Here is a 57,671-nt window from a genome sequence, read left to right as displayed (position 1 = left end):
GGCAAGGCTTTCGATCCGAACCAGTACATCAGTCGATGTGGCCGACAGGCCCTCAATGGATACGGCCTGCCCTGCGAGCCCTCCATCCCGCCGAATGCTGCGGCGTTCGACATAGGCCCCCTCGCTAAATGACGCCCGCGGCGGCGCTACATCTTGAGTGCCCTCGGGCAGTTTGACGTAGATCGCGAGCCGCAAGTCCTCCCCCCGCGCGGGAATCTTGAAAAGCAGATTATAGGCGTCGGGGCTGGTCTGGCGCACCTCAAGATAGCCCGGCCGCAGTTCATCCGAGATCGCCGGCTGCGCCAGCAGCACCGTCAGAACAGCAAAGAGAAAACGGAAGCGATTCATCGGCTGGCGGCCTCCGCCGCTTTTTCCCGAGGCGCCTCCACCACGATTTCGTAACGCCCCCGCAACGAGGCATAACGCTTCTGTTCCGCCTCAAGGCGTCGCGTGTTCGCCCACTCCCGGCGGACGGCTGGCCGGATATCATCGAGCGGTGGCAGGCCGCCCGGCACTCGTTCGCTGATAAAGACGAAATGCTGCCCAAAGCCCGAAGCAACCGGTCCCTGCCAGCGGCCCTCTTCCATAGCGAGTATCCGCTTGGCAAACCTTTCACCAAATTGGTTCATTACCTTCGTTGCCGAGACGCCACGAAACTCCTCGCCAAGCAGGAAGGGATCGCCGAGTGCCGTCGCATCTACAGCTGCGTCGGCGCCAGCCAGGATGCTCGCAACCTGCTTGCTATCGCTGTCGATGGTATTTTGGCGTCGCGTAGCACTCAGGAAGACGTGACGGAATGTGAGATGGTCGTCGGCTCTGAAGCGCTCTGGATTGGACGCGAGATAGGCCGCAAGCTGCTCATCATTCGGCTCTGGTACGGACATGTCCTCGGCGAGAAATTCCATCTTCTGCCGCACGCGGCGGCGAATGACGGCGTCGTCGCGGTCCAGTCCGGCCGCCCTGCCCTCGCGATAGAAGACCTCGTCGCGGATGTAGTCTTCAATCAGGCCCTGCAGTTCCTGCTCGCTCGGCGGCCGTCGCCACGTCCGCGCGAATCCGTCCCCGAGATTGGCGATCCGCGAGGCGGAAACCACGATCTTCTCGGGCGCCTCCGCGCTTTGCTTGCCGACCAAGCCGTGGAGCCCGAACAGCATCGCGCCAAGCGCGAGAAACTGGAGTAATGGCTCTCTCAGCAGCCGAGAAATCAAGGCGTGTACCATATCGGCGAAGTATAAGCGCGTTCGGTGGTCGTCATCGCGGCTTCAGCCGGCATTTTGATACCGAAGTATTTTGCGTCATAGGCCGTCCAGCGCGGCGTCGGAATTTCGATCACGCGCACATAGTAGAAGGCGCGCAGCGCCGGATCGAAGTCGGGATCCTTCCAGACCGTGATCATCTCGCCCGCGCCGATCGTGTTGGTCCATGTCGCGTTGGCGACATCGACCGTGTTGCCGACGGCTGTTCTGCTGCGGCCGTCGGCATCGATCTTGCGGCCTCCGGATACCGCGACGTCGTAAATTCGCTCTTGCGTCTGGCCGTCCTTTCCGACCCAGCCCTTGATGACCTGGATCCGGTCCAGGTTTGCGCCGATCGGATCCTTCAAGGCGGCGACAAGGAATGAAGGCGACTTTCCGTTTGGCGCGTTGTTCAAATCTCCGCGCCGGTTTTTTCCTCAACCATCGCCATCCACTTCCAGAGGTCGCGAGGATTTGGGCTGCCCAACGGCGGCAGCGTGGTGAAAGGTTCGATGAGACTCGCCTTGGCTCCGTTGTCGCGCCAAATGATATTTCGATGAAGGTTGTTGCCGCCAGCGTTCGAGGTCCACTCATAGCCGATGAAAGCAGTGAAGCGGCCGGGTTCATTGGCTTCTTCCGCCGCCTTGATCGTTTCGCGCCAGGCGCTGCGATAGGCCGGCGTCCCCGGCGTCGGGAAGCCCTTGGGCATTTGCCCCTTGCCGAAGCTGGTAATGATATCGATGGCGGCCTGCGCGCCCTTGCCGGAATTGATCTCGTCGTACCACTTCCGGCCCTGCGGCGTCGCCAGCAGGCCGGGATCGCCCCCGATCAGTTGCGGGAAAAAGCCCATGCCGTCCGAATGGTCCGTCACCACCATGAAATCCAGCGGACGCGAAAGTTTCGCGCGTTGTCCGCTGGATGCGATAACTTCCTCGCCCTTGCCAAAGCGATACGCGTCCTTTGGGCCGAGCCGAGCACCGAACGCACCAGCGTCCATTGAGAACGATGTGTGCGTGTGCGTGTCGCCGAAGTAGGGCCGTGTCGGGAAATTGCGCCCCGCATACGGCGAGTAAGACGGCTTGGTGGGGAACGCCTTATCGGCGCTCTCCCTGTCGAGCGTGCCGATATCCGTGGTTGCATCTTCTGCCGCGACCGTCGTGGCAAACACGCTTGCGGCACAAACGAAAGCCAGCGCGGCTCCGGAGATGGAGAACAAACGGAACAGCATCAGCCCCCCACGATCTCGGTGAGTTATCTCGTCAGGGACATCCGATCGGTGCATCATCTGGTCAAAGCTGTCGGAGTCAGTGATGCCCTCAACAAATTTTCACCTAACGCGATGGTAGGCTTTCTCCAAACCGCTTGGAAGCCCACAATGCCAAATCAGTTAGGGCAGTCACGCTGCCGCTTATTCGCTGCGGCGATTCCCTCCCAGGTTAGTTTGTCGTATTTTGCATAGCCCTCCGCGCGCATGGACTGTAGCTTCGGCGAAGGTGCGAAGTTCTGCACCGTCGGGATTTGCGGATGCAGGCCGCAAAAATGGAGGCCATCCATGAAACGGACGACGAGATATCTCGAAGGACGCCAAATGAAGCTTTCGATCACGTTGTCGGCGCTGCTGATAGCTGGGTTCATGGCCGCAAGTACCGAGCAGGCCAGTGCCGTAGTTTACTGCCAATACGTTTCGTATCCTGCCGGGTGCATCGTAAGGCCCGGCGTGGTGCTGCGGCCGCGGCCTGTCGCGCGAGCCGTGGTGGTGACCCCCGGCGTCGGCGCCGTAGGTGTCGGAGTCCGGCGTGGAACACCGATGAATCGTGGCGGTCCCGTCAATCGAGTCGGCAGGCGCTGACAGCGCTCACCATTCGAGTACAGCGAAGATCCGAGACCGACGCTCTTCATGTGAGCGATTTCGCCTCTGGCATCACGCCACCGAGCGCAACCGTCAGCTCCGCCGCGACGTCGCGCACGATTTTTCCGAGCTCGGGCACACGCTCCTCGGTGACGCGCGAGGTCATGCCGGAGACGGAAATCGCCGCCAGCGGCTCGCTGCAGTCGCTGTAGACGACGGCGGCGACGCAGCGCAGCCCCATGCGCGCCTCCTCATCGTCGACCGCATAGCCCTGGCGCCGGATCGCCTCGAGCTCCCGGAACAGCTCGCCCGGCCGCACGATCGACTTCTCCGTCAGGCGCGGCATGCCCTGGCGGCAGATGATCGCGTTGACGTCCGCATCGGAATAGGTGGCGAGCACGGCCTTGCCGACGCCGGAAGCGACCATGGCGACGCGGCCCCCGACCTTGGTCAGCGAGCGCATGATCTCGCGGCTTTCCATGCGGGTCAGGACGATGATGGATTCGTCGTCGACCACGGCGAGATTGGCGGTTTCGCGGGTAAGATCCCGCAGCTTGCGCAAATAAGGCATCGCCTGCGCCGTGAAGTTGCGGCGGCGGGTGAAGGTCGCACCGACCGCAAAGCTCTGCGCGCCGACATGCCATTTTGATTCGGTACGGTCGAACTGAACGAAGCGGCGCTTCTCCAGCGTCGCCAGCAGGCGGTGCACGGTCGAGGTCGACAACCCCGTGCGAACCGCGAGATCGGTCAGCCGATAGCCCTCGTCGTCTTCGGCCAGCACTTCGATGATGGAGAGCGCGCGGTCAACCGACTGGACGCCGCCATCCCTGGGATCGGAATCATTGTCGGCGCCGGATTTCGGCTCGACCGGTTTGCGCCGGATCACGTTTCGCTTCATCGCGACCTGCCTCTATCGGGTATCAGACCGTGAGCCGCTGAATTCCTGGCAATTTCGCTTCTTGTCGAGCGTCAAAAGAAAATGCCGCTTCGGCGAACCGAAGCGGCATCGATCGTCTAACTCAGAGCAGGCCCGCGCCGCGCGCCCACTTGTACTTGGCGCCCAGCACCTCGACCGGCAGTTCGGTCGAATAGGCATAGGCCGGGATGCCGTTCTGGTAGAGATACTCGGCGGCTTCCTCGACCTCGACGTCGCCGGCGAGCGAGGCAACGATCGGTTTGACGAAACCCTTGGCCTCCATCTCCTTCTTCACCTCGACCATGTTGCGGGCGAATACCATCGGCGGCGTCACGATGGTGTGCCAGTAGCCGAGGATCAGCGAATGGATCCGCTCGTCCGACAGGCCGAGCTTCACGGTGTTGACGTAGGTGATCGGCGGCTCGCCGCCGGTGATATCCACAGGATTTCCGGCCGCACCGAACGGCGGGATGAATTTGCGGAACGCGGCGTCAAGATCCGGCGGCATCGTCATCAGCGACAGGCCGTTATCCACAACCGAGTCCGAGAGCAGCACGCCCGAACCGCCCGCACCGGTGATGATCAGGATGTTCTCGCCCTTCGGCGTCGGCAGCACCGGCACGCCGCGGGCGAATTCGAGCAATTGCCGCAAGGACCGGGCACGGATCACGCCGGACTGAGCGAATACGTCTTCGTAGATCTTGTCATTGCCGGCGAGCGCGCCGGTATGCGACGAGGCAGCCTTCGCACCGGCCGATGTGCGGCCCGCCTTCAGCACCACCACCGGCTTCTTCTTGGAGACGCGCTTGGCGGCTTCCGCAAAGGCGCGGCCGTCCTTTAAGTCTTCGCAGTGCTGCGCGATGATCGCGGTGTTCGGATCCTGCTCGAAGAAGGCGAGCAGATCGTCCTCGTCGATGTCGGACTTGTTGCCGAGGCCGACGATCGCGGAGACGCCCATCTTGGCCGAGCGCGAGAAGCCGATGATCGCCATGCCGATGCCGCCGGACTGCGACGACAGCGCCGCCGAACCCTTGACGTCGTAGGCGGTGCAGAACGTGGCGCAGAGATTGGCGGGCGTATAATAGAAGCCGTAGATGTTCGGCCCCATCAGGCGGATGTTGTACTTCTTGCCGACTTCGACGATCTCGGCCTGCAATTCGGGGGCACCCGCTTCGGCAAAGCCCGACGGAATCAGAACCGCGCCTGGAATTTTCTTTTCGCCGCATTCGACCAGCGCGCCTGCAACGAACTTCGCGGGGATCGCGAACACCGCCGTGTCGATCACGCCGGGGACGTCCTTGACGCTCTTGTAAGCCTTGTAGCCCAGGATTTCTGCGGCCTTGGGATGGATCGGATAGATCTCGCCCTTGTAGCCGCCGTTGATCAGGTTCTTCATCACGGAGTTGCCGATCTTGCCGTCCTCGGCGGAGGCGCCGATCACGGCCACGCCCACCGGCTGCATGATGCGGTTCATTGCTGCGACGATTTCATCGGTCGGGCGCGGCGCCGGGCGCGGCTTGTAGTCGAAGTCGACGACGATGCGGACGTCGGCGGCAATCGCGTCCTTCTTGGTGGCGAACACCGGGTTGAGATCGAGTTCGACGATTTCGGGGAAATCGCTGACGAGCTGCGACACCTTGACGATGATGTCGGCCAGCGCATCGCGAGAGACCGGATCGCCGCCGCGCACGCCCTTGAGCATGTCATGGGCCTGGATGCCGTCGAGCATCGACAGGGCATCGTCCTTGGTGGCGGGCGCGAGGCGGAAGGTGATGTCCTTCAACACTTCGACCAGCACGCCGCCGAGGCCGAACGCCACCAGCTTGCCGAACGAGCCGTCGGTGATGGAGCCGACGATGACCTCGGTGCCGCCGGCCAGCATCTGCTGGACCTGGATGCCCTCGATCTTGGCGTCAGCCTTATACTTCCTGGCGTTGGCGAGGATGGTCTCGTAGGTCTTTTCCGCATCGGCCGCGGTTTTGACGCGCGACCACGACGCCGCCGGCTTCGGTCTTGTGGAGAATGTCCGGCGAGACGATTTTCATCACCACCGGGAAACCCATGGCGGACGCGAGCTTGGCGGCCTCGGCGGCGGACTTCGCCACGCCTTCCTGCGGAACCGGGATGCCGTAGGCGTCGCACACCAGTTTGCCTTCCGGCGCGGTCAGACTGGTGCGCTTCTCGGCTTTCACCATATCGAGCACCCGGCGGACAGCCTGGTGGGCGCTGGGCTCGGCGATCTTGCGGGCCGCATCTGCAGAATTTGACATAGGCTTCCTCCTGGGGCTAGTTTTATGGCATTTGGTATGCCAGAGATCAGATTGTCAAGACAAACTATCGCGCAGAAACATCGAAAACACGGGCATCTTGACATCCTGGTATTTGGTATGCCAAAAATATTCGGGTGTTTCTTCTGCTAAGAAGACGTCTCCAAAAACAGGGAGGAGACGAGTCGTGCCCGCACGTAAACAAACCAAGGCGCCGCCTGTCATGGCTGAGGCTGATATTACAATCGTCCGGATTGCGCCCGAGACGAGCTTCAAGAACAAGGCCTACGAGGCCTTGAAGGAAGCCATTCTCAAGATGGACATCTATGCGACGCCCGAGCAGGTGATGCTCGACGAGCGCGCGCTGTCCGAACGCCTCGGCGTCAGCCGCACCCCTATTCGCGAAGCCATAGCGATGCTGGAACAGGATGGCTTCGTCAAAACCGTGCCGCGTCGCGGCATCATTGTGGTCCGCCGCACCAAGACCGAGATCGTCGACATGATCCGCGCCTGGGCCGCGCTCGAGAGCATGGCCGCACGCCTGATCACGACCACCGCACGCAAGAAGGACATCACGGCACTGCGCGATTTCTTCAAGGATTTTAGCAAGGACCGGCTGCCGCAGGATCATGTCGAGGAATACTCCAAGGCCAATATAGCGTTCCATCAGGCGCTGATCTCGCTGTCGGAGTCGCCGGTGCTGGTCGACATGACCAACGATATCCTGCTGCACGTGCGCGGCTACCGGCAACTGACCATCGGGCGGAAAGATCGCACCGCGACCTCGCTGCCCGAGCATCTGGGCATCATCGAAGCGCTGGAAGCACGCGACACCGAACTCGCCGAGAAACGCGCACGCGACCACACGCTGGGCCTTGCCGCCTACGTCGAGGCTCACGGGCAGGAACTGTTTAGCTAGACGTAACTTCGCAGCAGAAGACGACGAAAAATCGTCCGAAACAAACGATCAGGGAGATGAAGCCCATGCTGAATACCGCGACCAAGTCCGAAGCACCGGGCATCGAGCAAGAGCTGACGGATGGCTTTCATCTCGTCATCGATGCGCTCAAGCTCAACGGCATCAACACCATCTATGGTGTGCCGGGCATCCCGATCACGGATCTTGGACGCATGATGCAGGCCGAGGGCATTCGCGTGCTCTCGTTCCGCCACGAGCAGAATGCCGGCTACGCCGCCTCCATTGCCGGCTTTTTGACCAAGAAGCCCGGCGTCTGTCTCACCGTGTCCGCGCCGGGCTTCCTCAATGGCCTCACGGCGCTGGCCCACGCCACCACCAACTGCTTCCCGATGATCCTGATTTCGGGCTCCTCCGAACGCGAGATCGTCGACCTGCAGCAGGGCGACTATGAAGAAATGGACCAGCTTGCGATCGCCAAGCCGCTCTGCAAGGCGGCCTTCCGCGTCCTGCACGCCGCCGACATCGGCATTGGCCTGGCGCGCGCGATCCGTGCCGCCGTCTCTGGCCGCCCGGGCGGCGTTTATCTCGACCTGCCCGCAAAACTTTTCGGCCAGGTGATGGACGCGGCTGCCGGCGCGAAGTCGCTGGTGAAGGTGATCGACGCAGCGCCCGCCCAGATCCCTGCCCCGTCAGCCGTCAAGCGCGCGCTCGACGTGCTCAAGGGTGCCAAGCGCCCCCTCATCATCCTCGGCAAGGGCGCAGCCTATGCACAGGCCGACGACGAGATCCGCGCCTTCGTCGAAAAGACTGGCGTACCGTTCCTCCAGATGAGCATGGCCAAGGGCCTGTTGCCCGACACGCATGCGCAGTCGGCCGGTGCGGCGCGCTCGACGGTGCTGAAGGACGCCGACGTCGTGATGCTGATCGGCGCCCGCCTCAACTGGCTGCTGTCGCACGGCAAGGGCAAGACCTGGGGCGATGCGCCGAAGAAATTCATCCAGATCGATATCGAGCCGAAGGAAATGGATTCCAACGTCGAGATCGTGGCCCCGGTGGTCGGCGATGTCGGCTCCTGCGTCTCCGCGCTGCTCGAGGGCATGGGCGGCAGCTGGCCGGCAGCACCCGCCGACTGGGTCAACACCGTCAACAAGAAGCGTGACGACAACGTCGCCAAGATGGCGCCGAAGCTGATGAGCAACGCCTCGCCGATGGATTATCACGGCGCGCTCGGCGCACTGCGCACCATCATCAAGGAGCGGCCCGACGCCATCCTGGTCAACGAAGGCGCCAATACGCTCGACCTCGCCCGCGGCGTCATCGACATGTACAAGCCGCGCAAGCGGCTCGACGTCGGCACCTGGGGCGTGATGGGCATCGGCATGGGCTATTCGATCGCAGCCGCCGTCGAGACCGGCAAGCCGGTGCTCGCGATCGAGGGCGACTCGGCCTTCGGTTTCTCCGGCATGGAGATCGAGACCATCTGCCGCTACCAGCTTCCGGTCTGCATCGTCATCTTCAACAATGACGGCATCTATCGCGGCACCGACGTCAATTCGGGCGGTTCGGATCCGGCGACGACGGTGTTCGTCAAGGGCTCGCGCTACGACAAGATGATGGAAGCGTTCGGCGGCGTCGGCATCAACGCCACCTCGCCCGACGAGCTCAAGCGCGCCGTCAACGCAGCGATGGATTCCGGTAAGCCGACGCTCATCAACGCCGTGATCGATCCGGCGGCCGGTTCCGAGAGCGGCCGCATCGGCAACCTCAATCCGCAAAGCGTTCTGAAAAAGAAATAGCCGACTTCAACCCGTTTCATCCTGCACGCGCAGGGCAGACAGACACAGTACGGAGCAAAGACGATGACAAAGGCGCTCAAGGGCGTTCGCATTCTTGATTTCACCCACGTTCAGTCGGGCCCGACCTGCACGCAATTGCTGGCCTGGTTCGGCGCAGACGTGATCAAGGTCGAGCGCCCCGGCGTCGGCGACATCACGCGTGGCCAGTTGCAGGACATTCCCAATGTGGACAGCCTGTATTTCACCATGCTCAACCACAACAAGCGCTCGATCACGCTCGACACCAAGAACCCGAAGGGCAAGGAAGTCCTGACCGCGCTGATCAAGACCTGTGACGTGCTGGTGGAGAACTTCGGCCCCGGCGTGCTCGACCGCATGGGCTTCCCCTGGGAGAAGATCCACAGCCTCAACCCGAAGATGATCGTGGCCTCGATCAAGGGATTTGGTCCCGGACCTTACGAAGACTGCAAGGTGTATGAGAACGTAGCGCAGTGCACTGGCGGCGCGGCCTCGACCACCGGCTTTCGCGACGGGCTGCCGCTCGTCACCGGCGCGCAGATCGGCGACAGCGGCACCGGCCTGCATCTGGCGCTCGGCATCGTCACCGCGCTCTATCAGCGCACCATGACCGGTCAGGGCCAGAAGGTCACCGCCGCGATGCAGGACGGTGTGCTCAATCTCGCCCGCGTCAAGCTGCGCGATCAGCAGCGCCTCGCCCATGGTCCGCTGAAGGAATACAGCCAGTACGGCGAAGGCATTCCGTTCGGCGAAGCCGTGCCGCGCGCCGGCAATGATTCCGGCGGCGGCCAGCCCGGCCGCATCGTCAAGTGCAAGGGCTGGGAGACCGATCCCAACGCCTACCTCTACTTCATCACCCAAGCGCCGGTGTGGGAGAAGATCTGCGACGTGATCGGCGAACCCGGCTGGAAGACCCATCCGGATTACGCCAAGCCGCCGGCCCGGTTGTCGCGGCTCAACGAAATCTTCGCGCGCATTGAGCAGTGGACGATGACCAAGACAAAGTTCGAGGCGATGGAGATCCTCAACAAGGACGACATCCCCTGCGGCCCGATCCTGTCCATGAAGGAGATCATCGAGGACCAGTCGCTGCGCGCGACCGGCACGGTGGTCGAGGTCGATCACCCGACCCGCGGCAAGTACATCTCGGTCGGCAATCCGATCAAGCTGTCGGACAGCCCGAGCGAGGTGACAAGGTCGCCGCTGCTCGGCGAGCATACCGATGAGATCCTGCGTCAGGTTCTCGGCTTCTCAGACCACCAGGTAGCTGAGATCCACGATTCCGGCGCGCTCGAGCCGCCGCGCAAGCAGGCGGCGGAGTAAGCCGCGTTGTAATCTGGAATACAAGGCCGCCGGGTTCCGGCGGCCTTTTTATTTGGAATGCCAGCGGTGAGTTTGCTGCATTGCAAACGTTCGATTGCTGCTATGCAAACAAACCCATTGTTGATTGGTATCTGGTATACAAAAATCCCCTTGATCAAAAGGCGGAACTGCTCCGCCACTTCAGAAAAAGGGGACATCCATGTCCAAGACTGCATCCCTCGGCCTCCTTCCCTCCAGCACCCTGTTCGGCCGCCTGATGGCCTTGATCGACCGCCTTCTGACCGCGAGCAGCCGTATCGCCGTCCGCAACGGCGACCTCCCCTATTTTGGTCTCTGACGCTTTATTTCGCAGCATCTGGCGCGCGGATCCGCGCACGCTGCGGAGCGACCTTCCACCAATGTTTCGGTCAATGGCCCCGGTTTCCGGGGCCATTTTCATTTGCCGCAAACCGATTGCTGAGAAACTGCCCATCTGCGACAAATTGGCCAGTGCGGCAATCGGAAGCAAAAACCATTTGCACTGTGGCATATCATATACAAGAATACTTAAAAGCTCACGCCCAAGAAGCATGAGCGCACATTGGGGGGATAGGCCGTGCAGTCCGCAAGGGACAGCGAAACGCGATGTGGCGGAGGACGGGCAGTGCATGCATGCTTCCCTTTTCTTGCGCATCGCAATTTGCCATTGGCCGAAAGGAGCGGATGCCGCTCCAACGGGACCCTCGTACAATTCAAGCTTGGAACTGACTGCGATGGGCAAACCATTGCAGCAGGACGATCATGAGTGCATGAAGCGATCATGAGTGCATGAATACCCGACAAGGTTGATCGGGATGAAATTAAAAGTCGGCAAAGACCGGCGTAACCATAGTTCGACGGGAGTGAAACCAAATGAAGCGTTCTGCATATCTTGCGTTCGGGACGATTGCTGCATTGTGCGCCAGCGGAATCGCAGCTCCTGCGACTGCCGCATGGGAACCGGTGCGCCCCGTTGAATTCATCATTCCCGCCGGTACCGGCGGCGGCGCCGATCAGATGGCGCGCACCATCCAGGGCATTGTCACCAAGCACAATCTGATGAAGCAGCCGCTGGTCGTCATCAACAAGTCGGGCGGCGCCGGCGGCGAAGGCTTCCTCGACGTCAAGGGATCGGGCGGCAATCCGCACAAGATCATCATCACGCTCTCCAACCTCTTCACGACTCCGCTCGCCACTGGAATTCCGTTCAGTTGGAAGGATCTCACGCCGGTCGCCATGCTGGCGCTCGACGAATTCGTGCTCTGGGTCAACGCCGACAAGCCGTACAAGACGGTGAAGGATTACGTCGATGCGGTGAAGGCCGCTCCCGCCGGCAGCATCAAGATGGGCGGCACCGGTTCGAAACAGGAAGACCAGATCATTACGGTTGCCGTCGAAAAGGCCACCGGCGCCCGCTTCACCTACATCCCGTACAAGGGCGGCGGAGAAGTCGCCGTTCAGCTCGTCGGCAATCACGTCGATTCGACCGTCAACAATCCGATCGAGGCGGTCGCGCAATGGCGTGGCGGCAAGCTGCGCCCGCTCTGCGTGTTCGACGCACAGCGCATGGCCTATGACGAGCCGATCGCCGACGGCAAGGCCTGGAAGGACATTCCGACCTGCAAGTCGGAAGGTCTCGACATGGAATACCTGATGCTGCGCGGCATCTTCATGTCGCCCAGGGCCACCAAGGATCAGGTCGAATACTATGTCGAGCTGTTCAAGAAGGTTCGCGCCACTCCGGAGTGGCAGGAATTCATGAAAAGCGGTGCGTTCAACACGACCTTCCTGACCGGCGCCGACTACGCCAAATGGGTCGAGGTCGAGGACAAGCGTCACCAGGTCTTGATGAAAGACGCCGGTTTCCTCGCGCCGGGAAACTGACCGAAAAGCACTGATCGACTGAACTGGAATAGCAACGCAGACGGCGGGCTCTGGTACCGCAGGCTCGATTCCGCACGGAGTTTCGATGACAACAGGAAGTTCGAGCAATACCGGCCCGACCCACAAACTCGTGGAAGCAGGCGTCACGCTAGCGATCGCTCTGTTTGGAGTGATCGTGATCTTGGGCAGCGTCAAGGCGGGAATCAACTGGGGTCCCGAAGGACCCCGCGCCGGGTTCTTTCCGTTCTATATCGGAATCTTCATCCTCGTTTCGAGCGGAATCAATCTGTGGCACGGGCTGCGCGAAGACAATGACGGCCTGTTCGCGGAATGGGGACAGCTTCGTCAGGTTCTGAGCGTCGTTATTCCCACGGCCATCTATGTCGGCTCCATGCCGTTCATCGGGCTGTACGTCGCCTCGATCGTCTTCATCGCATGGTTCATGCGATGGCTGGGTAAATACAACTGGATCGTCGTCCTGGCGGTCGCGTTCGGTATGCCCATCGCCACCTACTTCATTTTCGAGCGCTGGTTCATGGTCCCGCTTCCAAAGGGACCAGTCGAAGAGTGGCTCGATCTGTAACAACGACGCACAGTCAGGATTGGATTATCGGGATGGAAGAACTCGTCAATCTGTTTCACGGCTTTGCGGTCGCGCTGCAGCCGTACAACATCATGCTGATGGTTCTCGGCATCGTGCTCGGTGTCATCATCGGCGTGCTTCCGGGACTGGGCGGCGCCAATGGCGTTGCCATCCTGCTGCCGCTGACATTCAGCATGTCGCCGACGTCGGCCATCATCATGTTGTCGTGCATCTATTGGGGTGCGCTGTTCGGCGGCGCGATCACCTCAATTCTCTTCAACATACCCGGAGAACCGTGGTCGGTAGCCACGACGTTCGACGGCTATCCGATGGCACAGCAGGGCAAGGCCGGCGAGGCACTGACCGCCGCCTTCACCTCATCCTTCGTCGGCGCGCTGTTCGCCGTGATCATGATCACGCTGGTCGCTCCCCTGGTCGCCAGCTTTGCGCTGCAATTTGGCCCAGCGGAAAAATTCGCGGTGTATTTCCTCGCATTCTGCAGCTTCGTGGGCCTAAGCAAGGAGCCGCCGTTCAAGACCATCGCGGCGATGATGATCGGCTTTGCGCTCGCCGCTGTAGGGCTTGATTCCATCACCGGGCAGTTGCGGCTGACGTTCGGCGTCACCCATCTGCTCAACGGCTTCGACTTCCTCATTGCCGTGATCGGGCTGTTCGGCATTGGTGAAATCCTTCTGACCATGGAGGAAGGGCTCGCCTTCCGCGGCGGCAAGGCCAAGATCAACTTGCGGGTCGTGCTGCAGACCTGGAAGGAATTGCCAAAATACTGGATGACCTCGTTGCGCTCCTGCTTCATCGGCTGCTGGATGGGCATCACGCCGGCGGGCGCTACTCCGGCCTCGTTCATGAGTTACGGCATCGCCAAGCGCGTGGCGAAGAACGGCAAGAACTTCGGCAAAGGCGAGATCGAAGGTGTGGTCGCGCCGGAAACCGCGGCCCACGCCGCGGGCACCGCGGCCTTGCTTCCGATGCTCTCGCTCGGCGTGCCCGGCTCGCCGACGGCTGCGGTGTTGCTGGGCGGCCTGTTGATCTGGGGTCTGCAACCCGGACCCATGCTGTTCGTCGAACAGAAGGAATTCGTCTGGGGCCTGATCGCCTCGATGTATCTCGGCAACCTCGTCGGCCTGATTGTCGTGCTGACTTGCGTGCCGATTTTCGCGGCGATCCTGCGCGTGCCCTTCAGCATCATTGCACCGCTGATCCTGGTGCTCTGCGCGATCGGCGCCTATTCGGTCCACAGCTCTACGTTTGACGTCATGCTGATGCTGGTGTTCGGCGTGGTCGGCTATCTGCTCAAGAAGTGCAATTATCCCCTCGCCCCGCTGGTGCTGGCCATCGTGCTCGGCGACAAGGCGGAAGAGGCCTTCCGGCAGTCGCTTCTGGGATCCCAGGGTTCGTTTGGCATATTCCTTTCCAACCCGCTCGTCAGCACGATCATGATCCTGGGCTTGATCGCACTGTTCTGGTCGGTCATCCAGGAAGGCTATACCCGCTTGCGGAGTATGGTCGCCGGGCCGGGCGGCAGTGTCGCTTAACCGCGGCGAAACAACGATTTAGTTAGGCTTCCGGGAGAAAAGGCCGCGCAAACTGCGCGGCCTTTTTGTGCTCACAGCACTTCTGCGGAAATCGAAATTTTCACAGCCTGTGTAAAATTTTCTCTTGTCTACTGGCATAACATATACCAGACTTTCATGGAGCTGTCGGGTACCGATAGAACAGCCCCTTGGAGGAAAAATGACGGACACAGTGCAAGGAGCGGCCCCCGTCGCGGCGGCCCGAGTCAGCGATGCCTATCGCTGGACCCAATTGGCCATCGGCGTCGCCGCGATGGTGATGATCGCCAATTATCAATATGGTTGGACTTTCTTCGTCCCCGACATCCAGAAGAAATTCGGATGGGATCGCGCGTCGATCCAGTGGGCATTTACGCTTTTCGTGCTGTTCGAGACCTGGCTGGTGCCGGTCGAGGGATGGTTCGTCGATAAATACGGCCCGCGCATCGTCGTGCTCGTCGGCGGCATCCTCTGCGCCATCGGATGGGCGATCAACGCCCAGGCGACCACCCTCAACGGCTTCTATCTCGGCATGATCATCGCCGGCATTGGCGCCGGTGGCGTGTACGGCACCTGCGTCGGCAACGCGCTGAAATGGTTTCCCGACAAGCGCGGCCTCGCCGCCGGCATCACCGCCGCCGGATTCGGCGCGGGCTCGGCGCTGACGGTCGCGCCGATCCAGGCGATGATCAAGGACTCCGGCTTCCAGACCACCTTCCTCTATTTCGGTCTCGGACAGGGCATCATCATCGTGATCCTCGCCTTCTTCCTGTTCTCGCCGAAAACCGGACAAGTGCCCGCGGTGACGCAGAACGCCAACATCATCCAGACCCGCCGCAATTATCAGCCGACCGAGGTGATCCGCCAGCCGATCTTCTGGCTGATGTATTTCATGTTCGTGATCGTCGGCGCCGGCGGATTGATGGTCACCGCCAACCTCAAGCCGATCGCCGTCGACTGGAAGGTCGACAGCGTGCCGGTCACGCTGATGGCGGTGACGATGACGGCAGTGACGTTCGCCGCCACCATCGATCGCGTCCTCAACGGCCTGACCCGCCCCTTCTTCGGCTGGATCTCGGACATGATCGGCCGCGAGAACACCATGTTCATCGCGTTCGGCATGGAAGGCATCGGCATCTGGGGCCTCTACATGCTGGGCCACGATCCGGTGTGGTTTGTGCTGCTGTCGGGCTTCGTGTTCTTTGCCTGGGGCGAGATCTACTCCCTCTTCCCCTCGACCTGCACCGATACCTTCGGTTCGAAGTTCGCGACCACCAATGCCGGCCTGCTCTATACGGCAAAGGGTACGGCGGCGCTGCTGGTGCCGGTGGCGAACTACATGCAGCAGTCTTCGGGCAATTGGGACAACGTGTTCATCATCGCGGCCGGTGCGAATATCCTGGCCTCGCTGCTGGCGATCACGGTGCTCAAGCCGTGGCGCAAAACGGTGGTCGCCAAATCGCAGATGGCGGCCTGATCCGAACCGGATTGGTTGTTCGAAACAAGCGCGCTCATCCTCCGGGATGGGCGCGTTTTCTTTTGCCTGGACGGCCTCTGGTATACCTGAGCGTTTTCCGAACCGCTGCAGGGGCGGCTCACCCTCCTGCAGCTGAGATGCTGCACCTCAAGAACGTCAGTAATACTGCCTATTTATCTCCATCCCGGCGAAAGATTTCCACCGCCAGGCGTGTTGACAATTGGCATTATGTATACCAGACTTGAGGTAATGCTTCACCCAAGGAGGTCGCCATGCAAGTCGGAGATATTCTGCGCAAGAAAGTCGCCCGTGTCGCAACGGTTCGCATGAACGAGACCGTCGCCATTGCAGCGCAACTGATGCGCTCCAGCAATATCAGCGCGCTGGTCGTCAAGGATGTGGTCCGCACCGAGGGCAACACGGCGGTCGGCATGTTCACCGAACGTGACGTGGTGCGCGCCATCGCCGAGCACGGCGCGGCCGGGGTGAATATGCGCGTTTCGCAATTTATTTCAGTGCAACAGCTCGTCTCCTGCACATCGACGGATACGCTCGAGCATGTCCGTCACCTCATGAGCAAGCACCACATCCGCCACGTGCCTGTGATCGACAATTACAGCCTGATCGGCGTCATCAGCATTCGCGATATCTTCAACGCGTTCGACGACGAAGCAACGCCCTTCAAGCTGGCCGCGTCGGCTTGACAGGGAACCTCAGCAGCTCCAACGCGCCGGCCTGACATGAACTCAGCACCGGCGCAACGCTGACGCTCGATCATCAACCACCGAAAGATCCCATGAAAATCTGTATCTACGGCGCCGGCGCGATCGGCGGCTATATCGGTGTGCAACTCGCGCGCGCGGGCGTCGATGTCGGCCTGGTGGCGCGCGGCGCGCATCTCGCGGCCATGCGCGCCAATGGGCTCAAGCTCCTGATCGGTGACGAAGAGCGCGTGGTGCATCCGCGCTGCACCGACAACCCGGCCGAACTCGGGGTGCAGGATTTCGTCATCATCTGCCTGAAGGCGCACTCGATCACCGGCGTGCTGGAGCAGATGCAGCCGCTGCTCGGGCCGCAGACTCGCGTCGTCACCGCCGTCAACGGCATCCCCTACTGGTACTTCTACAAGCATGGCGGCGCCCTTGAGGGCTCGACGCTGGAGAGCATCGATCCCGGCGGACGGCAGTGGCGCGAACTGACGCCGCAGCGCGCGATCGGCTGCATCGTCTACCCCGCCACCGAGATCGAGGCGCCCGGCGTGATTCGTCACGTCTATGGCGACCGCTTCCCGCTCGGCGAGCCCTCCGGCGAGATCACCGAGGACGTCCAGCGGCTTTCGGAAGTGTTCACCAAGGCCGGCATGCAGGCCCCCGTTCTCGACCGCATTCGCGACGAGATCTGGCTCAAGCTGTGGGGCAATGTCTGCCTCAACCCGGTCAGCGCGCTCACGCATGCCACCCTCGACGTGATCTGCTCCGATCCCCCCACCCGCGCGCTGTCGAAGGCGATCATGCTGGAGGCGCAGGCGATCGCCGAATCCTTCGGCGTCAAATTCCGCGTCGATGTCGAGCGGCGCATCGAGGGCGCGCGCAAGGTCGGCGCGCACAAGACCTCGATGCTGCAGGATCTCGAGCGCAGCCGTCCGATGGAAATCGATCCGCTGGTGACCGTGGTTCAGGAAATGGGACGGCTGACCAGGATACCGACGCCGTCGCTGGATGCGGTGCTGGCGCTGGTCGCGCAGCGCGCCAAGATCGCCGGCCTCTACGACGGAACCGTGCTTCCGGCGCCGGAAGCAAAAATTCCGGCGGTGGCGTGATGCTGCAGCGTAACGTGACCAACTGGGTTCGCTTCCGTTACCGGGGTAAGACCGGCTTCGGCGTGCTCACGCCATCAGGTATATCAGTGCATGACGGCAGCATGTTCGGTAGCTCGAAGCCGAGCGGACAAATCCTGGCGCTCGGCGACGTCGAGGTGCTGGCGCCGACCGAGCCGACCAAGATCGTCGCGCTCTGGAACAATTTTCATGCGCTCGCCGCCAAGCTGCAACAGCCGGAGCCGGCCGAGCCCTTGTATCTCCTGAAGGCCACCACCAGCGTCACCGGGCCGGGCGCGGTAATCGAACGTCCCGTCTCCTATGACGGCAAGACCACCTATGAGGGCGAACTCGGCATCGTCATCGGAAAGCCCTGCACCAACGTTTCCGCAGACGAAGCCGACGACTTCATCTTCGGCTACACCTGCGTCAACGACGTCACCGCCAACGACATCCTCAACCGCGACGCCACTTTCGCCCAGTGGGCGCGCGCCAAGGGTTTTGACGGCTACGGGCCGTTCGGCCCCGTCATCACCGCAGGGATCGATCCGGCAAGCCTCGTGGTGCGCACGATCCTCAACGGCGCCGAACGCCAGAACTATCCCATATCAGACATGATCTTCAGCGCCCAAGAGCTCGTCAGCAAGATCTCGCACGACATGACGCTGCTGCCCGGCGATCTGATCGCCTGCGGCACATCGGTCGGCATCGGCGTCATGAAGGAGCCGGTCAACACGGTGACGGTCGCAATCGACGGCATCGGCGAGCTGACCAACGAGTTCAGGCAGTAGGCGCCAGCGCCTGAAACGCATGGCGTGAACTCATTAATTCGGATCGGGCGGCCGATGTCCGCTTTGGCGCGCATTGCGGACTCTAGTCGGACACCGCCCCACTTCCGAATAGTGCCAAGAGCGGCGCTAGTTGTCCCATGACCCGCGCTAAGAGCTTGGACAACAGACTGGGCAATTCGTTCAGGTCAGCTGACGCTTCGCGACCTTACCCAAGGCTTCGGCAAGTTGACCTAGCCCCACGTCGATGCGGGTGACGTCGACAGCCGCAAAGCCAAGAACGAGCCCGTTCGGGGCGGATCGCTTGACAATGTAGCTTGAAAGCGCCCGCACCTCGACGCTGCGCTGCGCAGCAGCATTGACAGCAGCCCGATCATCGATCTCCGAGGGCAACCACGCAACAATCTCCAATCCTGCGGATTCGGGTGCGAGCTTAAGGATTCCGGAAAGCCGGCGGACGCCTTCTCGCAGCGCCATCAGGCGAGAGCCATAAAGCTCGCGCATGGACCGGAGGTGCCTTGCAAAATGGCCTTCAACGACAAAATCACACAGCACGGCTTGTCCGAAAGTCGGGGGAAAACGGTCCACAATCGATCGGGCAGCCGCGAAGCCGTCGACGAGCGCCGGTGGGACCACCAAGTAAGCCAAGCGCAATGCGGGAAAGAGCATCTTACTGAAAGATCCCGAGTAGAGAACGACCCCATACCTGTCCAAGCTTTTGAGTGCAGCGAATGGGCTGCCGTCGTAACGGAATTCGCTGTCGTAATCGTCCTCGAAAATCCAGGATCCTTGTCGATGCGCCCATTCCAGCAGAGTCAACCGGCGTTCCAGAGAGAGGCGACTGCCGAGAGGTACTTGATGCGCCGGCGTGACATATGCCATCCGCGCAGCTGAACACAAGCGCTGGCCGGCTGCGACATCTATCCCACGAGAATCAACTGGAACTGGAACGGGCTTCAACTCCGCCGCTTCGAGGACGAGGCGCGCCCCGGGAAATCCGGGATCCTCGATCCACACCGGGTCATTGGTGTTGAGCAATAAGCGTGATGCCAAGTCGAGCGCCTGCTGAACGCTTGAAACGATAACGACCTGATCGGCATCGCAGACGACACCGCGTGCCGAACCGAGATAGGCGGCCACCGCTTCTCGGAGCGGCCGATAACCGAGAGGATCTCCAACCCCGAGCAGCTCCTTGCGGGCGAGGCGTTGCCGGCGAGCTGCAATCCGCGACCAGAGGGCGAGCGGGAACGCTTCTAGATCGGGTTGATAAGCACGGAAAGCAACACCGACTCTTGCAATCGGTTTCAGCGGAAAGCACGTGGTAGTCATCGTTTGACCGCGCGCAGAGAAGCCGAGTTTCGGCTTTCCGCTTTCTGCGATCACCGGCTTGTGCGCTTCGAAGCTCCGTTGATCGGGCACTCTCGCCGAGACAAAGGTGCCAGCGCCGACCTTGCTTGAGATGAAGCCTTCGGCCTGTAGCTGCCTGAACGCCCTAACCACCGTTCCGCGCGCGATACCGTATTGGCGCGCAAGGTCGCGCGAGGACGGTAACGGCGTGCCGGCAGTCAACCTTCCATCCAGCATGGCCGCACCGAGTTGTTCGGTAAGCCAACGAAATGTGGCTTGGCCGTGTGGGCACGCCCCGAGTGCGACATCTTGTGAGCGCGACCGCTTCGACATGATGCCTCCAGGTCAAAATGGACCATGAAAAAACTCAAAAATGGTCCACCGACGAAATCCACTTGTGCGCATTTCGTATTCAAGAAGGCAGCCCTCGACCGAGTTCCCTTGCACCGGCGAGAATCGAGGAGGTCCGATGGTTCTCAGCGCCCACGATCATGTCATTGCGCCGCTTCAGGGGCGGTGGTGCCCATACGTGTGCACCATACCTGCTGTCGCCGCACTCTCTTACCCGGTGGCGCTGTTGGCGTTGAATCGGAGCTTCGGTCTCGTTGGCAGTGCTCACGAACCGGGCGAATGGCTGTTGGGTGCGGTCACTGTCGGCGGTTCCCTGATCCTCTGCTATGGCGTTCCCGTTGTTGGGTTCGTCATCGCCTATCAGCTCGGTTGGAGTGCCGATCGATCGCTGTCGCGTGTCGGACGCATCACGGCTCACCTGGCCGTCGCCAGTCCGCCACTGTTCACGCTCATCGGTGTTGCCTTTTACATCGCCGGCGTCACCAACGGTGATTATGTCTTGTGGGCGATAATATGGATCGCTGCGGCAATTCTGATCTTCACCCGCAGCCAGGCGAACGAAGCAGCAGAGCGCGAATCTCACCGTGTGCTATCGCCGGCGCTTCGGACGGCTCATGGAATATCCGCCGTTATCATTCTGGCGATCTTCCTGGCACCACACATCGCCAACCATCTAACGGCGATATGGGACGTCGATGTGCACAAGATGGTGTTGCAGACATTGCGGCATGTCTACCGCACGGACACTGTCCAGCCATTGCTCGTCACCCTGTTCATCTTTCAGATCGCGAGCGGACTTGCCCTGTGGGGGGTGCGCATGCGTGTCAAGGCGGATCTGTTCGCAACTCTGCAAACGACAGCCGGCATATATCTGGCTCTGTACATCGTGTCACATATAATTGCCGTCTTCGTCTTGGGACGCATGGTGATGAAGGTCGACACCGATTTTCTCTTTGCGTCCGGCGCGCCGACCGGTCTGCTGCACGATGCCTGGAATGTGAGGCTCATCCCGCACTACTCGCTGGCGGTTTGGGCGCTGTTCATTCATCTGGCCTGCGGCTTAAGAGGTGCGCTCCTGTCCCATGGCGTTTCGATCACAACGGCCAGCACGGTTGCCTGGCCAATCATCGGGGTCGGCGCCGCCGTTGCCGCGACGATAATCTTGTCGATGTGCGGGCTGCACGTTAGTCTATGGATAACACCGTGAGATCTCAGAGGTGTCATTGTCTTGCCCGAGGCCCCGCTCCCGCCAGTCAGGTCGGGGGTGAAGTCCGCAATGGGGTCATTTTCAGACTTCGGCGCGGTCAGGAGCGATTTCCGCTTTACCCCGGATTGTGTTGAAAAACTCGAAAATCGCGGGACTCCTAAAATCTCGCAAATGTAGCGCATTGGCGATTTCAGTCACTGCTAGGTTCTGTAGAATCGATACGAGGGCCAGCGATCATTTTTGCGATAATTGATGTGGTCCCTCACCCCGCAGCGAGAGAGACGCACCAGCGGTCCTGAGAATTTTCAGTCATCAACGAAAAAGGACTTTTTCAACACAATCCCCCGATGAACAGACATCGCCGATCGCGAGTGCCAAGTCCGAAACGTGTCAGTCACGGAAGTGACGTGACGGTACGAACCTGGTTCGCCTCTCGTCCAGTAGCGATGGTTTCGCAGATCGGCGGCTTCAGGCCAAGTCCGGACGAACAGATAGCCACGAACGCGCCGCAGCTGAGCCCTACGGGTGTCACCAATCGACAACCTGGTGGGCTATCTCGGGGTTGATGGCATGGCCGAGGAATGGTGGTCGACGATCAGCCAACGCTCGCCGTTCTTGACGTAGGTGAAGCTGTAGCGCGCGGGCAAGCTCTTCGTCTCGCCATCCTTGACGTAGGAGAACGTATAGTAGCCGGTATTGACCGCCGCATTCCCGTACACGCGGATCAGCTGATCGCCGAAGGCGACCTTGAGGCCGGGCAGAACCTTGAAGGCGGTCACGAAATAGTCTCGCAGCGCCGCCCGGTCGGAGCGCACGGTCGGCGACAGCGTGCCCCAGAGCACGGCATCATCCGAATAGAACGGTAACACCTTTTCGGGATCGCTTTCGCCAATAGCCTGCCCCCATGCCGAGGTCGCCGCCGCCACCTCCGCGTTCGCTTTCGGCTCGACCAAAGCGCTGGAGCCAAACGATAACAACACCATGCACAGGGCAAGTGCTGCGCTCGCTACTTTTGGAGAAGACCGCATGACATCCTCCCTTGGAATACCGGACAGAAAAGTGTCCGCGTGAGACGGCCTCTTGCAATGCGGGCGGCTACTGTTTGCGCGGATCGTCAGCCGGATTGATGTAATCGATGCCACCTGGGCCGGTAAATTGAACTTGAAGTATCCCTTCCTCGCTTCCGGTCCAAGCGTAATGCGGGTGTTTTGCGGGATACACCCATAACGAGCCTGGCTTTAGGAGATCACCCTTCTTTTCGAATTTTTCACCATGGCTAGTGCCGACGTCACCACTTATGACTGTGACAACTTCGGAATAGGGATGAGTATGCGGAGGCATTTGGAAGTTAGGTGGAAACTTGATGCGTAAGACGATGACCTCGCCCGCTTTCGTGGGATCACCGACCAAGGTGGCAATCTGAACGCCCTTCGGAAAGGCCGGATTATCCTTCCATGTGAGCGTATCGGGCATCACCCGGACCTCAGTATTTTGCGCCATTGCCGGAATCGAGAGTGCAATCAAACAGGTCGCCGTTAGCAGCAATTTGTTCATGCGAGCTCCTCCCAAGCTGTGCAGCAAGAGACGCAAATCGCCATGCGCGGTCAGTGTGGAAACTAGATTGAAGCTGCGCGCCACAACGTTGCGTGCGTCAACGCGTGTCAAACTACATCATCAGCGACGGGCGAACCATAAGTCAGAGATGTTGACTTGATAGGTTGCCAAAAGGTCCGTGTCCGCTTTGGTCGATTATGCCCGTGAAAACGGGAGGACGCGAGTTCCGCTGCGTCGACTGCGATCTAACAGACCCCTTAAATTGCCGGAGGTCACAAAGCTTCTCACGGGTGAATATTAAAGCCTCCGGGCTAAATTGCCTCGGTTGGCCTTGGCGATGGTCGTCGGGATACACCCAAAGTGTCCGGCGCGGCGCCCGAATTGTCTCGCTATCTGGGTCCAACAAGCGCAGCTTGGTTCGGAAGCCTCGCCTGGAGGTCAGTCATGAGCGGCAACATTTTCAATAGCAATGGCATCCACGTCGGGGTGGCGGACGGTACGGCCATCTTCGACCTTAAGGGCCAAAAACTTTACAATCTAAAAGGCATCAATATCTATCGGCTTTCCGGCGAACTCGTCGGTCATCTAAACGGGGCGCAAGGCTCCGATAAGCGGCTCGATCGTTCCACAGACAAGCTATTCCCCGCCAGAGGCGGTTCTTAGGACCCTGCCGAGCCGGAGACGGCGGACGACAAAGCCACGACATGCCTGCCTGCCCTGCCTTTGCGAGCTGGCAGATGAGGTTGAGTGGCGGGCCCGGGTTGATGCCGAAACTTGACGACAGGCTGGCATTCATCCGACAGGCATAGGCCTTTGGAGGTCATCATGAATGACGCATTCTCGCTCTCAATTTCGGTAGGTATCATCGCCTTTGGAATTTGGATTGCCGCCGGCACGATCGGCGCTGGCTCGCATTTGGCTTGGATACTCGTGGGACTACTTCCCGTCATTGTGGGCACGATCAGCCTTCATCTGGCAATTCGCGATGTCAAAGTTGCGCAGCGGAATTGAGATTCTGAAATATCGTCAGTTAACGCGACGAGCGCCGGACGATGAAGATCTCGCACAACATGACGCTCCTGCCCGGCGATCTAATCGCCTGCGGCACATCGGTCGGCATCGGCGTCATGAAGGAGCCGGTCAACACGGTGACGGTCGCGATCGACGGCATTGGCGAATTGACCAACGAGTTCAGGCAGTAGGCGGCGGCGCCTCAACCTGTGGCGTAACCCATTCATCCGGATTGATCGGCCGATGTGCGCCTTGGGCGCGCATGACGGACTGACGTCGGACGCTGCCCCCACTTCCCAAAAGCCCCCAAAACCGGCAGTTAGGCGCTCCCGGGGCTCGATCCCGTTACGCTTTCAATCTATGATTGCCGCGTCTGTGACTGCTGACGCACCGTAACGGGCGTCGATGGGAGGATGTCGAATGCGTCTCCGAATGGTGGCCATTGCCGCACTGGTTGCGGGGTTTCAGTGCCTTGCTGGATACAATGCGGCAATTGGCGCGACCGATGGTCAGGATCTGCAGGAAGTCTGGCCGACGAAATCGTGGCCTGTTTCGACCCCTGAAGAGCAAGGCATGGACTCGGCCAGCCTTGCCCGGCTGATAGAGACCGTGGGCACCTACAAGCAAGACAGCCTCATGATCATCCGGCATGGAAGGATCGTGGCTGAAGCCTACTACGCTCCCTACGTCCCCGGCATCAGCCACGATCTGAGATCGGTCACCAAGAGCGTGGTTGGCACGCTGACCGCGATCCAGTTGCAAAAGGGCGGCCTTGATAGCGTCGACCATCCGGTCATCGATCTGTTTTCCGACAAGGAAATTCAGAATGTCGATGACCGAAAAACGGCGATGACGGTTCAGAGCCTTCTCGACATGACCTCGGGCATCGAGTGGGTGGAGCGGTTTTACACCCCCGACGAGACGCTCATGCGGATGTTCAAAAGTCCTGATCGTACCGCCTTCGTGCTCAACCAGCCGATGGCAGGCGCGCCCGGCGCCAAGTTCAATTACAATGGCGGCAACCCCTATCTGCTGTCCGCGCTGATCAACAGGAAGTCCGGGCAGAACGCATTCGATTTCGCGAAGAAGGAGCTGTTCGAACCGCTTGGCATCAAGAGCGCCAAATGGGGAGCCGTCGATGCGCAGGGCGTCACGATTGGAGAGGCCGGACTTTTCCTTTCACCGCATGACATGGCGAGAATTGGTTATCTCTACCTTCGCAACGGAATGTGGGAGAGAAAGCAGATCATTCCCTCCTCATGGGTCGAACGATCGAAGGAGGGCAAGATTGCCGCCACCAATGGATTTCATTATGCAAATCTATGGTGGTCGCTTCCCGACAAGGGAGCCTATATGGCGCGCGGCCGTCATTCACAACTGATCCTGATCATTCCGAAACAGGATATCGTCGCCGTCATGACCGGCGTCTTGCGGGACAACGAGTTTTATTCGATCTCCGGGCTGATCGACGACATTTCCAAAGCGGTCAAATCGGACAAGCCTTTGCCCGCCGACCCCATTGCGAGCACGTTGCTGACCAACGCGACGCGCCAGGCTGCGACAGAAAAGCCGACCGCTGTCGCCGGCGCGCCGGAACTGGCCAAGACGGTTTCGGGAAAGGCCTATCAATTCACCGACAACGAGCTTCGCGTGAAGAGTTTCACGTTGAATTTTCTCGATTCGGATTCGTCGTGGGTGATCACCACCTATACCGGCAAGGCGGAGCGGCCCACCGACCGATTTACCGGACTGGTCGGGCTTGACGGGTTCTATCGCAAGAGCCCTCCGGCGCTTTACGGGATAAACGCCGCCAAGGGACGCTGGATCAACGAACGCACCTTTGCGATGGAGCGGCGGATCCTGGGACGCGGAGAAATCCAGACGTGGACGTTGAGCTTCGACGGCGACAAGGTGACGGTGAACTTTGAAAATACGGACGGTTTCAAAGCGGAACTGCACGGCGAGATGAGCGAATGAAATGCAGTGAGGCCGCCAGTGGCGGGCGCGAATACGCCGATGTTCCGCTTTGGCGCGCATTCCGGACTCAGGTCGGAAACCGCCCCGCTTCCGAAAAGTGCCAAATAGCGGGCTCGTACGCAGCAAATGGCGGCGCTGGTATCCCATCGCTTCTGGCATGATCTTTACGGTGATCGATGATCCCGGCTACCGGATGAGCCCGAGCCTTTCGAGAAGGGCATTTGTGGAACCGAACGGAATCTTAGACGTTCTTTTTCGCGGAAATGAGCAGCGCCGTCGCCCCGGCGCAGCAAGCGCGGACGCCGAGGCGCTGCGTTGCGCTGGCGGAGGGAACGCTCATGAGACTCACCCTTTCGGTCATCAAGGCTGACATAGGCTCCGTTGGCGGCCACACGAAACCGTCTACACGCATGATGGCGGCTGTCGAGGGCGCGGTCGCGAAGGCGATCTGCGATGGCCTGCTGATCGACGCTTTCGTCTGCCACACCGGCGACGACATTGCGATCATCATGACGCACACACGGGGCGAAGGGAGCTCCGAGGTGCATCAACTTGCCTGGAAGGCGTTCCTCGCGGCCACCTCGGTCGCGAAAACCTCCGGGCTTTATGGCGCCGGCCAGGATCTTCTCGTCGACGCACCGTCCGGAAACGTCCGTGGCGCCGGCCCGGGCGTCGCCGAGCTCAGCTTCGACCACAGCCTCTCGGGCGCGAGACCTGCGGAGTCCTTCATGGTGTTCGCCGCCGACAAATGCGGCCCCGGCGCCTACAACCTGCCGCTCTACCTCGCCTTTGCCGATCCCATGTATTGCGCCGGGCTGATGCTGCCCCCGATGATCAAGGGATTCCGTTTCCATGTCATCGACATGGACAACACGGCCGGCGACAGCGTGATCGAACTCGACGCGCCCGCGGATGGCTACCACATTGCCGCGCTGCTCCGCGACAACGAGCGCTTTGGCATTGATCGCATCGTTTCCCGGACCCATGGCGAGGTCGCCGTCGCCGTTTCGGCGCAGCGTCTTCACGCGATCGCAGGCAAGTACACCGGCAAGGACGATCCGGTCGCGATCGTCAGGAACCAGGGGATTTTCCCGGCGCCCGAAGAAATCGTCTCGCCGCTCGCGAAGGCGCACTTCGTAGGCGGCGATGCGCGCGGCTCGCACGTGATGCCGCTCATGCCTGTGCCAATTAACACACCGGTGACAGGCATGTACTGCCTCCCGATCGTTTCCTGCACCGGCTTTTCGATCGACAAGGACGGCCGTTTTTCGGAGTCCTTTACCGATTTCTTCGACAACCCGGCGTGGGACGAGGTCCGCCGGCGCGCCCAGCGCAAGGCCATCGAGATGCGCAGCCAGGGTTGGTCCGGAGCCGCGATGCTGCCCTATTCCGAGCTGGAGTATGGTGGCTTCCGCGACACCGTGTCTTCACTGCTGAAGCGCTTTCAGGTGCGCAAGGAGCGCAAGCCGGAAGCGGCCGAGTAACGGACCGCCTGCGAGGTGGGTATGGCAAAAAGGCGCATCGGCATTCTCACGGGCGGCGGCGACGTTCCCGGTCTCAACGCCGTCATCAAGAGCGTGACATATCGCGGCAGCGAGAACGACATCGAGGTCGTCGGCCTCCGCCGTGGTTGGGAGGCCCTCACGCACGTGAACCTCGAGGACCCGGCCAGCAGGTCCCACTACATCATCCCGTTGAACCGTGACAACACACGCACTATAGACCGGAGCGGCGGCACCGTGCTGCACTCGAGCCGCACCAATCCGTCCAAGATGAAGAAGCTGCCAGATCACCTCGTCAGCAACGACTTTCCAGCCTCGCTCAGCACCAAGGGCGGCATCGCAACCAGGACGTGGGACGTCACCGGCCAGGTGCTGGCGAACCTCTCGGGGCTCGGCATCGACCATCTGATCGCCATCGGCGGCGACGACACGCTCAGTTATGCAGCCAGGCTCAACGATCTCGGCGTCAAGATCATCGCCATCCCGAAGACGATGGACAACGACGTCCGCAACACCGAGTACTGCATCGGCTTCTCGACCGCGATCACCCGCGCCAGCGACGCCATCCAGCGGCAGCGCACCACTGTCGGATCGCACGAGCGAATCGGCATTTTCCGCGTCTTTGGCCGCGATGCCGGATTTACGGCGCTCTACACCGCGTACGCCACCTCGATACGGTGCGTCATACCGGAGTACAAGTTCGATCTCGACAAGCTGATCCAGTTGCTCGTCGAGGAGAAGCGCGCCAACCCAAGCAACTACGCGCTCGTCGTGCTCAGCGAGGGCGCCGCGTGGGAGGGCTACGAGGTGCAGGAATACGGCGAGCCCGATGCCTACGGCCATCGCAAGAAGGCGAGCGTGGCGGAATCGTTCGCCGACGAGATCAAGCGGCGCGTCGGCGAGGAGACGATCACGTCTGACCTCACCTACGACCTGCGATCTGGCAATCCGGACTTCATGGACAAGCTCGTGGCCCTGACTTTCGGTAACATGGCCTACGATGCCATCCTGGAAGGCAAGACCGGCCGCATGTCGGCGCTGGTGGAGGGGCGCTACGACCTCGTGCGCATCCCTGACGCCAAGCTCGGGCCGCGCAAATTGGACGTCGCCAACACGTACAACACGGAGCGCTACCGCCCCATCTACGGCAACAAGCGCGGGCTGCCGATCTTTCTCAACCGCGCGTCATAGGGTGGCAGGTGGTAACCCCCAAGAACGCCTCCTGTGGGGTAGCTTCGGCGGTAATGCCCGGCCGGACGGGTCTGCCGACGCGGAGACAGGGCCTCGTGCCGAGAAAGCGGGTGGAACCAGGAAGCGCCGTGATTGGGCACTGGGGGCCTTCCGCATTGAAACAAAAATTGATCGGGTACTCCAAAAAAGCGGGGATATCTCCCAAAAGGCGGCTTGATTTCTTGCTTCTTTTCCCGGCTGCACGGCATTTCTTTGATGGGGAAGAAGAGATGACTGATCAACAATTGGCTCTTCAGGCGATTAACGAAGCGCAACTCATACTGGAAGAATACCTTCGGCCCCGGCCGCAGAACGATGAGCGTATCCTCGACAAGCTGGTGGAAGTTCTCGAACGCCCCGATTTGGTAGTTGCTGTAAGCCGCTTGCAGCAACAGAGCAGTCTCTCAGTGCGCAAATGAGGAAACTGCCATCAATCGCCTTGGCCGCCTGGATTGCTACGCTCCTGCCAGTTGGGACGCCAACCGCGCAGGCCAAACAACAATGCAGCGCCGCAGCACCATCAAATCCGCACGGGCGTTGGTGGTCCTATCGTCTTATTGACGGACGAAAGTGCTGGTACGAAGGCCAGCCCATGCTTTCGAAATCGTTGTTGGAATGGCCCAAGGGAGCATCCGCGCAACCCGCTTCCAACAGAGAAGCTCAAAGCGTTGTCATGGAGAAGCCCGGCAATCCATTGGACGCGCAAGCCCGGGCACTGAAAGACTCTGATACTTTCGAAGCGCGATGGCACGAAAGGGTGGTAGCGCACTAGGCGTTGCGAAGAGCGCTTGCTTTTCAACCAGGCACGCAGCGGAAACCGGCGATGCGAACGGCTACAGATTTCAATCTCTATTACGCGGCCCCCGACCCCTGGCATATTTCCCACGCGCGATTCAGGGACAAGGTCCTGCGCCGATGTCTGAAGCGATTCATCCGGAACAAATCCGTTCTTGAGCTCGGTTGTGGCGAAGGCCACTTGACCCACGCAATTTTTGGCAAAGCACGATCCGTGGTTGGCATCGACATAAGCGATGTAGCGATTGCTCGCGCTAAATCGCTGAACCTGCCAAATGCCAGATTTGAATGCGCTGATTTTTTACAATCGTCATTCGAGGGTTACGACGTGATCGCGGCCCTCGAATGCGTCTACTATCTGTCCTTTCAAGAGCAGGGAGCGTTTTTGGAGAAAGTTGCCAAAGAACACCCTGACAAAATACTTCTGCTCTCGGGTCCAATTGTGGACTACAGAAGGCACTTCAGTCATAAGCGATTGATGCACGAGTTCACGACTCTGGGGTTCACTCCCCTTAAATTTTATAACCTGTCGGTTTATTGGCATCCGCCTTCATCCAGAATTATCGCTCGCCTGATCAAGCTGCCGCTTGGACACACCTTGCTTGATTGGATACCCGAGTCGATGATTTACCAAAGACTGTACGCACTTCGAGCACCCAAACGCCACTGACTCGGATATCGCCAGTTCGAAATTTTGTCCGCTGTTGAGCAACCGTGCGGGTTCTTGGCGGTGAAAACCCGGCGGGTCTTCCGGTGCAACAACGACTACGTGATGACCGGCAACGACTTGAGGCCACGAACGACCGGCGCGGCCCGCCATTGCAGTTCGTGAGCAGAACAGGCGAGACTCAACTCAGGCAGGTGTCTCAGCAGGCAACCGAACGCGATCTCGGCCTCCATCTTCGCCAGATGCGAGCCGACGCAAAAGTGAACGCCATCTCCAAACGCAAGATGCGGATTGGGCTTGCGGGCAACGTCCAGCCGATCGGGCTCCGCGAATTTCTGAGCATCCCGGTTGGCGGAGGCAATGACGGGAAAAATAACATCGCCGCGCCTGATCCTGGTGCCGTGCATGTCAACGTCCTGGGCCGCATATCGCTCCGTTGCGGTCTCAACGGGCGCCGTGAAGCGCAACAATTCCTCGACCGCGGACCCAAGCAGCGAAAAATCCCCAAGGAGGCGCTCCTTCTCGCGCGGATTCTCCATCAGCGCCAGCGTTCCGGACCCGATGAGGTTCACGGTCGTCTCGTGGCCGGCGATGATCAGAAGCACCAACATGGCGATGAGCTCGCTCTCGCTCAGCCGGTCGCCACCCTCCTCCACGGCGATCAGCGCGGATATGAGATCATCCTTCGGGGCGCGGCGGCGCGCAGCAACGAGGCGCCGCAAATATCGCATCAATGCAAAGATCGAGGGCAGCGAGAGCGCCATGCGAAATTCCGACCGCGCTCCGAGAAAAACATTGGTCCACCTCCGAAAGCTTGTCCGGGCCTCTTCGGGCAGGCCCAGCAGCTCCGAGATCACGGTCAACGGAACCGGTAGCGCGAAATCCTCGATAAGGTCGGGCTTCGACTTTGCGCGCATCCGATCGACGAGACCCTCAGCCAGCACTTCGGTGCGGTTTCGTAACTGCTCTATGCGTGCACGACTAAACGCCTTGTTGATGAGGGCCCGCAGCCTTCGATGTGCGGGATCGTCCAGGTCCAGCATGTTCTCCGAGAGTGTCCTGAGACTTGTCGGTGTCCACCACGGCATTGACTTGGGCGAATTCAGCCCAGCATTGCGCGGGCTCTTGACGAACCTATCGCTGTCTTGAAGGCACAAGACTACATCATCGTAACGTGTAATCAGCCACGCCCGCTTCAGGACGGGTACGCGAACTTCGAAGACCGGCGCCTCGCTGCGAAGAAACGCATAGAACGGAAACGGGTCGCGCTTGTGTTCGGCTGCGTAGATGTCGACCTTGCGGGGATCATTCATGGACAGCACCCTGGATGAAAACCAAAGCAGCAATGTGTAAGGCAGCAATGTGTTGCGTCGCAATGTCCGTTCAGCCCAATGACGGTACGGTCAAAAGCGTCGATTTTGGCGTGTCCGCAGCACGTCCGGTTAGCAGGTGATCCCCGGAAATGCCGGACTCCCTACGGAATAATCCGCACAGCGGAACAAGTCCTCGCTTTTGCATGATGGCGTTGCCCTGAGCTCCACCCGCCCCCCGTAGACTTTTGTGGGGGGTGACGGCATCCTGTTCTCCGAAATCTCACAGAAAGTCGTGCGGGGCCTCCCGCACCGGGGAAACCAGAGGGCAGACATGAAGACGCGATTCACCGAACTCGTCGGCGTTGAGCACCCGATCGTCCAGGGCGGGATGCAATGGGTCGGCCGCGCCGAACTCGTTGCTGCGGTTGCCAATGCCGGTGCGCTCGGGCTGATCACGGCGCTGACGCAGCCGACGCCGGAGGACCTCACCAAGGAGATCGCGCGCTGCCGCAGCATGACCGACAAGCCGTTCGGCGTGAACCTCACCATCCTTCCCGCGATCAAGCCGCCGCCCTACGCCGAGTATCGCCAGGCCATCATCGAGGCCGGCATCAAGATCGTGGAGACCGCGGGCAACAAGCCGCAGGAACACGTCGCCGAGTTCAAGAAGCACGGCATCAAGATCATCCACAAATGCACCAGCGTCCGTCACGGGCTGTCGGCGGAGCGGATGGGGGTCGATGCGCTCTCGATCGACGGCTTTGAATGCGCCGGCCATCCCGGCGAGGACGACACGCCCGGCCTGATCCTGATCCCGGCCGCCGCCGACAAGATCAAGATTCCGATGATCGCCTCGGGTGGTTTCGGCGACGGCCGCGGCCTGGTCGCTGCACTCGCGCTCGGCGCCGAGGGCATCAACATGGGCACGCGCTTCATGTGCACCAGGGAAAGCCCGATCCATCAGCTCGTCAAGGAGCGCATCGTCGCCAATGACGAGCGCGAGACCGAATTGATTTTCCGCACCATGCGCAATACCTCGCGCGTCGCCAGGAATGCGATCTCGACCAAGGTCGTGGCGATGGAGAAGGAAGGCGCGAAGTTCGAGGATGTGCGCGAACTCGTCGCCGGCGCCCGCGGCAAGATGGTCTACGCCACCGGCGACGCCGATGAAGGCATCTGGTCGGCCGGCCAGGTCCAGGGCCTGATCCACGACATTCCGACCTGCGCCGAACTGGTGTCGCGCATCATGCGCGACGCGGAAGCCATCATCCAGAGCCGGCTCGAAGGCATGATGTCGGGCGCGCAGCGTCAGGCCGCCGAATAAACGGCCTGCGCCTCCAACAAAGAGAAGAGACCATGAAAGCCTATGTCTACGGCGCCAACGGCGCTGAAATCACTGAGGTTGCAAAACCTTCGCCGAAGGGCACACAGGTGCTGGTCAAGGTCCATGCCTGCGGCCTCAACCGCGCCGACCTCGGCATGACCAAGGGCCATGTGCACGGCGCGGCCGGCGGCGTCGGCACCGTGCTCGGCATGGAATGGGCCGGCGAAGTCGCCGAACTCGGCCCCGATGCCAAGGGCGTCAAGGTCGGCGACAAGATCATGGGCTCGGGCGGCGCGGCGTTTGCCGAATACACGCTGGCCGATCATGGACGCCTTTTCCGCGCGCCCTCGAACATGAATTTCGAGGAAGCCGCCACCCTCCCCGTCGCACTCGCCACCATGCACAATGCGGTTGTGACCAACGGCGCGCTGCAGAAAGGCCAGACCGTCCTGATCCAGGGCGCCAGCTCCGGCGTCGGCCTGATGGCGATGCAGATCGCAAAATTCAAGGGCGCAAAACTCGTGATCGGCTCGTCCACGGACGCAATGCGCCGCGGCCGGCTGAAGGAATTCGGCGCCGATCTCGCGATCGATTCCAGCGATCCCGGCTGGGTCGATCAGGTGCTGAAGGCGACCGGCGGCGAAGGCGTCGACCTGATCGTCGACCAGGTTTCGGGCAAGGTTGCAAACCAGAATCTCGCCGCGACCAAGGTCAAGGGCCGCATCGTCAATGTCGGCCGGCTCGGCGGCACCCATGCCGATTTCAATTTCGACCTGCACGCCGCCCGCCGCATCAACTATATCGGCGTCACCTTCCGCACCCGCACCATCGAGGAAGTCCGCGAGATCTTTGACGAGGTCCGAAAGGACATCTGGGGCGCGGTGGAATCGCGAAAACTGCAATTGCCGATCGACCAGGTCTATCCGTTCGCCGAGATCGGCAAGGCATTCGAGCACATGGAAGCCAACAAGCACCTCGGCAAGATCGTGGTGACGCTGTAGCCGATGAAGCTGCGATGCGTGCTTGATGGCGGACGCTACTTTGAGGGGCCCCGCTGGCATGCGGGCCGGCTCTGGTTCGTCGACTGCATGGAGCGGACGCTGCTCAGCCTCTCTCCGTCCGGCGAGCGCGAGCAGCATGCGAAATTCGAGGACGACACGCCCTGCGGCACAGGCATCCTGCCGGACGGACGGCTTGTCGTGCTGACGATGTACCGCAAACGCCTGATGACCTGTGCCGACGGCCGGCTTTCGCTCTATGCGGATCTTTCCGGGATAGCCACCGGCGCGATCGACGACATGATCATCGATGGGCTGGGCCGCGCCTATGTCGGCGATCTCGGCTTCGATATGCCGCCGCCGCCCGATCGCGGCGCTCCCGGCCGCATCATTTTGGTGATGCCGGGCGGCGCGGCACGCGTGGTCGCCGACGGGCTGCGGTTTCCCAACGGCATTGCCGTATCAAGCGACCATCGCCGGCTCGTCGTGGCCGAAATGGATGGCGCATGCCTCGCCGATTATGACATCGAGGCTGACGGCAGCCTGAAGTTTCGTGGCCGCTTCGGAAGCATGAAATCTCCGGATGGCATCTGCCTTGACCAGCAAGGCGCCGTGTGGGTCGCAGCCTTCGAAGAAGACGCCTTCATTCGCCTCGACCCCGGCGGGCGCGAGCTGCAGCGGATAGAAGTGCCCGGCCGCCGCGCCCTCGCCTGCGTCCTCGGCGGGCCCGAACGGCGAACCCTGTTCTGCCTGAGCGCTGCGACGTCCTACGAAGAACTCCGGCAACGCAAATCGTCATCGCGGATCGACGTGGTCGATGTGGAAATTGCGGGGGCTGGTTACCCCTGAAGTCTGGCCCGCCCTACGGACGAGGCCTTCGGCGCGTGTTGGCCAGCGCTGCGATCGCCCATCCGAGGATGGCGGCCGCGCCGACCCAGATCAGGAAATCGCTCCAGCGGCCGGCGACGCCGAGTGCGAGGCCGGGCATGAACGTTGCTGATAAGAGCAGCCCGCGCAAGCCGGGCCGCGCGGGAGCGATGCCGCGACGCTTCGGATCGACCGCCGCAAGGAGCGCTATGCAGGCGGCGCTGACGAGCGCGCCGGATAGGCCGAGCCAGCCGAGCAGCATCATTCGGCGGACTGCACGAAGGCGCCGGCATTGAACGTGGCCTGCTCGCGGGTTCGCAATGCCGTGGTGGCGGACAGGACGCACGCGACGCCGCCGAGCACGACCAGGAAATCCATGATCGGCACCGCACTCTGCCCGGTCGCGAGCGCCGCGCGCCAATTTGGGCCGCCGGCCGCCGCACGTAGCAGCGGAAGCGCCATCAGCAGGACGCCGGTTGCGCCAAACAGCAGCGGCGGGACCCGCTCAATCCTGCGCATCCGCAGTGCCGGGACCAGGGCGAGCGCGGCAGCGGCCAGAAAGGCCGCCGGCGTCCAGAACACTGTTGTCAGCGATGGCAGGCTGACGAAATAGGCCGCTGCCGCTGCCGCCATCGCAAACGGGAGGCCGCCGCCGACCCATGCCGTCATCCGCCCGAGCGCGCGCCAGCCGCGTTGGTCGGCGCGTCGCCGGACCCAGAGATTCAATCCGCTCCAGGCCACATAGGCGCTCGCCGCGCCAAGCGCGAACCACACGGCGCGCGACCACCATCCGGCGAAATTGCCGAAGTGAACCGGGCTGATGAGACCGAGCAAGGATGCTCCCAGCGAAGGCTTCATGCCGATGATCGGCCGCTCCCGGATCAGTTCGCCGGTTGCTCCGTTGTAGATCAGGCGCATCGCCGTCAGATCGCCGCTCCTGGGCGCCGGAAATATCGTGATACGCGAATCGGCGCGGCCGCGGTTTTCCCACCCGGCAATCAGCAGCGGCGCGTCGGCGCGCTTGCGCGCATCGGACAGCATGTCGTCGAGATTGGCTGATACCGCCGGACGCGCGTCGACAGCGCGCAGTCCATTGAGCGTCGTGACCATCTCGCGCACATCCCCCTTGAAGGCGATCTTCGCCAGCATCGGTAGCGCAACCGCGATGGTGAAGCTGAGATAGGCGCCGGTGAACGCGAGCACGAACGCGTGCGGCAGGGTCCAGGTGCCTGCGACGGAATGCAGGTCGCGCAGGCCCACCAGCCGGTCGCGTCCGCGCAGGATGAAAACATCCCTGAACAGGTGCCGGTGCATCAGAATGCCCGAGACCGCCGCCACCAGCATGGCGAGACCGAGGATGCCGGTGAGGATCAGTCCCCATGGATTGGGCACGTGCAGCCGCACGTGCAGATCGACGTAGAAACGTCCGAGCGCCGTATACGGATCGTTGGCCGCAAGCTCGTTGCCGTAGCCCTCGGCGCGCGAGACGACCCGGCCATCCGGCCCGATCGTATAGAGGATCCCGCGCTCGCGGCGCGCGCCATTGATGGTCTCGTCGGTATGAAAGAACGCCAACACATTCCCGGCAGGTGTCGCCCGCAAGGCGAGATCCGCGCGGAACTGTTCGGGCGTTTCCGCCTCCAGCCGCGCGAGCACGGCATTGAGCGGCTGGCTCAGCGGCTCGCTCGTGCCGAGCAGCCCGCCGGACCAGGCCTTGATTTCGTTCGCGAACACCGCGGCCGTGCCGGTAACGATCACGGCGTACAACAGCAGGCCCAGCACCGCGCCGGCCCAGCCGTGGACCGCCACCAACGTCCTGGTTTCGCGCGCCTTCAGGTTGATCACGGCTTCTCCGCGGGTCGAGGGATCGTCTCAGCCGAACAGAAAACCTCGCAACGCGATCAGGTGAATGACGGCGATGACCGTCATGACGATCGCGATGCGGCCGAGGCTCCGGTCGAGCAAGGCATAGAAGAAGATAACGGCCCAGATCGCCGGCATGAAGAACAACGGAAACGCGATGTGGTCAACTCCACCGCTTCCTTTGGGCACCCAGAACGGCATCACGGCGATGATGAGAACCGTGAGCCCCAGCGCGCAGGGCCCGGCCAGCAACGCCCGTAGCCATGGCTGCAGGCGGCCCGGTTCCGGAACACTGGAGTTCGCCGCCGCCAAGTCGCGCTCCCTCCCCTCAGAAGTTGAACGTCGTCGACACGAGATAGGTGCGCGGGGCGCCGAGGGATGTGGCGCTGCTGACCGTGCGATAGGAGTTCCAGTACGCCTCGTTGAAGACGTTCTCGATATTGGCGCGAACGACGATCGGCTTGCCGTTCCAGGGTGACAGGAAGGTGTAGCGCGCACCGAGGTCAACCCGCGTCCACGCCGGCAACTCCTGCGTATTCGCATCGTTGGCGTAACTCTCGCTGGTGTAGATAACCCGGCCCGTCAGCGTGAACCCGTTCAGAAAAGGGGTGTCCCATTCGGCGCCAAGATTGACATTGTACTCCGACACACCCACGGGCTTCTTGCCGTTGAAGTTGAAAATGGTCCCCAGAGTCGGAAGCGAGACCGATTGCTTGACCACTTCGCCGTCGATGAAAGTCACGCCGCCCAGCACTCGGAACGTCGGCGTCACCTCGCCGAAGGTATACAACTCGACGCCGCGATTGCGCTGCTCGCCGGCAAGTCGCCTTGCGGGCAAGATCTTTCCCGGCACGGGGACCGACATCGTGTTCGGGCTGGTGATATCGAACACGCTCGCCGTGAAGGTGATGTGGCCCATATCGACCTTGACGCCAGCTTCCTTCTGCTTGGTCTGAGCGGGCGGAATGATATCTCCGACGTTCGAGTACGTCGCGACTCCGGTGACGACTTCTGGCGCCTTGAGGCCTTCGATATAATTCGCATAGAGCGAGACGTTTTCCAGCGGCTTCACGATTGCTGCAAAGCCGGGGCTCCAGGTCGGAACATCGACGCGCGAGTTGTTGGCAGGGATCAAGGCGTTGATGCTTTCCGCACCCGCCGTCTGCCGCCTGGCCCCAACGACGAACTGAAGCCTGTTGTTGAACATCGACATCGTGTCGGCGATGCCGATACTGGTAAGCTTTGTCTGGGTTTGCAGATTTTGGGCGACGGCGGCGAAGTTCGGGAAGGGGAGCGGAACCGGGTTGTACAGATTCGAGGAGACTGCTGCGCCTCCCTTGGCGAATGAGCTGTAGTCCCGATCGAAGGCCGAGTAGTTGACAGTCAGGAGGTGGTTGACGGGCCCGGTGTCGACCGAGGCGCGAACGCCGACCTCACCCGCATAATTGTCATAGACGTCACGCCCATTGAACGGGATGGCCGTCCAGTTGCCGTTGGCGTTCGTGATGCGCGGCGACGCATAGATGAAGTCGATCTCGCTCTTGTGGTATCCAAACGCGCCATATGCAGTGACCGCCTCGGTCAGATCGACTTCGCCGCGCGCCATCGCGAACGTATCCCTCGGTTTCCACGACGCCCAGTCCGGCATGTAATTGGTGCCGGCCGCCGGTGCCGGCGGAACCGCTATGCTGGTCGCAAAAGGAGGGCTGGTGTTGAACGTCAGAAACCGCAGCGGCGGCGAAAGATTCTCGGCCTGGTAACCGAGATCGGCGGAGAAGCGCACACGCTCGCCGCGGTAGTCCATATTGAGCACGGCGTTGCCGATCTCATCGGTCTGCCGGTCGAACGCGGTCTGTCCGCCGCCTCCCCCGCCATTGAACCGGATTCCGAATTCCTTGTGCTCGCCGTAGCGCCGCGCCACATCGACCAGCGCTCCGACTTGGGACTTGGATATATATCTAGCGGTCAGCTGTGTGATGTCGAAGTCGGGCGCGCTCTTCGTCACCAGGTTGATGCTGCCACCGATGGCACCCGCAGGCGGCATGCCGGTGAGCAGCACGCCCGGCCCCTTCAGAACCTCGACACGTTCGAGGTAGTTGGCCGATGTTGCATAGAACGGCGCCATTCCATAGAGGCCGTTCATGGCGTAGTCGCCGCTGTCGTGGTAGAAGCCTCTGATGTAGAAGCCGTCGATGCCGTTGCCGGCTGGCGTCTTCATCCGAACCGAGGGATCGTTGTACAGGACATCCCCGACGGTACGCGCCTGCTGATTCTGGATCAGCTCCGCAGTATAGCTGGTCTGGTTGAACGGCGTATTCATGACGCCGCGATTGCCCAGAAATCCGAGTCGGGCTCCCGTCGCCACTTGTCCGCCAGCATAGGGAGCCGGCGGCGCACCGAGAGCTCCGGTCGAGGGCGTCACATATGGAACCGGCTCCACACGACGAGGCGCCGGCGCGGCAACGCGCCGTTGGACACGCGAGGCTGATGTCTGCGATCGCCGCGCCGCAGGCCGCATGCGTTGCTGGCCTGGAGCATCGACGGTGACGGGCGGCAAATTCGACTGCGCGAATGCTTTCTGACCGCTCGCAATATCCAGAGAGAGTGCAAGATAGCTCACTGCTCCCAACGAAATAACACGCACAACATTTCCGGTCGCAATCGTAGACGTCATACTTTCACCCCAACTCCCACGAAGTCGTTCTAACTTCCCAAGTGGAATGGGCGAGTAGAAGTCATCTAAGGTGATGGTGTGCGTGCACGACTGATTGCGTCTGTGGCGACTGAGCAACGTCGCGAGTCGAACTTTCAAGTTGGGTGCAGGAATTTCTAATTGTTCTAATTCTAAAGTGCGGCGTGCGCTGAACCCATCCATTCATGACGCGTGATAATTTGACGCGGTCATGTATTGTTGCGAGCAAACTTGGAATGATTCAGATTCGTCCGACTTAATCGTGTTCAGGATCAAGCTGCTTCATATGGCAAGAGCAAACAAGGTTGCCGTCACTTCCGGCGCGGATTTGCCGGACAGGATCATTCAGTTGATGACGAATGCACCGTACGCATCGTTCGTCGTGCGATGCGCTTCGGATCGCACCGTTTTCCTTCCCGAGATCATATCCTTGCACACACGGCGTGAGCTTTCGGAGATCAGCGGGCTGGGCCGGGCTTCGATCGTAAGGATACAGGCCTGGCTGGCGCAGCATGGACGAAGGTTGCGAAGGCCAGATGAAAGCATCGATACCGTCATTTGCCATTTTGGCGTTCGACGAAAGGATCTGCATTCGTATAAGCGCCCGACCTTGTCGGCGATTACACCGCAGCCCGACGCCAGGTAGGCACCCGCGCTGCAGAATTCGGACAGCAGGATCGACGCACCTTTTTAAGGGGGCAAAGGCCTTCTTCACGCCGTGCCCACCATCAGTCCCTGTCGGTAACCATTGGCGATCATCGTGGCTCGCCGGAAAATGCCTGCCGCAGTGCTGACAGCCGGTCGAGCGCGGCTTGCGGCAGCGGGCCTTTTTCGGCCGCGGTGAGCGCGTCCTCGAATTGCTGCGGCGTCGCCATGCCGACCAGGATCGTGCCCATCGCCGGATGCGACAGCGCAAACCGCGTGGCGGCTTCGGTGAGGCTGGTGGCGAAGCCCTCCTCTACCAGCGGCATCAGGCGGCGCGCGCGATCGATATCGGCATCGTAGCTCATCGCCGACCCGATCGGCTCGGGCGCCGGCCCCGCAATCGGATGACGCTCGGCTGAGCCCGACAGCGCGCCGCCGGCCAGCACGCGGATGCCCACGACGCCAACGCCGGCGGCCTTCGTCGAATCGAACAATCGTCCATAATCCTGCGCCGGATAGTTCACCGGCAATTCGCAGGCCGCGGATGGATTGAGCATGTTGTAGACCACCTGCGCGCTGTCGAACACGCGTGCATCGATCACCTGATGCAGCGCCGCCGTATCGCCGAGCGCCGTCATGCCGAGGAAACGAATCTTGCCCTGCTGACGCAGCCGCTCGAACGCCGGCGCCACGTCGTCGAGCACCTGCCGGACGCTCAGCGCCGACCCGCCGCCGTTCTCGGTAATCGGATTGTGCAGATGAAGGATGTCGACCCGGTCAAGACGCAGCCGCGCCAGACTGCCTTCGAGCGATGTCCTGATCGCGTCGTCAATGCGGCCGGTCTCGCTGGCCGGCAACCGCACCTTGGTGCCGACGGCCACATTGGCCGGCTTCAGCTTTTGCAGAACGCGGCCAAGATTCTTTTCCGATTCACCATCGCCGTACTGCACCGCTGTGTCGAAATAGTTGACGCCGGCGGCGATCGCACGTGCGATGGTACGCTCCTGGTCGGCAGCATCGCCACGCACCATCAATCCGCCCACTGCGCCGCAGCCGAAGCCCAGCACCGAGAGCTGCATCCCCGTACGCCCAAACACCCGCAATTGCATTGCCGTTCCTCCTGATAACCGGAGGATTATGCGATGTCGAACGGCCGTTATTCAATCTTGATATTTGCCGCCGTGGGGTGTCCCGCGTAGGGCGGATTAGCGCAGCGTAATCCGCCATCTTATTCGAGACGAAGCGACGGATTACGCCTTTCGGCTAATCCGCCCTACGCGCAATCGATCTCGAGATTATGCGAGATCCCGCCTCAAATTTCCCGGAACGACACCAGGCGGCGCTGCGCCTCGTCCCATAACACCAGCCGTACACACTGAAAGCTCTGCAGCAGCGTGATGCGGCCGACGTCGCGCAGTTCCGGGTGGTCGCGCAGCACGCGCGGCAGCCGGTAATAGGGAATACGACTGGAGAGGTGATGCACGTGGTGAATACCGATGTTGGCCGTGAACCAGCGTAGCAGCCCCGGCAGTTCATAATGGGAGCTGCCGTGCAGCGCGGCTTGACGCAGGTCCCAGCTGTCGTCGCGGTCCCACATGGTGTGCTCGAATTGATGCTGCACGTAGAACAGCCATACGCCGGTCGTGGCGGCGAGAAGCATGATCGGAAGGTGCACGAGCAGGACCGCCTTGATGCCGATAAACCATGTGAGCACAGCGACGATGCCGGCAATCGCGAGATTGGTTGCCATTGTGCTGGCCCAGGGCTGCCAGCCATTGCGCATGAGGCCGACCGGAAGCCTCTGTTGCAAAAGAAACAGATAGGCTGGTCCGACCCCGAACATGATCAGCGGGTGGCGGTAAAGACGGTATTTCAGACGACCCCACCGGGAAAGGGCCCGGTATTCGCGCACGGTCAGCGTATCGAGATCGCCGATACCGCGGCGATCGAGGTTGCCGGTGGTGGCATGATGAATCGCATGCGAGCGGCGCCAACAGTCGTAGGGCGTGAAGGTGACCACGCCAAGGACGCGGCCGACCCAGTCATTCGCCAGACGGCCGGAAAAAAAGGTGCCATGACCGCAGTCGTGCTGGATCATGAACAGACGTACCAGAAAGCCGGAAGCCGGAACCGCGATCAGGAACGAAGCCCAGGCATAGCCGAGGGAGAACGTGTACCAGGCCGCGGCCCACAACACGATGAGCGGCAAAGCCGTGATCGCCAGCTCGGCAATGCTGCGCAGCCGGCTTGGGGTGCTGTAGTTGGCCAGGATGCGCTGCCAACGCCGGGCGTTGAGGACGTCATCGCCGCCATCAGGAGGTTGAATAGAGGCAGGTTGAATGAAGTCAGCGCCCTCTTGCCTGTTAGAGCACTGCACAGCTGTCTTATGCAAAGAGATATTTCCTTCTGACGGTGCACGTAGGATCGAGACACCGACGGATCGGCACCTTCGTCGGTTGATCGATGTTTGGAGACGGGTCTGAAACGTGCGTGCCTGTCACTGGCAAGGCAAAGCGCCCAGCAGTTCGGCCAAGTGTCGACTGGCCGACATATGGACACGAATCGGGGTAACGTCAAGGACTGCGGCGCCGCGTTACCGGGGTTCCCGTTGGCTCGAAAGCAGCACGAAGGGCGGATTAACGAAGCGTAATCCGCCGTCTTGTTGAGATGCAGCGGCCGATTACGCCTTCGGCTAAGCCCTGCGCTTGCCGAAGGTCGTCAAGATTGACGTTCGCGTCGGCTAAAGGCTTCGCGCAAACCTTCTTCATAGTTCAACACCGTGAAGTTGCCGATAGATTCCAACAGGTGAGCGCAGCATTCCTTCGCCTGTTGTTCTAACCTACTCTCGCTGACGGATCTTTCCTCTTGCTGCCACAGGTCATCCTCGAAATGAGCCTGTCACAGAAGTTAGCGTGTCTCAGTCCAGGGGTGCAATAGACGCCTTCGCGAGCATCACACGCAAGTTAAATGCACTGTCACCGAAAATCCGTCACCGAAATCCCGACCGTCAGCCCAAAACCGCCGCCGCCTGACCGGCCCCCGCCGTCACCAAAATTTGGCGATAGCTCCCGAACGTTGAGCAGGCACCTTTACGCGGCCGTCTGCACAGCGGGAAAGCCAAGCTAAATTTGTCACGGTGCCGGTCGAGGGACCTATCCTCGAGGCGCGCGAGGCGGCGGAATGGTGAACTAACCAGGCGGCCTGGTCTCCAAGTCTTTTGCGATGATCGGTGCTACGTTGGGAACCGACATCCCCCGTTCTTTCTTTTTCTACGCCAGACCGCGAACCCAACATCCCGCTTGTTGCGTGGAGACATTTACTGCCGTTGTTGCACGGTGAGGCGCTCAACCACCTCGATCGCGCGTGCCACGGATCAAATCCGCCGCCTCATGAGCATTACCCCGGCGATTCCGAGAAGAGAGATGAATGCCAGTATCAGAACGACGGCATTGTATCCGGCCGCAGAATAGACGGGGACTCCATTTCGTTGCATGCCACTCCAGCTCGCGCTGAGAGCATACCCTAGGACTGGCTGCAGGGACGCGGTCAGCAATCCGGCTGAAGTCGTGTTGATGGCTGCGCCGGTACCGAGGCGCGCAACGGAATAGATATTTCTCACCGCCTTTAGAATCATGGGAGTCATGCCTCCGGCCACCAGGCCCAGGATCACGAACGCTCCGAAAACCGCTTCGAGGCCGATAGCAGTTCCGATTGTCGGTATCAGCAGAGCCAGGCAGCCCGAACGAAGCAGGCACATCAGGATGTGCGCACGCACCAAAGATTGGATCCTGTCCACAAAGTGCCCGAACACTACAGAACCGACCATACAGCCAACCATAAACAACACCAGTGCGGTCGTGGCGTGCTGCCGCTCCAGTCCGTAGGCGTCCGTCAGCAATGGAACACCCCAGACGCCTGAGATGGTCGTGACGGCAACAAAATGCGACGAAAATGTCAGCAGACATCCCCAGCTTTCTCGGCTCTTTAACTCGGCCAATGCCGAAAACAGGATGGCCGAGAGAACCGGCGGCTTGGCCGTCGAAACTCGCACCGGCAGGATGGAGGCAGCAAGAACAAGGTTGAAAAAGCAAAATACGCCGATGCCCGCAAAGCTGGCGCGCCAGCCGATCCATGCCACGGTAAGTGCAAGCGGTGTGGCCGCCAAGACGCCACCTGCGTAGCCGGATAATTGCGAAAGGCCCGACATGATCCCGAATTGGCGCTCCCGGAATTGCTGCGCTACGAGTTTGATGAGCGCCGTGAAGATCAGCGCATCACCGCAGGCGATGATAAGCCGCGCGAGAAATGCAATCGGGACATTGGGGGCGGCGGCGAACAGCAAGGTTCCAGAGGAGGATGCTGCGAGACTCCAGATGACGAGCCTCCTGACACCGTATGTATCCACCAGCACGCCGGCGGGAAACTGCATCAGCATGTAGCCGATGAAGTACGCCGATGCGATGATCCCTAGTCCGTCGGCACCTACGCCGAAATCGCGCGCCAGATCGTCGACGATGGTCTGCGGGCAAACGCGCTGCAAAAAAGCGACGGCGTAGGCGCTCGATACGCAAGTCCAAGCGATAAGATCGCGCCGAGAAATCGGAGCGATGGCGTCATGAGGTTTGGGTTGCACCGTCTGGTCCCGATGCAATGTCAAGCGGCTGAGCCCGATTTCCTGATTGTCCCGACAGTAAAGATCGCGTCCGCCGTATCAGGAATGAGGCGCCTGAACTTCTCAGTCAATGCGCCATTGGTTTCGTATGAGGGTTGGCGGTGGTAGGTGATGTTCGGATAAGAGTTGCGAATGACCATGTTCGGAAGCTCCAGAGCTCTGTCCGGGTAAAGGGTATTTGCAATCTGGAGCGCGACGTCCTGCAGTGATCCGTCGTCATTGCCGTCGACCAGCGAAGGCAATAGCCGCGTGCAGACTTTGGCGTGTGCGCTCCAAGCAACCGGATTACGCGTCCTCCAGGAATAGTAGACCTCGTCGCCCTCCAGAACTGACGACAATTCGGCGTCAAGCACTCCCTTTAGCAGCAGGCCGAACAGTCCCTTGCCCTGATGCTCCGGCCTGAGCTCGATTCCCGATCGACTAATCGTTGGTCGATCATTGACAACAAGCCTGCGCCAAATTGTGAAGCCGACGATCTGATCGTCGTGTCGGACAAACGCAATGCCGTATCCTTCCCGGAAGGGCGTGTCGGAGGGCGACCACCAGGGGGTGTCGATCCGCCAGTTGGTCGCGATGATCTCGTTTAGCAGATCGATGATGCCGCCCCAGCAGTGTTGGGGAATATTCGAGGCCGAGCGAAACACCTCGAGTTCGTACGGACCCTGCCTATATCCGTCGGGTATCCTATGTTCGCTTTCTACGAGCTGCTGCATGTTTGCCTCCATTGAAGTCGGTGAAGATCTTCGTGCTCGCCGCGCGAACCAAACGCCGCGAAGCAACTATCGCTTAGACGTGACGCTAATGCTCCCGTCGAATGTTCGCGTCACGAGCGCTGGGACACCCGGCGTAATGCGATAAGATAGATACAACCATCGACGCCGGCCGTGGACGCGTGACGTACGCCTTGCGGCAACAGTATACGATCTCCAGGCCGGCAGACCTTCAGTCCCAACTCGCTCTCAAAGGACAATTCGCCGTCGATGATCAGCAGGGTTTCGTCCGTTTGATGTGTATGCCAATCGTGGCGACGACCAGGTGTATCGCGTTGAACTTCGATGGAGCCGGTCTCAGGTAGAAGCTCCTGGACGGCGGCCTCGAGCGTGGGGCGAGCGCTATATTGAAATTCGACAGACATTGAGAATCCCCTATGCGGCAACAATGCGTTGCCTGGCTCGGTTTGTTACGACCATCGGGCAATTACGGTTCGTCACGGTGTTGTCGTCGGGCAGGAAGTACTGCTCCCACTCACGGTTAGCCTCCTCGCCGTAGGCACCGAGGCGTGGAAAAGGAGCGACCGAATCGTAAGACTCGAGGCGACGGCGGATTTCGGCTCGCGCGCTATCCCCCGCAACCGTCCCGGCGCCTATCTTGTCGAACACCCAGCGGGGCTGGAAGGTAATCGTGAAGCCGGGCGAATATCTGCTGAGTCGAGAATGGTGCAGGGGTGTATTGCAGACGACGAACATCATCTCGCCTGCGAAGCTGAATTCCCAGGATGGCGTATCGACGCGCGGGTCGATCGATTCCGGCCAGGTCCTGTTATCGAGGGAGTTCAGTGCATTTAGAACGCGCCAAAAAGCGTTCTCGTAGTCAGACAGCAATGAAAAGGCGACGATAGCCGGATCGAAAAACGCTACGTAGGATGTGTAGGGAGTAAGCGACCGGGATATCCTTAGGAAGGATTGCAAGTCATGCGCCAGCCTCACCATGTCGTTGAAGTCGACGGAATTAAAGAAGCCAAACCGAAGCGTGCTGCGGCGCATTTGCTTCGACACCGAACACGCAGGGGAAGCTCTTGTCCTTGCTGAATAGCTGGCCTTTGAAGGAATTGTAGTTCTGGCGTTCCCAAGATTGTTCTTCGAAGCTATCAATCTCGACTGCAGTAAACATTTTTCCTCCGTTGGCTGCGAGATCGCGCGTTAAACAGAATCTGTCTAGACAACCAAAGGTAGAGCTTAATTTTGGCGCCTTGTCAAAGGGATTTGTATTTTTAAGTTCGGACCACTCTCGCAATCGAACTGCTGTGAAATGACGCTGGGCACGTAATTTCCATTTGCGCAAGGTGATCGACATGAAGATTGGCAATTAGGCGACGGATTTTTCGTTCAGACTGCGAGCATTCGTGGATGTCTATCGGGGGCCTAATGTATCGACGCAGAATGCTGTCGTGCCTCTAGCGCGCTATTCAAGTTACGGTCGACAGCATGTTACGAAAAGCTGAAGGCGCGCATCGCGTGTGGTGACGCTCGTCTGAACGGCTTGTCAAAGAAATATGAAGCTTCGTGCGCCCTTCATCCTGTCAACCTGAAAAACGACGCATGTGACGGTGGTCGCCCGTTAGCCTCGGGCAAGACCACGCTCCTGATAATGATTGGAATTACGGTGCATTTAACCGTTTCCTCGTATTCGCGCGACCAACTGGTATCGCCGAACTGATGTAACCCTCCGTACCTCTCTTTATTTTGCTCGCCGGAGCAAATGGCCGGTGCGCGCAAAATCGATTTTCTGTAGCGACTTCAACGTGACTTGCTCGATCCAGTCTCGATTGAAAAAATATACTTCTTCGCGCGAGACCCAAATCACCCTTACAAATCCCGCCATCCCGTCCCGGTAGAGGGGCGTTGGCCATCGTCACGAACGTTGGGGCGGGTTGCGGTGGACGCGGCAGCGTCGGGCGCGTGGTCGTGTTTGCAGGGCGGGCTTTGCTCCGTGAGCGGACACAACGTGCGGACGACTGGCGAGGCTGCGTACGGCAAAGCCGTGTGGTCCTGGCACCCGTTGCTGGTGTCAAGCTGGCGGAGGAGCGTCGACCCAACCGGGTTTTGACAATCCTTCAATCCGTCAGCGATGGAGGCAAAAGGAATTCGTCTCCAGGGAGAGCGCGGTATAAGCCGTAAAACCATTGCGCAGGGAATGCCGGAGTGCTCCAGCTGTACCTGTATGCTCGTGTGCGTACTCTTTGCGCTATTTGCACACGAGACCGCGGGTGCAGCAAGCACCCGGCATTCCCTGCGCCCTCTTCTTCTGGGCGAATGAATTTGCAAACCTCGGGTGCATCGCGCCGCGAGAATGCGGAGGTGTGTTTGCGTAGGATGGGTGGAGCGCAGCGATACCCATCGCCATGTGCATCGGCATTGATGGGTATCGCTGCGCTCCACCCATCCTACGGGGCTGCTTTCGCAGGGACGACGCGACAACTCAGAATAATTCGCAACAAATCGCTCCTGCAAGTGAGTGGCGATTGCGCCTTCGACGGTCGGCTTTAATGTTGGACGACGCCCTGCTAAACCGCTGGCCATGAGTCTTTCCCCTACCCTCAAAACCAACGTCGCGGCGATCTCGATTTTCGCCAGCGCCGGCATGGCAGCGGCGAAATTCGCGGTCGGCATTGCGATCGGCTCTCTCGCGCTGATCTCGGAGGCCCTGCACTCCTCGGTCGACGTGGTCGCCACCATCATCACCTGGTTGGTGGTGCGGGTGTCCGACCAACCGGCCGATGAGGAACATCATTATGGCCACGGCAAGTTCGAGAGCCTGTCGGCGCTGTTTGTCATCGCGCTGCTCTACGTGCTGGCCGGCGGCATCCTGGTCGAATCCTGGAGCCGCCTGCGCGAGGGCGCAGCCCCGCCGACGCTCTCGGCGATTCCCTTCGTGGTGCTGGTGATCGATATCGCGGTGAATTTCTGGCGCGCGCGGGCGCTGCATCGCACGGCGCGCCAGACCCGAAGCCAGGCGCTGGCAGCGGACGCCCTGCATTTCGCCTCCGACGTGCTCGGCTCCATCGCCGTCATCATCGGGCTGGTGCTGACCGGCCTCGGCTATGCCTGGGGGGACTCGGCCGCCGCCATCGCCGTTGCCGTGATGATATCGATCCTCGGCCTGCGGCTCGGGCGGTCCACCATCGAAACCCTGCTCGACCGCGCGCCGGCGGGCGCTTGGGAAAAGGCCATCGCCGCGATCCGCTCGGTTTCAGGCGTGGTCGGCGTCGAGCGCCTGCGGGTGCGCATGGTCGGGCCGACGCATTTCATCGACGCCATCGCCAAGGTGCCGCGCACCTACCCGATCGACCGGGTCGAGGCGATCAAGCAAGCCGCGCAAGATGCCGTCAGCAAAGTACTCGGCGACGCCGACCTCACCTTCACCGCGGTGCCGGTCGCCCGCGACAATGAGGGCGTGCGCGAGCGCATCATGGTGATCGCCCGCAATTCCGGCCTCGCCGTCCACCACGTCACCGTGCACGATCTCGGCGAGAAGCTGATCGTCGGCATCGACCTCGAGGTCGACGGCGATATGGAGCTTGCGGCGGCCCATGAGGTTACCCGCGTGCTGGAGCGCAACATCCGCGAGGATTTCGGCGAGGATGTCGAGGTCGATACCCATATCGAGCCGCTCGAGCCGGAACTGCCGCACGGCACCGATGCCGCGCCCGAACGCGTCGAGACCATCAAGGCCGCGCTGGCGCGCTTTGCCGGCAATGGCGCGATCCATGACATCCACAATGTGCGGGTGCGCGACACCGACGCCGGCGAAGTCGTCAACTTCCATTGCCGCGCCGCGCCGTCGATGAGCGTCATCAAGGTGCACGAGAGCGTCGACGAGATCGAGCGCGCGCTGCGCCGTGCATTTCCTTCGATCAAGCGCGTGGTCAGCCACGCCGAACCGCCGCGTGCGTAGTTTGCGGTGTCGTTCCCGTTTCGGACTCGCCCTGACGATGCCTTAATTCGCGTTGGACAAGATTTATTTCGAATTAACGAATCGTTGACTCTCGACAGCCCGGAAAATCTGGATTCAAATCGGTATGATTCGGAAGCAACGGGGTGCTTCCGGACAATGTGCAAAAGAGCCTTCGGCGGGGGTCTAAAGCATGGCGCGCGCGCATGCAGCGAACGCGTTTGTCCAATCCGATTCGATCAAGGGATTGGCGCAATCGATCGCGAAACCTGCCTATCACCGGCTGCTCACCGCCGAGCCGGCGCTTCGTCGCGCCGTGCCGACACTCATCATTGCCTTCCTGATCACCATCTGCCTCGGCGCTTTCGTGCAGGTGATCGACCAGAGCCGGCAAAAGCGCGCCGCCATGAAGCGCGATATCTCCGCCCTCAGCGATCTGTTGGCCGAACGGCTCGATCGGCTCGCCGCGGTGCGGCAGGACCGCGCCGCGAATATCGAGCGGTTGCAGAGCCTGCTGCCCGACCTGATTCCGGCCTGGGGCGTGGCTGGCGGCCGCCATGTCATCATCACCGGCTCCGATCACCGGATTCTGGCCCGCGTGCCGGGCGAGGGCAGCCTTGGCGACAACGATCGCATCCTCGACATCATCAGCACGGCGCAACTGCTCGCCGCCCCCGCCCAGCAGGGCGTCGTCAATGACATGACGCTTCCGAACGGCAATGGCGCGATGGCGATCTCGCGGCTGGTCAAAGCGCTCCCGGGCCAGGTCATCGTCATCCAGGAAAAGAACGAGCCGCTGTGGGGTTCGGATGCCGCATTGTCGGTGACGCTCTCCGCCACCACCGGCTTCGTCGTGCTGATCCTCGGCTTCGCCTTCCACTGGCAGTCGACCCGCGCCCGCGAAGGCGACCTCATCAACGACGCCGTGCGCGGCCGGATCGACACCGCGCTCAACCGCGGCCGCTGCGGATTGTGGGACTGGGACCTCTCGCGCGGCAGGATCTTCTGGTCGGCATCGATGTTCACGATGCTCGGCCTCGACTCCCGCAACGACCTCCTTACCTTCGGCGAAGTCAACGCGCTGGTGAAATCCGACGACATCGACCTGTTTGCGATCGCCGACCAGATGATCGCCGGCAAGATCACCCACATCGACCAGAGCTTCCGCATGCAGCACACCGGCGGCCACTGGATCTGGCTGCGGGTGCGCTGCGAGCTCAGCCACACCTCGGCCGACGCCGGCCTGCACCTGATCGGCATAGCGGTCGACATCACCGAACAGAAGAGCCTCGCCGAGAAGACCGTGGAGGCTGACCTGCGGCTGCGCGACGCGATCGAGACCATTCCGGAGGCCTTCGTGCTGTGGGACGCAGAAGACCGCCTCGTGCTCTGCAACTCGCACTTCCAGCGCCTGCACAAACTGCCGGATACGGCGGTGAGCCCCGGCACATCGTACGAGACCGTGATCGAGGTCGGCAGCATGCCGGAAGTGCGCACCCGCCTGCAGGAGACCGGCGCGCAAGCGCCGGGAGCCCGCACCTTCGAAGCGCAGCTCGACGACGGAAGCTGGCTGCACATCTCCGAACGCCGCACCAAGGACGGCGGCTACGTCTCGGTCGGCACCGACATCACCCGCATCAAGGAGCACGAGCAGAAGCTGATCGAAAACGACGCCCGCCTGCGCGCCAACGTGATCGACCTGAAGCGCTCGCAGGCCGAGCTTGCCGATCTCGCCGAAAAATACTCGCAGGAAAAGAATCGCGCCGAGGAAGCCAACCAGGCGAAATCCAAATTCCTCGCCAATATGAGCCACGAACTGCGCACGCCGCTGAACGCCATCATCGGCTTCTCCGAGATCATGGGCAGCGGCATGTTCGGCGTGCTCGGCTCCGACAAGTATCAGGAGTACTGCCACGACATCCTCACCAGCGGGAAATACCTGCTCGAAGTCATCAACGACATCCTCGACATGTCGAAGATCGAAGCCGGCCGCATGAAGCTCGACATGGAGCAGCTCGATCTGTCGAAGCTGCTGGCGGAGTCGGTGCGCGTGGTCTCGGGGCGCGCCGAGGACAAGCATCTGACGCTGGACGCCGATATCGAAAGCACCATTTCCGTGACGGCCGACCGCCGCGCGGTCAAGCAGATCTTCGTCAACCTGTTGTCCAATGCCGTCAAGTTCACCCCCGACGACGGCAAGGTCACGGTGCGGAGCCACGTGCTGCCCAACTCGATCGTGCTGATGATCGCCGATACCGGCATCGGCATCGCGCCGGCCTCGCTGCGGCGGCTGGGCAATCCGTTCGAGCAGGTCGAGAGCCAGCTCACCAAGACCTATCAGGGTTCGGGCCTCGGCCTTGCCATTGCGCGCTCGCTGACCAGCCTGCATGGCGGAACGATGCGGCTGCGCTCGAAGCTCGGCACCGGCACCGTGGTGCGCATCACGCTGCCGCGCGAGGCGCAGCAGCCGACGGCGAACGAAAAGGTCGAGGCCGCTGCGGCGTGATCTATTCCAGCGTCGGCGCCACTTCGCGGGCGACCTGCACCAGCGCCGCGATCAGGGGCGTCATCGGGTCGCGCTGCGGGATCACCAGCCCGACGCTGTAGTCGACGACGGGATCGACGATCGGAATGCTGCGGATGGTATCGGCCAACCCCAGCGTCTCCGCAAGCTTTGCCGGCATCACGCTCGCCCAGCGCCCGGTCTTCACATGCGTATAGAGGACCACCAGCGAGTTCGAGGTCAGCGTCGGCGTGGCCTCGGCCCCGACCGACGCCAGCGCGCGATCGATGATGCGGCGGTTCTGCATGTCGGGCGTCAGCAGGCACAGCGGCACCTGGCCTACTTCCTTCCAGGTGACCTGCTTGCGATCGCCGAACATGGCATCGGGCGAGGTCAGCAGGCGATAGCTCTCGTTGTAGAGCGGAATGGTGCGCACCTTGCCGATCGGCTCGTTCTCGATATAGGTCAGCCCGGCATCGACCTCGAGATTTTCCAACAAGCCCAGCACGTCGGCCGACGTGCAGGACTGGATACGAAAGCGCACGTCGGGGTAGCGGGCGCGGAACGGCGTCGTCAGCTGCGCCACCATGCCGAGCACGGTCGGGATCGCGGCGATCCGGATCTCGCCGGAGAGCTTGTCCTTGAGGCTGTTGATCTCCTGCCGCATCGCGCGGGCGTCGCCGACAATGCGCCGCGCCCAGTCGAGCGTGCGTTCGCCCTCCGGCGTGAAGCCCTGAAAGCGGGAACCGCGCTGCACCAGCATGACGCCGAGAATTTCCTCGAGCTGCTTGAGGCTGGTCGACATGGTCGGCTGGGTGACGCCGCAGGCCTCCGCAGCCCGTCCGAAATGCCGCTCCTTTGCGAGCGCCAGCAGCAGTTCAAGCTTGTCGATCAAAGGGATGGTCCCAGGAAGTTTGGTGGCCAACGCGGTCGCCCGGTGGCCAGAAATAGCACGGACCGGCGGCCATCAATACGTCAAAAGCGGCGTCCGGAGGGTTCGATTTCAAGAGCAATTCGGTTCCCATATCACCTCATTTTCCAACCTTATCAGGTCATCGCGACGAGCAAAGCTGACGACTTGTCCTGTTTCAACGGGCCGAACGTCAGCAGGCTGGAGCGGACAGCCGAGATGCGGCAGCGGCCCGACGCGGCGAACCACCGCAAAAACCTCCAGAGCACGATCGTAGCCCTTGATGGCCCGCTCCCCAATGGATGCAAGGGCGATGCTATCCTTGACATGCCCGGTGACAACCGGATCCACCAGTATCTGCGCGTCGTCCGCCAAATCGCAAAGCCGCGATGCCAGATTGACGACGTTTCCGATGGCTGTGTAGTCGAGGCGTCCGTGCCAGCCGAGCGTTCCGACGGTCGCAGGTCCCATCGCGATACCCACGCCAAAGCCAATGGCGCAGTCCCGGGCGTTCCAGTGATTGGCGAGCGATTGCACCGCAGCCTGCATGTCGATCGCAAGCCGGATACCGCGCTGCGCCGGGTTTTCGCACGCGACCGGCGCGTTGACGAGGACCATCACGCCGTCACCGGCGAAGCGGATCAAGGTGGCAGCGTGGCGGGCCGTAACGGTGCCGATCGCTTCATAGTACTCCCTCAACACGGCGATAATGACATCAGGCTCGGCGCGCGCGGAAAACGCGGTGAAGCCGCGCAGATCGCCAAAAATCGCGACCACCTCGCGTCGCTGTCCGTCCAGCAGCCCCTGGTCGGAGTGTTCGACCAGTGCAGCCACTTCCGGCGCAAGGAATTGCTTGAGACGGTTGATGCGCTCGGACTTCTGCTGCGAAGCCGCGAGTTCCTCCGCCATCTGGTTGAATCGGACGGCCAACTGCTCCAGTTCGTCGCGGCTGTGGATCGCGATACGATGGTCGAGCTGTCCCATCCCGATCCGTTCAACGCCATCCTCCAGTTGCCGGATCGGTCCCCACATGCGGCATGCTCGCCAATAGGCCAGGACAAGCGCGAAAACGATTCCGATGACGATGAGCATCAGCGAGCGCCACAGCGCGGCACGGATCGATTCAAACGCTTCCAGGACCGGCTGTTGGGCAATCACCGTCCACCCCACATTGGCGGCTTGCACCGACAGCGCGACGACGGGCTTGCCGTCATCCCCGGTCGTGGCGACCACCGATCCATTCGCGGTGCCGACGACAGACTTGAGCCGGCTGAAGTCGCCGGACCCGGCACCGCTGCGCAGGACCCGGCTGATGTCCGGGTGGGCAATCAGACGTCCGGAATCGTCGATGACGAGCGCGTGGCCGGTGTCGCCGATCTTGATCGCCGCGATGATGTCCCAGATCAGTTTCAGATTGATGTCGGCAACGACTATGCCGGCGGCCGCACGGTTTCCCGCAACCGCGATCCGCATGTAAGGCTCTGAATCGCGCTGATATTGCACGGGGCCATACCAGACCCGGTTGGCCCGCGCGCCTACAACCGCGGGGTCCGCCGACATATCCACGCCTGGACCGGTTCTGTTCAGACTCAATCTGGATACGAAAACACGTTCGATGCCGGAGGGATCGACCAACGAGAGCGAAACAATCGCCGGCACCTGCTGCAACAGACGCTGCCCGTCGATCCTTCGCCGGTCCTCCTCGCCCTGGGTCCAGGGGAATTGCACGACCCAGCCGAGTTGATCGCGTATTCCGTCGGTAAAAGCTTGTATCCGGTCGGCCGCGGAACGGGCCTCGACCTGAAGCAATTCATTGAGATGGAGGCGATGGTCGCGAAAGGCGAACCACGCTTCGCTTGCGGCGCCGAGGATGAGAGGCACCACCACTGCGACAAACAGGGTGATGAAGTACTTGGAGAACAATGAGCGGCGCGGACGGGTCACCGGACGGGCGTCCGGTCAGAGGCGTTCCGCGCCGGTACGAGACGAACCGGCCTCATTCGATCACCTTATTGGCGCGAAACAGGATGGAGGATTGGTCCAGGTCAATGCCGAGCAGCCTGGCCGTGCCGAGATTCACCGCCAGTTCGAACCTGGTGGGCTGCACGACAGGGAGGATGGCGGGCTTTTCGCCACGCAGTATCCGGTCGGCGTAGGTCGCAAGCCAGAAATAGGTCGCGCGCTGGTTCGCGCCATAACTCAGAAGTCCGCCGGCGTCGCAATATTCGCTCCAGCCGAACATCGAAGGCAGCCGATGCGCGATGGCGAACCGGGCAATCTTGTCCCGGTGCACCAGCGTGAGGACGTCCGGGAAGACGAGCAACGCGTCCGCACGCGCGTCTCCCGCCGCCGCCAGTCCATTGTCCAGTTCGTTTTTGCCGGCAAAGGGAACGTAGACGGTTTCGATGCCCAGCGCCTTGGCGGCTTCCCTGGTCGCGCGCCACTCCGATTGTTCTCCCGGATGAAGGGTGTTTGAAAACACTGCAAGCCTGCGTACAGTCGGCACGGCTTCCTTCAATAGCTCAACCCGCTTCCCCGCCAGCTCAAGAGAAAGGAAGGTCGAGCCCGTGAAATTGCCGCCCGGCTCTCCGAGGCTCCTGACGAGGCCCAACTCCACCGGGTCGCCGCTCAACGCAAACAGGACCGGAACGTCCGTTACCGCCGTCATAGCGCGCGTCGCCGGGCCGCTCGACACGGCCAGGTCGATGTTCCCTCGTCTCAGTTCGGATACGACCTCGCGGAGCGCCTGCGGATTGCCGGGCGCATAGTGCAGCTCAAGGGTAACGTTCTTTCCCTCGACGTAGCCCCGCGCCCGCAATCCCTCCCGAAACCCGGCCAGGAACGGGTCGGGCTGGGAGTCGGTGGATACCCAAAAAATACGATAAACCCTTGTCGGATCCTCAGCGAGTGCGGCGGCCGGCCACGCCATCGCCGCCCCCAGAAACGCAATGAAATCTCGTCGATCCATGCCGGCCAATATGGCTTGAACAGGCTTTCCGCGCTTAAAGCCGGCATTCAGATAATCTGCGGATAATCTTGATTTTGGCCTGATGGCGGTGCCCGGGCCGCAGCCGGCGGCGTCGCGCCAAAATACGTCACGGCAACTGACCAACCGTCAAATCTGCGTTGCGCCCACTTGCGCGGCGTGAGCAATATCCGGTCTGCCCCAACGACGTGCTATCGTGCGACGCCGATACATTAATACCGGTGGCATCGCACAACCGAGTTGGGAGGCCCCATGATCACAATCCCGGAACTGGTCGCGCAAGCTTTGGGTTCGTTCCTGGCTTCAGATACCAAAAGCAGGTTTGGCTCCTCCCAAGCCCGGCTGGCTGAATTTCTGCCCTATGCCGCCCGGCTCACATTGGAATGCATTGGCAACAGCGACGCGCTGTATCACAACATCGAACACACCATGCTCGTGACCCTTGCCGGCCACGACATCCTCATGGGTCGGGCGATGCTGCGGCCGACAACGGCGGACGATTACGCCAATTTCATCCTGGCGTGCCTCAGCCACGACATCGGATTTGTTCGCGGAATTGTTCAGGGAGACGACGGGGATTCCTATGTCGCTGATCTCAGCGGCCGGACCATTCGCCTGCCGCGAGGCTCGTCCGATGCTGCGCTGGCTGCCTACCATGTCGACCGCTCAAAACTGTTCGTCTTCGAACGCCTCGACGCTGCCGAAGAAGTCGACGCCAGCCGGATCGCCAAGGCCATCGAGTATACGCGGTTTCCCTATGTTGATGCACCGTCAAACGACGAACTGATCGAAGAAGAAGGCCTGTTGCTGCGCGCTGCCGACCTCATCGGGCAACTCGGCGATCCCAACTACCTGAAAAAAGCGAACGCCCTGTTCTATGAGTTCGAGGAAATCGGCATGAACAAAACGCTCGGCTACGAGACGCCGGCAGATGTCGTTTACAAATATCCGCAGTTCTACTGGAACAACGTCGCACCGCAAATTCAGACGGCAATACGCTATCTCAATGTCACCTCAAGTGGACGGCAATGGATAGCAAACCTTCACAGCAATGTTTTCCGGGCCGAGCGTGAAATGAATTTGTCCGGTCCACAGCCGTGATCACGAGGGCTTTGATTTCAGCTAAGCGTTTGCAATGCCGGCTACACGCAATCCTTCGACGAACCGATTGATGAAGCCCACATCATTGCAGAAGAAGAACTCCTGTCGCGCCGTTTCAATGTTGTAGTTTGGCTTGCGTTGCAGCAGTTCCGCAGCCACCGTTTCCGCCTGCGCCCGATCCCCGAGAAGTCCCAGCGACGCCGCAAGTGACGCAAAAGCCTGATAGGTAGCATTGGGCTGCCGTGTCGCCCGCCTCGCGAATTCGACCGCGATGTCATACTCGCCGAGGGAGAAGTGCGTCCAGGAGCGGACATGGTGGAAAGCAGAAATATGGCTGTCGCGCGGACTGAGCATGATCGCTCGATCGAGCAGCGTTTCCGCTTCAATCTCTCGTCCATACCAGAGTAAATTGAACCCTTGGGCGAAATAGGCCTGCGCAAAGCTTGGATTGAGCTCGAGGGCTACGTCGAGCGCTGCCAGCGCCTCGTCGTTCTGATGAGTCAGGCACAAAGCGCGTCCGAGCGCGCAGTGGCAGAAACAATCGAGCTCGTCGAGCGCCACCGCATGGCGCCCCTGGCGCAACGCGGTTTCCAGCCGCGCCGCGCGATCTTTCGGTTCGTCAATGAACGCGCGTTGCAGATTGACGTAGCTAAGCGCGCCATGGCCGCGCGCAAAACTTGGATCGGCCGCAATCGCCCGCTGAAAATAGGTTTCGGCCGAGTCGAATCCCGGCGTGGTGAAGCGCCAAAGATTCCATAGACCGCGCTGGTAGCAATCCCAGGCGTCCAGGCTTTCCGGCGCCTTGCGGGCGGCGAGCTGCTGCTCGACCTTCGACAGCTCGGGCTCGATCGTTGCAGCGATCTGCCGTGCCATCTCCTCCTGGATATCGAAGATATACTCCAGCTGCAGGTCGTATTTATCGGCCCACAATTGCTTTCCATCCGACGCGCGGACGAGCTCCGCCGTTATCCGCACAGCATCGCGGCTCTTGCGAACGCTGCCGACCATCACATACCTGACGCCCA

50 protein-coding genes and 3 pseudogenes (2 of these 53 cut by a window edge) are annotated in these 57,671 nt (G+C 61.1%); 28 read left to right on the top strand and 25 right to left on the bottom strand.

The genetic code is table 11. From position 1 onward, the window contains the following. The 4 genes and pseudogenes from V1279_RS10070 to V1279_RS10055 all read right to left on the bottom strand — a co-directional run. Positions 1–348, bottom strand: the 5' end (the start) of a protein-coding gene (locus tag V1279_RS10070) for a HupE/UreJ family protein (protein ID WP_334434871.1). Its footprint begins 675 nt before the window's first position; only the first 348 of its 1,023 coding nucleotides appear in the window; the start codon lies at positions 346–348; its stop codon lies off the left edge, out of view. Then, positions 345–1,208 carry a peptidylprolyl isomerase gene (locus tag V1279_RS10065; protein ID WP_334434868.1) on the bottom strand — a complete coding sequence of 288 codons (864 nt, stop codon included), beginning with the start codon at positions 1,206–1,208 and terminating at the stop codon, positions 345–347. Before V1279_RS10065 ends, V1279_RS10070 begins: the two co-directional genes overlap by 4 nt. Beyond that, positions 1,205–2,463: pseudogene (locus V1279_RS10060) on the bottom strand (DUF3604 domain-containing protein). The gene V1279_RS10065 and the pseudogene V1279_RS10060 overlap by 4 nt, the downstream one beginning before the upstream one ends. A gap of 155 nt (positions 2,464–2,618) precedes the next feature. Further along, complete coding sequence (locus V1279_RS10055) at positions 2,619–2,870, bottom strand: hypothetical protein (protein WP_334446768.1); 252 nt, start codon at positions 2,868–2,870, stop codon at positions 2,619–2,621. Here V1279_RS10055 and V1279_RS10050 point away from each other — a divergent pair. Next, positions 2,824–3,084: a hypothetical protein gene (locus tag V1279_RS10050; protein ID WP_334446304.1), complete on the top strand. Its 261-nt coding sequence runs from the start codon at positions 2,824–2,826 to the stop codon at positions 3,082–3,084. The two genes, V1279_RS10055 and V1279_RS10050, sit on opposite strands and share 47 nt — an antisense overlap. A gap of 46 nt (positions 3,085–3,130) precedes the next feature. Here V1279_RS10050 and V1279_RS10045 read toward each other — a convergent pair whose 3' ends face one another. Then, positions 3,131–3,982, bottom strand: a complete 852-nt coding sequence (locus tag V1279_RS10045) for an IclR family transcriptional regulator (protein WP_334434865.1) — start codon at positions 3,980–3,982, stop codon at positions 3,131–3,133. A 121-nt stretch (positions 3,983–4,103) separates the two neighbouring features. Beyond that, a pseudogene (locus tag V1279_RS10040) lies at positions 4,104–6,270 on the bottom strand (acetate--CoA ligase family protein). Positions 6,271–6,490: 220 nt separating this feature from the next. Here V1279_RS10040 and V1279_RS10035 point away from each other — a divergent pair. The 11 genes from V1279_RS10035 (at position 6,491) to V1279_RS09985 (ending at position 18,463) form a co-directional block, all read left to right on the top strand. Continuing rightward, on the top strand, positions 6,491–7,186 hold the full coding sequence (locus V1279_RS10035) for a GntR family transcriptional regulator (protein ID WP_442894884.1): 696 nt from the start codon (positions 6,491–6,493) through the stop codon (positions 7,184–7,186). Positions 7,187–7,251: 65 nt separating this feature from the next. Further along, positions 7,252–8,982, top strand: a complete 1,731-nt coding sequence (gene oxc, locus V1279_RS10030) for an oxalyl-CoA decarboxylase (protein WP_334434859.1) — start codon at positions 7,252–7,254, stop codon at positions 8,980–8,982. A 63-nt stretch (positions 8,983–9,045) separates the two neighbouring features. Next, entirely contained in the window at positions 9,046–10,323 is a 1,278-nt protein-coding gene (gene frc, locus V1279_RS10025; RefSeq protein WP_334434857.1) for a formyl-CoA transferase, read from the top strand. Between the two features lie 199 nt (positions 10,324–10,522). Next, positions 10,523–10,660, top strand: coding sequence for a hypothetical protein (locus V1279_RS10020; RefSeq protein ID WP_334434855.1), 138 nt, complete (start codon positions 10,523–10,525; stop codon positions 10,658–10,660). Between the two features lie 554 nt (positions 10,661–11,214). Next, on the top strand, positions 11,215–12,225 hold the full coding sequence (locus V1279_RS10015; protein ID WP_334434853.1) for a Bug family tripartite tricarboxylate transporter substrate binding protein: 1,011 nt from the start codon (positions 11,215–11,217) through the stop codon (positions 12,223–12,225). Positions 12,226–12,310: 85 nt separating this feature from the next. After that, on the top strand, positions 12,311–12,808 hold the full coding sequence (locus tag V1279_RS10010) for a tripartite tricarboxylate transporter TctB family protein (protein WP_334434850.1): 498 nt from the start codon (positions 12,311–12,313) through the stop codon (positions 12,806–12,808). A 32-nt stretch (positions 12,809–12,840) separates the two neighbouring features. Further along, the gene (locus V1279_RS10005; protein WP_334434847.1) at positions 12,841–14,361 is read left to right on the top strand and encodes a tripartite tricarboxylate transporter permease; all 1,521 of its coding nucleotides are present in this window, start codon (positions 12,841–12,843) and stop codon (positions 14,359–14,361) included. A gap of 199 nt (positions 14,362–14,560) precedes the next feature. Then, positions 14,561–15,856 (top strand): oxalate/formate MFS antiporter, encoded by a 1,296-nt coding sequence (oxlT, locus tag V1279_RS10000; RefSeq protein WP_334434845.1) that lies wholly within the window; start codon positions 14,561–14,563, stop codon positions 15,854–15,856. A gap of 272 nt (positions 15,857–16,128) precedes the next feature. Continuing rightward, positions 16,129–16,560, top strand: a complete 432-nt coding sequence (locus tag V1279_RS09995) for a CBS domain-containing protein (RefSeq protein ID WP_334434842.1) — start codon at positions 16,129–16,131, stop codon at positions 16,558–16,560. A 92-nt stretch (positions 16,561–16,652) separates the two neighbouring features. Further along, positions 16,653–17,675 carry a 2-dehydropantoate 2-reductase gene (locus V1279_RS09990; protein WP_334434839.1) on the top strand — a complete coding sequence of 341 codons (1,023 nt, stop codon included), beginning with the start codon at positions 16,653–16,655 and terminating at the stop codon, positions 17,673–17,675. Beyond that, positions 17,675–18,463 (top strand): fumarylacetoacetate hydrolase family protein, encoded by a 789-nt coding sequence (locus V1279_RS09985; RefSeq protein ID WP_334434837.1) that lies wholly within the window; start codon positions 17,675–17,677, stop codon positions 18,461–18,463. The genes V1279_RS09990 and V1279_RS09985 overlap by 1 nt, the downstream gene beginning before the upstream one ends. A 180-nt stretch (positions 18,464–18,643) precedes the next feature. Here the strand turns inward: V1279_RS09985 and pdxR are convergent, their stop codons facing one another. Beyond that, positions 18,644–20,140, bottom strand: coding sequence for a MocR-like pyridoxine biosynthesis transcription factor PdxR (pdxR, locus tag V1279_RS09980; RefSeq protein ID WP_334434834.1), 1,497 nt, complete (start codon positions 20,138–20,140; stop codon positions 18,644–18,646). A gap of 136 nt (positions 20,141–20,276) precedes the next feature. Here pdxR and V1279_RS09975 point away from each other — a divergent pair, with 136 nt between their 5' ends. Next, a complete protein-coding gene (locus V1279_RS09975; protein ID WP_334434832.1) occupies positions 20,277–21,365 on the top strand; it encodes a hypothetical protein in 1,089 nt (362 codons plus the stop codon). A gap of 551 nt (positions 21,366–21,916) precedes the next feature. Here V1279_RS09975 and V1279_RS09970 read toward each other — a convergent pair. Beyond that, positions 21,917–22,393: an SgcJ/EcaC family oxidoreductase gene (locus V1279_RS09970; protein ID WP_334434830.1), complete on the bottom strand. Its 477-nt coding sequence runs from the start codon at positions 22,391–22,393 to the stop codon at positions 21,917–21,919. Positions 22,394–22,460: 67 nt separating this feature from the next. After that, the gene (locus tag V1279_RS09965) at positions 22,461–22,919 is read right to left on the bottom strand and encodes a cupin domain-containing protein (protein ID WP_334434828.1); all 459 of its coding nucleotides are present in this window, start codon (positions 22,917–22,919) and stop codon (positions 22,461–22,463) included. A gap of 444 nt (positions 22,920–23,363) precedes the next feature. Here V1279_RS09965 and V1279_RS09960 point away from each other — a divergent pair, with 444 nt between their 5' ends. The 8 genes and pseudogenes from V1279_RS09960 (at position 23,364) to V1279_RS09925 (ending at position 30,104) form a co-directional block, all read left to right on the top strand. Then, entirely contained in the window at positions 23,364–23,582 is a 219-nt protein-coding gene (locus tag V1279_RS09960; RefSeq protein ID WP_334434825.1) for a hypothetical protein, read from the top strand. Between the two features lie 162 nt (positions 23,583–23,744). Further along, positions 23,745–23,930, top strand: a complete 186-nt coding sequence (locus tag V1279_RS09955) for a hypothetical protein (RefSeq protein WP_334434822.1) — start codon at positions 23,745–23,747, stop codon at positions 23,928–23,930. 44 nt (positions 23,931–23,974) lie between these two features. Next, positions 23,975–24,121 (top strand): annotated as a pseudogene (locus V1279_RS09950) (fumarylacetoacetate hydrolase family protein); the annotation flags it as partial. A gap of 229 nt (positions 24,122–24,350) precedes the next feature. Further along, the gene (locus V1279_RS09945) at positions 24,351–25,907 is read left to right on the top strand and encodes a serine hydrolase domain-containing protein (RefSeq protein WP_334434820.1); all 1,557 of its coding nucleotides are present in this window, start codon (positions 24,351–24,353) and stop codon (positions 25,905–25,907) included. A 338-nt stretch (positions 25,908–26,245) separates the two neighbouring features. Continuing rightward, complete coding sequence (locus V1279_RS09940; protein WP_334434818.1) at positions 26,246–27,391, top strand: fructose-1,6-bisphosphatase; 1,146 nt, start codon at positions 26,246–26,248, stop codon at positions 27,389–27,391. Positions 27,392–27,412: 21 nt separating this feature from the next. Continuing rightward, complete coding sequence (locus V1279_RS09935; protein WP_334434816.1) at positions 27,413–28,600, top strand: 6-phosphofructokinase; 1,188 nt, start codon at positions 27,413–27,415, stop codon at positions 28,598–28,600. A 128-nt stretch (positions 28,601–28,728) separates the two neighbouring features. After that, positions 28,729–29,058 carry a hypothetical protein gene (locus V1279_RS09930; protein WP_334434813.1) on the top strand — a complete coding sequence of 110 codons (330 nt, stop codon included), beginning with the start codon at positions 28,729–28,731 and terminating at the stop codon, positions 29,056–29,058. A gap of 404 nt (positions 29,059–29,462) precedes the next feature. Next, complete coding sequence (locus tag V1279_RS09925) at positions 29,463–30,104, top strand: class I SAM-dependent methyltransferase (RefSeq protein ID WP_334434811.1); 642 nt, start codon at positions 29,463–29,465, stop codon at positions 30,102–30,104. Between the two features lie 95 nt (positions 30,105–30,199). On the opposite strand, the gene V1279_RS09920 is transcribed toward V1279_RS09925, so the two are convergent. After that, positions 30,200–31,414 carry a cytochrome P450 family protein gene (locus tag V1279_RS09920; RefSeq protein ID WP_334434809.1) on the bottom strand — a complete coding sequence of 405 codons (1,215 nt, stop codon included), beginning with the start codon at positions 31,412–31,414 and terminating at the stop codon, positions 30,200–30,202. A 331-nt stretch (positions 31,415–31,745) separates the two neighbouring features. Here V1279_RS09920 and V1279_RS09915 point away from each other — a divergent pair, with 331 nt between their 5' ends. The 3 genes from V1279_RS09915 to V1279_RS09905 are packed head-to-tail and all read left to right on the top strand — an operon-like array spanning position 31,746 to position 34,585. Next, a complete protein-coding gene (locus V1279_RS09915) occupies positions 31,746–32,738 on the top strand; it encodes an NAD(P)H-dependent flavin oxidoreductase (protein WP_334434807.1) in 993 nt (330 codons plus the stop codon). Positions 32,739–32,770: 32 nt separating this feature from the next. Beyond that, on the top strand, positions 32,771–33,739 hold the full coding sequence (locus V1279_RS09910; RefSeq protein WP_334434804.1) for a zinc-binding dehydrogenase: 969 nt from the start codon (positions 32,771–32,773) through the stop codon (positions 33,737–33,739). Positions 33,740–33,742: 3 nt separating this feature from the next. After that, on the top strand, positions 33,743–34,585 hold the full coding sequence (locus tag V1279_RS09905) for an SMP-30/gluconolactonase/LRE family protein (protein WP_334434801.1): 843 nt from the start codon (positions 33,743–33,745) through the stop codon (positions 34,583–34,585). Positions 34,586–34,598: 13 nt separating this feature from the next. On the opposite strand, the gene V1279_RS09900 is transcribed toward V1279_RS09905, so the two are convergent. From V1279_RS09900 to V1279_RS09885, 4 genes are read right to left on the bottom strand one after another with little or no spacing between them, the layout of a single operon-like run. Beyond that, positions 34,599–34,868: a hypothetical protein gene (locus V1279_RS09900; RefSeq protein WP_334434798.1), complete on the bottom strand. Its 270-nt coding sequence runs from the start codon at positions 34,866–34,868 to the stop codon at positions 34,599–34,601. Beyond that, positions 34,865–36,448, bottom strand: a complete 1,584-nt coding sequence (locus tag V1279_RS09895; RefSeq protein ID WP_334434795.1) for a PepSY-associated TM helix domain-containing protein — start codon at positions 36,446–36,448, stop codon at positions 34,865–34,867. Before V1279_RS09895 ends, V1279_RS09900 begins: the two co-directional genes overlap by 4 nt. A 27-nt stretch (positions 36,449–36,475) precedes the next feature. Next, entirely contained in the window at positions 36,476–36,778 is a 303-nt protein-coding gene (locus V1279_RS09890) for a hypothetical protein (protein ID WP_334434793.1), read from the bottom strand. 16 nt (positions 36,779–36,794) lie between these two features. Continuing rightward, a complete protein-coding gene (locus V1279_RS09885; protein WP_334446303.1) occupies positions 36,795–39,140 on the bottom strand; it encodes a TonB-dependent receptor in 2,346 nt (781 codons plus the stop codon). 280 nt (positions 39,141–39,420) lie between these two features. Here V1279_RS09885 and V1279_RS09880 point away from each other — a divergent pair, with 280 nt between their 5' ends. Beyond that, positions 39,421–39,804 carry a hypothetical protein gene (locus V1279_RS09880; RefSeq protein WP_334434791.1) on the top strand — a complete coding sequence of 128 codons (384 nt, stop codon included), beginning with the start codon at positions 39,421–39,423 and terminating at the stop codon, positions 39,802–39,804. A gap of 109 nt (positions 39,805–39,913) precedes the next feature. On the opposite strand, the gene V1279_RS09875 is transcribed toward V1279_RS09880, so the two are convergent. The 7 genes from V1279_RS09875 to V1279_RS09845 all read right to left on the bottom strand — a co-directional run bounded on the left by V1279_RS09875 (position 39,914) and on the right by V1279_RS09845 (position 46,548). Beyond that, positions 39,914–40,912, bottom strand: coding sequence for an aldo/keto reductase (locus tag V1279_RS09875; protein WP_334434789.1), 999 nt, complete (start codon positions 40,910–40,912; stop codon positions 39,914–39,916). Between the two features lie 203 nt (positions 40,913–41,115). Next, a complete protein-coding gene (locus V1279_RS09870) occupies positions 41,116–42,129 on the bottom strand; it encodes a fatty acid desaturase (RefSeq protein ID WP_442894883.1) in 1,014 nt (337 codons plus the stop codon). Positions 42,130–43,176: 1,047 nt separating this feature from the next. Further along, positions 43,177–44,460: an MFS transporter gene (locus V1279_RS09865; protein ID WP_334434787.1), complete on the bottom strand. Its 1,284-nt coding sequence runs from the start codon at positions 44,458–44,460 to the stop codon at positions 43,177–43,179. Next, complete coding sequence (locus tag V1279_RS09860) at positions 44,457–45,188, bottom strand: hypothetical protein (protein ID WP_334434784.1); 732 nt, start codon at positions 45,186–45,188, stop codon at positions 44,457–44,459. Before V1279_RS09860 ends, V1279_RS09865 begins: the two co-directional genes overlap by 4 nt. 110 nt (positions 45,189–45,298) lie before the next feature. Beyond that, positions 45,299–45,610: a cupin domain-containing protein gene (locus tag V1279_RS09855; protein WP_334434782.1), complete on the bottom strand. Its 312-nt coding sequence runs from the start codon at positions 45,608–45,610 to the stop codon at positions 45,299–45,301. 10 nt (positions 45,611–45,620) lie between these two features. Further along, entirely contained in the window at positions 45,621–46,238 is a 618-nt protein-coding gene (locus tag V1279_RS09850; RefSeq protein ID WP_334434780.1) for a YqcI/YcgG family protein, read from the bottom strand. After that, complete coding sequence (locus V1279_RS09845) at positions 46,204–46,548, bottom strand: hypothetical protein (protein ID WP_334434778.1); 345 nt, start codon at positions 46,546–46,548, stop codon at positions 46,204–46,206. The genes V1279_RS09850 and V1279_RS09845 overlap by 35 nt, the downstream gene beginning before the upstream one ends. A 1,224-nt stretch (positions 46,549–47,772) precedes the next feature. Between V1279_RS09845 and V1279_RS09840 the strand changes: the two genes are divergently transcribed. Next, entirely contained in the window at positions 47,773–49,149 is a 1,377-nt protein-coding gene (locus V1279_RS09840) for a cation-efflux pump (protein WP_334434775.1), read from the top strand. A 190-nt stretch (positions 49,150–49,339) separates the two neighbouring features. Further along, positions 49,340–51,652 carry an ATP-binding protein gene (locus V1279_RS09835; protein WP_334434772.1) on the top strand — a complete coding sequence of 771 codons (2,313 nt, stop codon included), beginning with the start codon at positions 49,340–49,342 and terminating at the stop codon, positions 51,650–51,652. A 1-nt stretch (position 51,653) separates the two neighbouring features. Here V1279_RS09835 and V1279_RS09830 read toward each other — a convergent pair whose 3' ends face one another. The 3 genes from V1279_RS09830 to V1279_RS09820 form a co-directional block, all read right to left on the bottom strand. Beyond that, a complete protein-coding gene (locus V1279_RS09830; protein ID WP_334434769.1) occupies positions 51,654–52,544 on the bottom strand; it encodes a LysR family transcriptional regulator in 891 nt (296 codons plus the stop codon). A gap of 108 nt (positions 52,545–52,652) precedes the next feature. Beyond that, positions 52,653–54,503: an adenylate/guanylate cyclase domain-containing protein gene (locus tag V1279_RS09825; protein ID WP_334434765.1), complete on the bottom strand. Its 1,851-nt coding sequence runs from the start codon at positions 54,501–54,503 to the stop codon at positions 52,653–52,655. A gap of 52 nt (positions 54,504–54,555) precedes the next feature. Continuing rightward, entirely contained in the window at positions 54,556–55,527 is a 972-nt protein-coding gene (locus V1279_RS09820; protein ID WP_334446299.1) for an ABC transporter substrate-binding protein, read from the bottom strand. A gap of 270 nt (positions 55,528–55,797) precedes the next feature. On the opposite strand from V1279_RS09820, the gene V1279_RS09815 reads away from it, so the two are divergent. After that, a complete protein-coding gene (locus tag V1279_RS09815) occupies positions 55,798–56,646 on the top strand; it encodes a metal-dependent phosphohydrolase (protein ID WP_334446297.1) in 849 nt (282 codons plus the stop codon). A gap of 21 nt (positions 56,647–56,667) precedes the next feature. Here V1279_RS09815 and V1279_RS09810 read toward each other — a convergent pair whose 3' ends face one another. Next, positions 56,668–57,671: the 3' portion of a winged helix-turn-helix domain-containing tetratricopeptide repeat protein gene (locus tag V1279_RS09810; RefSeq protein WP_334434763.1), read on the bottom strand. The gene runs 646 nt beyond the window's last position; only the last 1,004 of its 1,650 coding nucleotides appear in the window; its start codon lies beyond the right edge, outside the window — the gene reads right to left on this strand; its stop codon occupies positions 56,668–56,670.

Source organism: Bradyrhizobium sp. AZCC 1610 (assembly GCF_036924515.1).
In the GTDB taxonomy this organism is placed as follows: domain Bacteria; phylum Pseudomonadota; class Alphaproteobacteria; order Rhizobiales; family Xanthobacteraceae; genus Bradyrhizobium.
The sequence above is the reverse complement of the archived record's forward strand: the minus strand, read 5'-3'. Positions and strand labels throughout refer to the sequence as shown.

Bases quoted from the DNA above. Each gene is read 5' to 3' on its own strand.
- V1279_RS09965 (WP_334434828.1), bottom strand. From the start codon at position 22,919: ATGAACAAATTGCTGCTAACGGCGACCTGTTTGATTGCACTCTCGATT.
- V1279_RS09835 (WP_334434772.1), top strand. From the start codon at position 49,340: ATGGCGCGCGCGCATGCAGCGAACGCGTTTGTCCAATCCGATTCGATC.
- V1279_RS09960 (WP_334434825.1), top strand. From the start codon at position 23,364: ATGAGCGGCAACATTTTCAATAGCAATGGCATCCACGTCGGGGTGGCG.
- V1279_RS10010 (WP_334434850.1), top strand. From the start codon at position 12,311: ATGACAACAGGAAGTTCGAGCAATACCGGCCCGACCCACAAACTCGTG.
- V1279_RS09855 (WP_334434782.1), bottom strand. From the start codon at position 45,610: ATGTCTGTCGAATTTCAATATAGCGCTCGCCCCACGCTCGAGGCCGCC.
- V1279_RS09935 (WP_334434816.1), top strand. From the start codon at position 27,413: ATGGCAAAAAGGCGCATCGGCATTCTCACGGGCGGCGGCGACGTTCCC.
- V1279_RS09995 (WP_334434842.1), top strand. From the start codon at position 16,129: ATGCAAGTCGGAGATATTCTGCGCAAGAAAGTCGCCCGTGTCGCAACG.
- V1279_RS09820 (WP_334446299.1), bottom strand. From the start codon at position 55,527: ATGGATCGACGAGATTTCATTGCGTTTCTGGGGGCGGCGATGGCGTGG.
- V1279_RS10015 (WP_334434853.1), top strand. From the start codon at position 11,215: ATGAAGCGTTCTGCATATCTTGCGTTCGGGACGATTGCTGCATTGTGC.
- V1279_RS10050 (WP_334446304.1), top strand. From the start codon at position 2,824: ATGAAGCTTTCGATCACGTTGTCGGCGCTGCTGATAGCTGGGTTCATG.
- V1279_RS09925 (WP_334434811.1), top strand. From the start codon at position 29,463: ATGCGAACGGCTACAGATTTCAATCTCTATTACGCGGCCCCCGACCCC.
- V1279_RS09845 (WP_334434778.1), bottom strand. From the start codon at position 46,548: ATGTCGATCACCTTGCGCAAATGGAAATTACGTGCCCAGCGTCATTTC.
- V1279_RS09815 (WP_334446297.1), top strand. From the start codon at position 55,798: ATGATCACAATCCCGGAACTGGTCGCGCAAGCTTTGGGTTCGTTCCTG.
- V1279_RS09955 (WP_334434822.1), top strand. From the start codon at position 23,745: ATGAATGACGCATTCTCGCTCTCAATTTCGGTAGGTATCATCGCCTTT.
- pdxR (WP_334434834.1), bottom strand. From the start codon at position 20,140: ATGTCGAAGCGGTCGCGCTCACAAGATGTCGCACTCGGGGCGTGCCCA.
- V1279_RS09945 (WP_334434820.1), top strand. From the start codon at position 24,351: ATGCGTCTCCGAATGGTGGCCATTGCCGCACTGGTTGCGGGGTTTCAG.
- V1279_RS09985 (WP_334434837.1), top strand. From the start codon at position 17,675: ATGCTGCAGCGTAACGTGACCAACTGGGTTCGCTTCCGTTACCGGGGT.
- V1279_RS09915 (WP_334434807.1), top strand. From the start codon at position 31,746: ATGAAGACGCGATTCACCGAACTCGTCGGCGTTGAGCACCCGATCGTC.
- V1279_RS09900 (WP_334434798.1), bottom strand. From the start codon at position 34,868: ATGATGCTGCTCGGCTGGCTCGGCCTATCCGGCGCGCTCGTCAGCGCC.
- V1279_RS09940 (WP_334434818.1), top strand. From the start codon at position 26,246: ATGAGACTCACCCTTTCGGTCATCAAGGCTGACATAGGCTCCGTTGGC.
- V1279_RS10035 (WP_442894884.1), top strand. From the start codon at position 6,491: ATGGCTGAGGCTGATATTACAATCGTCCGGATTGCGCCCGAGACGAGC.
- oxc (WP_334434859.1), top strand. From the start codon at position 7,252: ATGCTGAATACCGCGACCAAGTCCGAAGCACCGGGCATCGAGCAAGAG.
- V1279_RS10045 (WP_334434865.1), bottom strand. From the start codon at position 3,982: ATGAAGCGAAACGTGATCCGGCGCAAACCGGTCGAGCCGAAATCCGGC.
- V1279_RS09860 (WP_334434784.1), bottom strand. From the start codon at position 45,188: ATGCAGCAGCTCGTAGAAAGCGAACATAGGATACCCGACGGATATAGG.
- V1279_RS09905 (WP_334434801.1), top strand. From the start codon at position 33,743: ATGAAGCTGCGATGCGTGCTTGATGGCGGACGCTACTTTGAGGGGCCC.
- V1279_RS10005 (WP_334434847.1), top strand. From the start codon at position 12,841: ATGGAAGAACTCGTCAATCTGTTTCACGGCTTTGCGGTCGCGCTGCAG.
- V1279_RS10020 (WP_334434855.1), top strand. From the start codon at position 10,523: ATGTCCAAGACTGCATCCCTCGGCCTCCTTCCCTCCAGCACCCTGTTC.
- frc (WP_334434857.1), top strand. From the start codon at position 9,046: ATGACAAAGGCGCTCAAGGGCGTTCGCATTCTTGATTTCACCCACGTT.
- V1279_RS09920 (WP_334434809.1), bottom strand. From the start codon at position 31,414: ATGAATGATCCCCGCAAGGTCGACATCTACGCAGCCGAACACAAGCGC.
- V1279_RS09910 (WP_334434804.1), top strand. From the start codon at position 32,771: ATGAAAGCCTATGTCTACGGCGCCAACGGCGCTGAAATCACTGAGGTT.
- V1279_RS09850 (WP_334434780.1), bottom strand. From the start codon at position 46,238: ATGCGCCGCAGCACGCTTCGGTTTGGCTTCTTTAATTCCGTCGACTTC.
- V1279_RS09975 (WP_334434832.1), top strand. From the start codon at position 20,277: ATGGTTCTCAGCGCCCACGATCATGTCATTGCGCCGCTTCAGGGGCGG.
- V1279_RS09885 (WP_334446303.1), bottom strand. From the start codon at position 39,140: ATGACGTCTACGATTGCGACCGGAAATGTTGTGCGTGTTATTTCGTTG.
- V1279_RS10055 (WP_334446768.1), bottom strand. From the start codon at position 2,870: ATGAACCCAGCTATCAGCAGCGCCGACAACGTGATCGAAAGCTTCATT.
- oxlT (WP_334434845.1), top strand. From the start codon at position 14,561: ATGACGGACACAGTGCAAGGAGCGGCCCCCGTCGCGGCGGCCCGAGTC.
- V1279_RS09970 (WP_334434830.1), bottom strand. From the start codon at position 22,393: ATGCGGTCTTCTCCAAAAGTAGCGAGCGCAGCACTTGCCCTGTGCATG.
- V1279_RS09875 (WP_334434789.1), bottom strand. From the start codon at position 40,912: ATGCAATTGCGGGTGTTTGGGCGTACGGGGATGCAGCTCTCGGTGCTG.
- V1279_RS09840 (WP_334434775.1), top strand. From the start codon at position 47,773: ATGAGTCTTTCCCCTACCCTCAAAACCAACGTCGCGGCGATCTCGATT.
- V1279_RS09990 (WP_334434839.1), top strand. From the start codon at position 16,653: ATGAAAATCTGTATCTACGGCGCCGGCGCGATCGGCGGCTATATCGGT.